Source organism: Pseudomonas sp. HMSC076A11 (assembly GCF_001810205.1).
GTDB lineage: Bacteria > Pseudomonadota > Gammaproteobacteria > Pseudomonadales > Pseudomonadaceae > Pseudomonas > Pseudomonas aeruginosa.
Genome location: NZ_KV800282.1, coordinates 103761 through 157977 on the forward strand (window position 1 = coordinate 103761; position 54217 = coordinate 157977).

At 68.3% G+C, this 54217-nt stretch carries 54 protein-coding genes, 1 tRNA gene and 3 pseudogenes (2 of these 58 only partly in view); 25 read left to right on the forward strand and 33 right to left on the reverse strand.

Translation table 11 applies throughout. The annotated features are described in order from the left end of the window. A protein-coding gene (locus HMPREF2716_RS06765; protein ID WP_003102247.1) for an acetyl-CoA C-acetyltransferase crosses the window boundary here: on the reverse strand, positions 1–357 show its 5' end (the start). Its footprint begins 921 nt before the window's first position; the window shows 357 of its 1278 coding nt (coding positions 1–357); the start codon lies at positions 355–357; its stop codon lies beyond the left edge, outside the window. A 254-nt stretch (positions 358–611) separates the two neighbouring features. Between HMPREF2716_RS06765 and HMPREF2716_RS06770 the strand changes: the two are divergent. Continuing rightward, a pseudogene (locus HMPREF2716_RS06770) lies at positions 612–1968 on the forward strand (3-oxoacyl-ACP reductase). A 74-nt stretch (positions 1969–2042) separates the two neighbouring features. On the opposite strand, the gene HMPREF2716_RS06775 reads toward HMPREF2716_RS06770, so the two are convergent. Further along, positions 2043–3044: an AraC family transcriptional regulator gene (locus tag HMPREF2716_RS06775; RefSeq protein WP_003095270.1), complete on the reverse strand. Its 1002-nt coding sequence runs from the start codon at positions 3042–3044 to the stop codon at positions 2043–2045. A gap of 260 nt (positions 3045–3304) precedes the next feature. On the opposite strand from HMPREF2716_RS06775, the gene HMPREF2716_RS06780 reads away from it, so the two are divergent. The 4 genes from HMPREF2716_RS06780 (at position 3305) to HMPREF2716_RS06795 (ending at position 5981) form a co-directional block, all read left to right on the forward strand. Further along, positions 3305–4162, forward strand: a complete 858-nt coding sequence (locus HMPREF2716_RS06780; protein ID WP_023098142.1) for a MaoC family dehydratase — start codon at positions 3305–3307, stop codon at positions 4160–4162. Positions 4163–4243: 81 nt separating this feature from the next. Further along, on the forward strand, positions 4244–4549 hold the full coding sequence (locus tag HMPREF2716_RS06785) for a nucleotide pyrophosphohydrolase (protein WP_023116780.1): 306 nt from the start codon (positions 4244–4246) through the stop codon (positions 4547–4549). Beyond that, entirely contained in the window at positions 4546–5295 is a 750-nt protein-coding gene (locus tag HMPREF2716_RS06790; protein ID WP_003111303.1) for a methyltransferase, read from the forward strand. The genes HMPREF2716_RS06785 and HMPREF2716_RS06790 overlap by 4 nt, the downstream gene beginning before the upstream one ends. A gap of 65 nt (positions 5296–5360) precedes the next feature. After that, positions 5361–5981 (forward strand): DUF4136 domain-containing protein, encoded by a 621-nt coding sequence (locus tag HMPREF2716_RS06795; RefSeq protein WP_003102259.1) that lies wholly within the window; start codon positions 5361–5363, stop codon positions 5979–5981. On the opposite strand, the gene HMPREF2716_RS06800 is transcribed toward HMPREF2716_RS06795, so the two are convergent. Beyond that, positions 5966–6901: a glycerophosphodiester phosphodiesterase family protein gene (locus HMPREF2716_RS06800; RefSeq protein ID WP_003102260.1), complete on the reverse strand. Its 936-nt coding sequence runs from the start codon at positions 6899–6901 to the stop codon at positions 5966–5968. The genes HMPREF2716_RS06795 and HMPREF2716_RS06800 overlap by 16 nt on opposite strands. A gap of 131 nt (positions 6902–7032) precedes the next feature. On the opposite strand from HMPREF2716_RS06800, the gene HMPREF2716_RS06805 reads away from it, so the two are divergent. The 7 genes from HMPREF2716_RS06805 (at position 7033) to HMPREF2716_RS06835 (ending at position 10356) form a co-directional block, all read left to right on the forward strand. Further along, on the forward strand, positions 7033–7596 hold the full coding sequence (locus HMPREF2716_RS06805) for a DUF4136 domain-containing protein (protein ID WP_003095282.1): 564 nt from the start codon (positions 7033–7035) through the stop codon (positions 7594–7596). A 1-nt stretch (position 7597) separates the two neighbouring features. After that, complete coding sequence (locus tag HMPREF2716_RS06810; protein ID WP_003135262.1) at positions 7598–8080, forward strand: GNAT family N-acetyltransferase; 483 nt, start codon at positions 7598–7600, stop codon at positions 8078–8080. Then, a complete protein-coding gene (locus HMPREF2716_RS06815; RefSeq protein WP_003095286.1) occupies positions 8070–8447 on the forward strand; it encodes a DsrE family protein in 378 nt (125 codons plus the stop codon). Before HMPREF2716_RS06810 ends, HMPREF2716_RS06815 begins: the two co-directional genes overlap by 11 nt. Further along, positions 8444–8911, forward strand: coding sequence for a glycine cleavage system protein H (locus HMPREF2716_RS06820; RefSeq protein WP_023518124.1), 468 nt, complete (start codon positions 8444–8446; stop codon positions 8909–8911). Before HMPREF2716_RS06815 ends, HMPREF2716_RS06820 begins: the two co-directional genes overlap by 4 nt. Before the next feature lie 116 nt (positions 8912–9027). Continuing rightward, positions 9028–9654: a GrpB family protein gene (locus tag HMPREF2716_RS06825; protein WP_023518125.1), complete on the forward strand. Its 627-nt coding sequence runs from the start codon at positions 9028–9030 to the stop codon at positions 9652–9654. A 148-nt stretch (positions 9655–9802) separates the two neighbouring features. Continuing rightward, on the forward strand, positions 9803–10081 hold the full coding sequence (locus tag HMPREF2716_RS06830) for a hypothetical protein (protein WP_023126661.1): 279 nt from the start codon (positions 9803–9805) through the stop codon (positions 10079–10081). Continuing rightward, positions 10078–10356 carry a type II toxin-antitoxin system RelE/ParE family toxin gene (locus HMPREF2716_RS06835; protein ID WP_033863020.1) on the forward strand — a complete coding sequence of 93 codons (279 nt, stop codon included), beginning with the start codon at positions 10078–10080 and terminating at the stop codon, positions 10354–10356. Before HMPREF2716_RS06830 ends, HMPREF2716_RS06835 begins: the two co-directional genes overlap by 4 nt. Positions 10357–10394: 38 nt before the next feature. Here HMPREF2716_RS06835 and HMPREF2716_RS06840 read toward each other — a convergent pair whose 3' ends face one another. The 3 genes from HMPREF2716_RS06840 to HMPREF2716_RS06850 form a co-directional block, all read right to left on the reverse strand. Beyond that, positions 10395–10964, reverse strand: a complete 570-nt coding sequence (locus HMPREF2716_RS06840; RefSeq protein WP_031639500.1) for a P-loop NTPase family protein — start codon at positions 10962–10964, stop codon at positions 10395–10397. Continuing rightward, a complete protein-coding gene (locus tag HMPREF2716_RS06845; RefSeq protein ID WP_023518127.1) occupies positions 10961–11761 on the reverse strand; it encodes a class I SAM-dependent methyltransferase in 801 nt (266 codons plus the stop codon). The genes HMPREF2716_RS06840 and HMPREF2716_RS06845 overlap by 4 nt, the downstream gene beginning before the upstream one ends. 295 nt (positions 11762–12056) lie before the next feature. Then, the gene (locus HMPREF2716_RS06850; protein WP_073650766.1) at positions 12057–12425 is read right to left on the reverse strand and encodes a hypothetical protein; all 369 of its coding nucleotides are present in this window, start codon (positions 12423–12425) and stop codon (positions 12057–12059) included. Positions 12426–12591: 166 nt separating this feature from the next. Between HMPREF2716_RS06850 and HMPREF2716_RS06855 the strand changes: the two are divergent. The 3 genes and pseudogenes from HMPREF2716_RS06855 to HMPREF2716_RS06865 form a co-directional block, all read left to right on the forward strand. Further along, positions 12592–13026, forward strand: a pseudogene (locus HMPREF2716_RS06855) (tyrosine-type recombinase/integrase); the annotation flags it as partial. A 41-nt stretch (positions 13027–13067) separates the two neighbouring features. Continuing rightward, positions 13068–13304: a type II toxin-antitoxin system ParD family antitoxin gene (locus tag HMPREF2716_RS06860; protein WP_033863021.1), complete on the forward strand. Its 237-nt coding sequence runs from the start codon at positions 13068–13070 to the stop codon at positions 13302–13304. Further along, on the forward strand, positions 13301–13636 hold the full coding sequence (locus tag HMPREF2716_RS06865; protein WP_023518131.1) for a type II toxin-antitoxin system RelE/ParE family toxin: 336 nt from the start codon (positions 13301–13303) through the stop codon (positions 13634–13636). The genes HMPREF2716_RS06860 and HMPREF2716_RS06865 overlap by 4 nt, the downstream gene beginning before the upstream one ends. Positions 13637–13728: 92 nt before the next feature. Here HMPREF2716_RS06865 and HMPREF2716_RS06870 read toward each other — a convergent pair. From HMPREF2716_RS06870 to HMPREF2716_RS06885, 4 genes are all read right to left on the reverse strand, one after another. After that, a tRNA-Sec gene (locus HMPREF2716_RS06870) sits at positions 13729–13824 on the reverse strand. 131 nt (positions 13825–13955) lie between these two features. Next, on the reverse strand, positions 13956–14573 hold the full coding sequence (locus HMPREF2716_RS06875) for a class I SAM-dependent methyltransferase (protein WP_023518132.1): 618 nt from the start codon (positions 14571–14573) through the stop codon (positions 13956–13958). Positions 14574–14667: 94 nt separating this feature from the next. Continuing rightward, complete coding sequence (locus HMPREF2716_RS06880) at positions 14668–16065, reverse strand: APC family permease (protein ID WP_023518133.1); 1398 nt, start codon at positions 16063–16065, stop codon at positions 14668–14670. Positions 16066–16113: 48 nt separating this feature from the next. Next, complete coding sequence (locus HMPREF2716_RS06885; protein WP_023518134.1) at positions 16114–17520, reverse strand: aminotransferase; 1407 nt, start codon at positions 17518–17520, stop codon at positions 16114–16116. Positions 17521–17801: 281 nt separating this feature from the next. On the opposite strand from HMPREF2716_RS06885, the gene HMPREF2716_RS06890 reads away from it, so the two are divergent. Next, positions 17802–18485: a helix-turn-helix transcriptional regulator gene (locus HMPREF2716_RS06890; protein ID WP_083318188.1), complete on the forward strand. Its 684-nt coding sequence runs from the start codon at positions 17802–17804 to the stop codon at positions 18483–18485. Positions 18486–18488: 3 nt separating this feature from the next. Here HMPREF2716_RS06890 and selB read toward each other — a convergent pair whose 3' ends face one another. From selB to lipC, 7 genes are all read right to left on the reverse strand, one after another. Next, entirely contained in the window at positions 18489–20414 is a 1926-nt protein-coding gene (gene selB / locus HMPREF2716_RS06895; RefSeq protein ID WP_003102294.1) for a selenocysteine-specific translation elongation factor, read from the reverse strand. Continuing rightward, entirely contained in the window at positions 20411–21817 is a 1407-nt protein-coding gene (gene selA / locus HMPREF2716_RS06900) for an L-seryl-tRNA(Sec) selenium transferase (protein WP_003123517.1), read from the reverse strand. The genes selB and selA overlap by 4 nt, the downstream gene beginning before the upstream one ends. 78 nt (positions 21818–21895) lie before the next feature. Continuing rightward, entirely contained in the window at positions 21896–22825 is a 930-nt protein-coding gene (gene fdhE, locus HMPREF2716_RS06905; RefSeq protein ID WP_003116089.1) for a formate dehydrogenase accessory protein FdhE, read from the reverse strand. A gap of 132 nt (positions 22826–22957) precedes the next feature. Next, on the reverse strand, positions 22958–23584 hold the full coding sequence (locus tag HMPREF2716_RS06910; RefSeq protein ID WP_070621844.1) for a formate dehydrogenase subunit gamma: 627 nt from the start codon (positions 23582–23584) through the stop codon (positions 22958–22960). Positions 23585–23655: 71 nt separating this feature from the next. Next, positions 23656–24585, reverse strand: a complete 930-nt coding sequence (fdxH, locus tag HMPREF2716_RS06915) for a formate dehydrogenase subunit beta (RefSeq protein ID WP_004365410.1) — start codon at positions 24583–24585, stop codon at positions 23656–23658. 8 nt (positions 24586–24593) lie between these two features. Further along, the gene (gene fdnG, locus HMPREF2716_RS06920; RefSeq protein ID WP_079280284.1) at positions 24594–27674 is read right to left on the reverse strand and encodes a formate dehydrogenase-N subunit alpha; all 3081 of its coding nucleotides are present in this window, start codon (positions 27672–27674) and stop codon (positions 24594–24596) included. A 307-nt stretch (positions 27675–27981) separates the two neighbouring features. After that, entirely contained in the window at positions 27982–28911 is a 930-nt protein-coding gene (gene lipC, locus HMPREF2716_RS06930) for a lipase LipC (protein ID WP_003095318.1), read from the reverse strand. Between the two features lie 359 nt (positions 28912–29270). Between lipC and HMPREF2716_RS06935 the strand changes: the two genes are divergently transcribed. From HMPREF2716_RS06935 to HMPREF2716_RS06950, 4 genes are all read left to right on the forward strand, one after another. Then, positions 29271–31316 (forward strand): NADPH-dependent 2,4-dienoyl-CoA reductase, encoded by a 2046-nt coding sequence (locus tag HMPREF2716_RS06935; protein WP_003146202.1) that lies wholly within the window; start codon positions 29271–29273, stop codon positions 31314–31316. 208 nt (positions 31317–31524) lie between these two features. Further along, entirely contained in the window at positions 31525–31974 is a 450-nt protein-coding gene (locus HMPREF2716_RS06940; RefSeq protein ID WP_003095321.1) for a DMT family transporter, read from the forward strand. 156 nt (positions 31975–32130) lie between these two features. Next, positions 32131–33366, forward strand: coding sequence for a DUF1835 domain-containing protein (locus HMPREF2716_RS06945; RefSeq protein WP_014603526.1), 1236 nt, complete (start codon positions 32131–32133; stop codon positions 33364–33366). After that, positions 33342–33836 carry a YkgJ family cysteine cluster protein gene (locus HMPREF2716_RS06950; protein WP_016264129.1) on the forward strand — a complete coding sequence of 165 codons (495 nt, stop codon included), beginning with the start codon at positions 33342–33344 and terminating at the stop codon, positions 33834–33836. Before HMPREF2716_RS06945 ends, HMPREF2716_RS06950 begins: the two co-directional genes overlap by 25 nt. 2 nt (positions 33837–33838) lie before the next feature. Here the strand turns inward: HMPREF2716_RS06950 and HMPREF2716_RS06955 are convergent, their stop codons facing one another. From HMPREF2716_RS06955 to HMPREF2716_RS06965, 3 genes are read right to left on the reverse strand one after another with little or no spacing between them, the layout of a single operon-like run. Beyond that, on the reverse strand, positions 33839–35275 hold the full coding sequence (locus HMPREF2716_RS06955; RefSeq protein WP_003095324.1) for an ArnT family glycosyltransferase: 1437 nt from the start codon (positions 35273–35275) through the stop codon (positions 33839–33841). Then, positions 35272–36246 (reverse strand): glycosyltransferase family 2 protein, encoded by a 975-nt coding sequence (locus tag HMPREF2716_RS06960; protein WP_003107470.1) that lies wholly within the window; start codon positions 36244–36246, stop codon positions 35272–35274. The genes HMPREF2716_RS06955 and HMPREF2716_RS06960 overlap by 4 nt, the downstream gene beginning before the upstream one ends. Next, a complete protein-coding gene (locus tag HMPREF2716_RS06965; protein WP_016264128.1) occupies positions 36243–36605 on the reverse strand; it encodes a GtrA family protein in 363 nt (120 codons plus the stop codon). Before HMPREF2716_RS06965 ends, HMPREF2716_RS06960 begins: the two co-directional genes overlap by 4 nt. Positions 36606–36841: 236 nt before the next feature. Here HMPREF2716_RS06965 and HMPREF2716_RS06970 point away from each other — a divergent pair. Then, positions 36842–38203: pseudogene (locus HMPREF2716_RS06970) on the forward strand (MATE family efflux transporter). On the opposite strand, the gene HMPREF2716_RS06975 reads toward HMPREF2716_RS06970, so the two are convergent. The 7 genes from HMPREF2716_RS06975 to HMPREF2716_RS07005 form a co-directional block, all read right to left on the reverse strand. Further along, entirely contained in the window at positions 38179–38547 is a 369-nt protein-coding gene (locus HMPREF2716_RS06975) for an SLOG family protein (RefSeq protein WP_003095328.1), read from the reverse strand. The pseudogene HMPREF2716_RS06970 and the gene HMPREF2716_RS06975 overlap by 25 nt on opposite strands. Beyond that, positions 38535–40202: a Na/Pi cotransporter family protein gene (locus tag HMPREF2716_RS06980; protein WP_070621845.1), complete on the reverse strand. Its 1668-nt coding sequence runs from the start codon at positions 40200–40202 to the stop codon at positions 38535–38537. Before HMPREF2716_RS06980 ends, HMPREF2716_RS06975 begins: the two co-directional genes overlap by 13 nt. Before the next feature lie 42 nt (positions 40203–40244). Further along, positions 40245–40454, reverse strand: a complete 210-nt coding sequence (locus HMPREF2716_RS06985) for a hypothetical protein (protein WP_003104324.1) — start codon at positions 40452–40454, stop codon at positions 40245–40247. Positions 40455–40504: 50 nt separating this feature from the next. After that, on the reverse strand, positions 40505–41281 hold the full coding sequence (locus HMPREF2716_RS06990) for a hypothetical protein (protein WP_003112339.1): 777 nt from the start codon (positions 41279–41281) through the stop codon (positions 40505–40507). Between the two features lie 97 nt (positions 41282–41378). Then, positions 41379–44090, reverse strand: a complete 2712-nt coding sequence (gene mgtA / locus HMPREF2716_RS06995) for a magnesium-translocating P-type ATPase (protein ID WP_003095335.1) — start codon at positions 44088–44090, stop codon at positions 41379–41381. Positions 44091–44316: 226 nt separating this feature from the next. After that, positions 44317–44535, reverse strand: a complete 219-nt coding sequence (locus tag HMPREF2716_RS07000) for a hypothetical protein (protein WP_003095337.1) — start codon at positions 44533–44535, stop codon at positions 44317–44319. Between the two features lie 329 nt (positions 44536–44864). After that, the gene (locus HMPREF2716_RS07005) at positions 44865–45704 is read right to left on the reverse strand and encodes an arylamine N-acetyltransferase family protein (protein WP_003095340.1); all 840 of its coding nucleotides are present in this window, start codon (positions 45702–45704) and stop codon (positions 44865–44867) included. A gap of 124 nt (positions 45705–45828) precedes the next feature. On the opposite strand from HMPREF2716_RS07005, the gene HMPREF2716_RS07010 reads away from it, so the two are divergent. Then, entirely contained in the window at positions 45829–46284 is a 456-nt protein-coding gene (locus HMPREF2716_RS07010) for a DUF2214 family protein (protein WP_014603340.1), read from the forward strand. Positions 46285–46288: 4 nt separating this feature from the next. Here HMPREF2716_RS07010 and lpdA read toward each other — a convergent pair whose 3' ends face one another. Beyond that, on the reverse strand, positions 46289–47692 hold the full coding sequence (gene lpdA, locus HMPREF2716_RS07015) for a dihydrolipoyl dehydrogenase (protein WP_003095344.1): 1404 nt from the start codon (positions 47690–47692) through the stop codon (positions 46289–46291). A gap of 172 nt (positions 47693–47864) precedes the next feature. Here lpdA and HMPREF2716_RS07020 point away from each other — a divergent pair, with 172 nt between their 5' ends. Further along, positions 47865–48404 (forward strand): PaaI family thioesterase, encoded by a 540-nt coding sequence (locus tag HMPREF2716_RS07020; protein ID WP_003095346.1) that lies wholly within the window; start codon positions 47865–47867, stop codon positions 48402–48404. Positions 48405–48471: 67 nt separating this feature from the next. Beyond that, positions 48472–49032 carry a TetR/AcrR family transcriptional regulator gene (locus HMPREF2716_RS07025; RefSeq protein ID WP_003112334.1) on the forward strand — a complete coding sequence of 187 codons (561 nt, stop codon included), beginning with the start codon at positions 48472–48474 and terminating at the stop codon, positions 49030–49032. A 4-nt stretch (positions 49033–49036) separates the two neighbouring features. Here the strand turns inward: HMPREF2716_RS07025 and HMPREF2716_RS07030 are convergent, their stop codons facing one another. Continuing rightward, positions 49037–49834 (reverse strand): SDR family NAD(P)-dependent oxidoreductase, encoded by a 798-nt coding sequence (locus HMPREF2716_RS07030; RefSeq protein WP_003104334.1) that lies wholly within the window; start codon positions 49832–49834, stop codon positions 49037–49039. A 230-nt stretch (positions 49835–50064) separates the two neighbouring features. Between HMPREF2716_RS07030 and HMPREF2716_RS07035 the strand changes: the two genes are divergently transcribed. Further along, entirely contained in the window at positions 50065–50682 is a 618-nt protein-coding gene (locus tag HMPREF2716_RS07035) for a PAQR family membrane homeostasis protein TrhA (protein ID WP_003095352.1), read from the forward strand. A gap of 44 nt (positions 50683–50726) precedes the next feature. Here HMPREF2716_RS07035 and cntI read toward each other — a convergent pair whose 3' ends face one another. The 4 genes in view from cntI to cntO are tightly spaced (at most 29 nt apart) and all read right to left on the reverse strand, a layout consistent with a single transcriptional unit that may run on beyond the window. Further along, on the reverse strand, positions 50727–51581 hold the full coding sequence (gene cntI / locus HMPREF2716_RS07040) for a pseudopaline transport inner membrane protein CntI (protein WP_003104336.1): 855 nt from the start codon (positions 51579–51581) through the stop codon (positions 50727–50729). Next, on the reverse strand, positions 51563–52864 hold the full coding sequence (cntM, locus tag HMPREF2716_RS07045) for a pseudopaline biosynthesis dehydrogenase CntM (protein WP_003095356.1): 1302 nt from the start codon (positions 52862–52864) through the stop codon (positions 51563–51565). The genes cntI and cntM overlap by 19 nt, the downstream gene beginning before the upstream one ends. Further along, a complete protein-coding gene (gene cntL, locus HMPREF2716_RS07050) occupies positions 52861–53652 on the reverse strand; it encodes a pseudopaline biosynthesis protein CntL (protein ID WP_003104339.1) in 792 nt (263 codons plus the stop codon). Before cntL ends, cntM begins: the two co-directional genes overlap by 4 nt. 29 nt (positions 53653–53681) lie before the next feature. Continuing rightward, positions 53682–54217, reverse strand: the 3' end of a protein-coding gene (cntO, locus tag HMPREF2716_RS07055; protein WP_012614593.1) for a pseudopaline transport outer membrane protein CntO. It continues 1591 nt past the right edge of the window; 536 of the gene's 2127 nt are visible here — the last part of the coding sequence; the start codon falls outside the window, past its right edge — the gene reads right to left on this strand; it ends in the stop codon at positions 53682–53684.

Sequence of the window (54217 nt, forward strand, 5' to 3'; positions counted from 1 at the left end):
ATCGACGCCGCCGGCGATGCCGCTGTCGATCTGCCCGAGGGCGATCTTGTTGGCCACCAGGATCGCCGCCTCCAGGCCGGTACCGCAGGCCTGCTGGATATCGTAGGCCGGGGTTTCCGGGGCCAGGCGCGAACCGAGCACGCATTCGCGGGTCAGGTTGAAGTCGCGCGAATGCTTCAGCACGGCGCCGGCCACCACCTCGCCAAGGCGCTCTCCGTGCAGGTTGTAGCGCTCCACCAGGCCTTCCAGGGCGGAAGTGAGCATCTCCTGGTTGCTCGCCGTGGCGTACACGGTGTTCGAGCGGGCGAAGGGAATACGGTTGCCGCCGACAATGGCGACCCGGCGCAGCTGGGTCATGGAAGAACTCCTTGCTGGAATCGTTTACGCCGAGCCGAGGCTCGACCCGTTAACTGAGCGGTCAGTGGCGCACAGGCTAACCTTAGCCGGTCGCGTCGCATTGGCCGCCCTGCCGTTATCCCGGTCAGCGCGGTCAATTGCGGCGAACAGGTGGCTGCGTAGAGTTGTCCACACTGTTACCCGCGTTCCCTCGGCATCGTTGGCCGGCGGAATCCACCTTCAGCCTTGGAGCCTTTCCACCGGGAGCCCGTTCCATGACCGATCGTTACATCGCCTTCGCCAACTCCCCCGTCGGCCGCCGCCTGGTTGGCGCCGTCGGCCTTCCCTCCCCGCTGCGCCTGGAGCGCTGGCAGGCCGGCCGGGTACGGCCGGTGGACGGCCCGCTGGTGATCGGCGGGAGCGGCGCGCTGGCCGAGGCCGTGCTGCCCTTCGCCGGCAAGCTGACCGACGCGGTGTTCGCCGCCGTCGAGGGACAGTTCGAGCTGCCGCGCTGGACCGCCGAGCACAGCCCGCGGGCCAAGGCGGTGCTGTTCGACGCCAGCGGCCTGACCCGCTTCGAGCAGTTGGTGGCGCTGCGCGACTTCTTCCAGCCGGTGCTCAAGGGCCTCGACAAGTGCCCGAAGGTGGTGGTCCTCGGACGCCCCCCCCGAGTCTCTCAAGGACCCGGTCGCCGCCAGCGTGCAACGCAGCCTGGAAGGTTTCACCCGCTCCCTGGGCAAGGAAATCCGTCGCGGCGGCAACGTGCAGTTGCTGTACGTCGGCAAGGGCGCCGAGGACCAACTGGAAGGCGCACTGCGCTTCTTCCTCTCGCCGAAGAGCGCCTACGTCTCCGGCCAGGTGATCCGTCTTGCCGCCAACAGCGCCCAGGTCCACGACTGGAGCAAGCCGCTGGCCGGCCAGCGCGCACTGGTCACCGGCGCCGCCCGCGGCATTGGCGCGGCCATCGCGGAAACCCTGGCGCGCGACGGCGCGGAAGTGGTGCTGCTCGACGTGCCGCCGGCCAGGGAGGCCCTCGAAGGCCTCGCCGCGCGCCTCGGCGGCCGTGCCGTGGCCCTCGACATCTGCGCCGCGGACGCCGGGCAGCAACTGGTGGACGTGCTGCCTGAGGGCGTCGATATCGTCGTGCACAACGCCGGGATCACCCGCGACAAGACCCTGGCGAAGATGAGCAGCGACTTCTGGAACTCGGTGATCAACGTCAACCTCAATGCCCCGCAGGTGCTGACCCAGGCCCTGCTCGACGGCGGCAAGCTGCATGACAACGGCCGGGTGGTGTTGCTGGCGTCGATCAGCGGCATCGCCGGCAACCTCGGGCAGAGCAACTACGCGGTGAGCAAGGCCGGCCTGATCGGCCTGGCCCAGGCCTGGGCGCCGGCGCTGGGCAAGCGCGGCATCACCATCAACGCGGTGGCGCCGGGCTTCATCGAGACGCAGATGACCGCCGCCATTCCGCTGACCATCCGCGAGGCCGGCCGGCGGATGAACTCCATGAGCCAGGGCGGCCTGCCGCAGGACGTCGCCGAAACGGTGGCCTGGTTCGCCCAGCCGTCGTCCGGCGCGGTCAGCGGCCAGGTGCTGAGGGTGTGCGGGCAGAGCCTGCTGGGGGCCTGAGGCGGCCCCTAACTCCCCGGCGACGGGCAGGCGCCCTGCACCAGGAAAACACCGGTAGCCCCTTCGGACAGGCCCTACCCGCGCCCCTGCTGCCCGCGCCGGCGGAACTCCACCGGCGTCTCGCCGACCCAGCGCTTGAACGCGCGATAGAAGGTGCTCGGCTCGGAAAACCCGGTGCGTTCGACGATCACTTCGATGCGCTCGTCGGTCTTCAGCAGCAGTTCCTTGGCCAGTCGGCAGCGGTAGTCGGTGACCAGGTCGTTGAAGCGCACCCCGGCCATCGCCAGGCGTTCGCGCAGACGTCGGGCCGGCATGCCGAGGCGCGCGGCGACCTGCTCCAGGGTGGCGCCTCCGTCCACCAGCAACTCGCCGATCAGTTCGCGGACCTGGCGCACCAGGTCCAGGCGCTCCACTTCGGCCAGTTGCCGGCGCGCCAGCGACTCGTGCATGCGCAGCAGTTCCGGGGCGGCGTGGCGCGAGGGTTTGTCCAGCACCGCGGCATCGAATACCAGCGCGTAGCGCGGCATGCCGAGGATCGTCGGGCAGCCGTAGACCGCACGGTAGCGCTCCATCGGCGCGCCGGTTTCGTTCATCAGTTGCACTTCCAGCGGCTTGAACTCGCCCTCGGTGAGCGCGCCGAACAGGCGGATCACCGCGCCGGCGAGCATTTCCGGGAAGTGACGGTTGATCGCCGGCGATTCGCCCAGCGACAGCACCGCGCGCTCGCCCTCCACCTCCAGTTGCGCCTGCAGGGTGTCGGACAGCAGGCGTACGTAGCGCAGGGAATGGCGCAGGCCGGCGCCGAAGGTATCGCTGGAGAGGAACAGGTATTCCAGGAGCAGGCCGTGGAACGCCGGCAGGTGCTCGGCCAGGTGCAGGCCGACATGCTCTTCGCCGCACTCGTCGGCGGCGGCCTTCCAGAACAGGTTCTGTGCGGAATGGGGGAAACGGCCGGCCGGCAGGCCACCCGGCGGCAGCCCGACACGGACCAGGACCCGGTCCGGATCGCAGCCGCTGGCGCGCAGGGCGTCGATCACCGGGCGCATCAGCGCTACATCGTCGGTCAGATCACGCATGGTGTTTTTTCTAGTTATCCATGGGGCGGGCCCATCTTAGGCAGCTTTGCCATCCCCTCTCAAGGAGAGGCCATAGAAATAACCCATCCCGCATGACGGAAAAACCCTCAGATCGACTAGCCGCCGGCGTGGTCGAAAATCTCGATGCAGACGCATTCCGGAGCCAATTGACCGCCCTGCCAGCGGCGTCGGCCAGGCGGCCAATGCCTGCTGCGGGTGCTCGACTAAGCTGACAGCCACCTATTTCGAGGAGATGTCCAATGCCCACCGCCTGGCTCGACCTGCCCGCCCCACCCGCCCTGCCCGGCCTGTTCCTGCGCGCCGCACTGCGCCGCGGCATCCGCGGCAAGGCCCTGCCCGAGCGCGGCCTGCGCAGCCAGGTCACGGTGGACCCGAAGCACCTCGAGCGCTACCGCCAGGTCTGCGGCTTCCGCGACGACGGCCTGCTGCCGCCGACCTACCCGCACATCCTCGCCTTCCCGCTGCAGATGGCGCTGCTCACCGACAAGCGCTTCCCCTTCCCGCTGCTCGGTCTGGTCCACCTGGAGAACCGCATCGACGTGCTGCGCGCGCTCGGCGGCCTCGGCCCGTTCACCGTGAGCGTCGCGGTGGAAAACCTGCAACCGCACGACAAGGGCGCCACCTTCAGCATCGTCACCCGCCTGGAAGACCAGCTTGGCCTGCTCTGGGTCGGCGACAGCAAGGTGCTCTGCCGCGGCGTCAAGGTGCCCGGCGAAATTCCGCCGAAAGCCGAGCAGGAGCCGCTGCCGCTGGAGCCGATCGACAACTGGAAGGCGCCCGCCGACATCGGCCGGCGCTATGCCCGTGCCGCCGGCGACTACAACCCGATCCACCTGTCGGCGCCCAGCGCCAAGCTGTTCGGCTTTCCCCGCGCCATCGCCCACGGCCTGTGGAACAAGGCTCGCAGCCTGGCCGCCCTCGGCGAGCGGCTGCCGGCCTCGGGCTATCGGGTCGAGGTGCGCTTCCAGAAGCCGGTGCTGCTGCCGGCCAGCCTCACCCTGCTGGCCAGCGCGGCGGCGGCGGACGGCCAGTTCAGCCTGCGCGGCAAGGACGACCTGCCGCACATGGCCGGGCATTGGAGCCGGCTACAGGGCTGACGCCGGTCCGCCATACCTTGAAGCTTCGGGCGCAAAGCCCGAAGCTATGCGGCTGCTTACCGCCACCGCGAAGAATCCCCCATGGACCTGCACGAACTCACCGCGCGCCTGCACGCCATCCGCGACCGCAACGACTGGCGCCAATTCCACAGCCCGAAGAACCTGGCCATGGCCGCCAGCGTCGAGATGGCCGAACTGGTGGAGATCTTCCAGTGGCTGACGGAAGACCAGTCGCGCACGCTGTCGGCCGAGCAGCTCGAACACGCTGGCCAGGAAGTTGGCGACATCGTCCTTTATCTGCTGCTGTTCTGCGGGGAAACCGGCCTCGACCTGGAACAGGTGGTGCTCGCCAAGCTGGCCGACTGCGAACGGCGCTTCCTGCCATGAGCGACCGCCATTTCGACGAACTGGCGACGCGCTTCGCCGAAAAGATCTATGGCGGCGCCAAGGGTGCGATCCGCCTCGCGGTACTCCAGGCCGACCTCGCCGAGGCCCTCCCGGAGCGACCTCTGCGGGTCCTCGACATCGGCGCCGGGCTCGGCCACATGTCGCTCTGGCTGGCCGCTCGCGGCCACCGCGTAACCCTCGCCGAGCCAGCGCAACCCATGCTCGACGGCGCCCGCCAGCGCTTCGCCGAAGCCGGGCAGGCCGCCGAATTCATCCAGGCGCCCTGGCAGGAACTGCTCGGCCAGCTCACCGAGCCCTACGACCTGGTGCTCTGCCACGCCGTGCTCGAGTGGCTGGCCGAACCCCATGCGATCCTGCCGGTGCTGCACCAACTCTGCGCACCCGGCGGCTGGCTGTCGCTGGCCTTCTACAACCGCGACGCGCTGATCTACCGCAACCTGCTCAAGGGCCACTTCCGCAAGCTGCGCAAGGAACGCTTCGCTGGCGAGGGGCAGAGCCTGACCCCGCAGCGCCCGCTCGACCCGCGCGAGCTGGAACAGGCGCTGGCAGCGCGTTGGCGCATCGAGGCGCGCAGCGGCGTGCGGGTGTTCCACGACTACATGCCGAGCGAGTTCCAGGCCAAGGCCGAACGGCTCGACCTGGTGGAAATGGAACTGGCCTACCGCCGCCACCCGGCCTTTGCCGGGCTTGGCCGCTACCTGCACTGGCTGTGCCGCCCGCAATGAAAGGCGCAGAATGCAGTCTGAGCCTGCAAGGGCCGCCGACGTAGCGCGGCCACGGAGCGTCGAGCATGCAATCGCGACTGTTGATCCTGCCGTTACTCGCCAGCCTGGCCGCCCTCGGTGCCTGCCAGGGCGACAATCCCTACCGCGCCAGCTCTCTGCCCTACCCGCCGCAGCCGGCCACCGCGGCCAATCCCGGCCTCGATCCCGGCGCCTATCCGGCGGCGCCGCGCGACTACGCCCGCTACCGTAGCTGGAGCTGGGCCGCCGCCGGGGTCAGCGGCTTTCCCCAGGGCCTGGACGACAACCAGTTGCGCGACGCCGTCAGCCAGCAGCTCGACCAGCGCGGCCTGCGCCCGGCGCGGCCGGGCAGCGCGGCCGACCTGCAGGTCAGCGCGTTCCTGCGCAACGAACTGCGCACCCGCCAGGTCACCGACTACTACGGCGGCTACTACGGCAACTACGGCGGCTGGCGCGATCCCTGGTACGGCTATGGCGCCAGCTACCCGGTGACCCGCAGCTACACCGTGCAGGTCACCGTGGTCCGCGTCGAGCTGAACGACGCCCGCAGCGGCCAGCCGGTGTGGGGCAACAGCGCCGAGTTCGACTCCGGCGACTCCGCCAGCGAACAGGCCAAGGCCCTGCGCGAAGCGGTGAAACGGGCGCTGTCGAGCTACCCGCCGGGCTGATCGGCGAGCACCCGGCGGCGGATCGCCTCCATCTTCCTGGGCGAGTTGCTCATCACCGCATCGGCGCCCAGGGCGCGCGCGGTGCGGTAGTCCTCGGCGGTCTCGATGCCGAACATCACCACCTTCACCGGCTCGCGGCGCACGCAGTCCATCGCTTTGCGCGTCCACAACTGCGCCGCCGGCACCTTGTAGGAAGACTCGCCAAGGGTGAAGCGCTCGGTCACCGTCAGTTCGCGGCGCAGCTCGATGCCCATCCAGGTGCCGCCGGCCGGCGGTGCCTCGCAGCGCTCGCCGAAGGCCAGGCCGACCAGGCGGTTGCGCGTCGCATCGCGGCTTTCGAACTGTCGCGCGCGGTCCGCGTAGCGCTGCGTCAGGTAGTCGTTGGCGGCCTTCTCGGTGGAATAGAAACGCACCCGCGACCAGGCCTTCTGCCGTTCCAGCTCGCCGGCCACGGCATCGACCAGCGGCTCCACCGGCAGCGACTTCATGTCGAGGAACACCGGCACCTGCGGCGGGATCGCCCGTAGCGCCTGGCGCAACGTAGGAATCCGCAGCGGCTTCTGGCGGTAGGGATAGCTGCCGTCCTCGGCCTTGAACATATAGCCGGCGTTCAAGCGCGCCAGCTCGGCCAGGCTCGACTGGCCGACCGCGCCGGCGCCCTGGGTCAGGACCGCCAGGTCAGCGGGGCGATAGAGCACCGGATGGCCATCGGCGCTCAACTGCACCGACAGCCATAGCGCGTCGGCGCCGTTGTCCAGCGCCTTGCGGATCGCCAGCAGGGTATTCTCCGGGTAGTCCGCGGTGCCGGCGCGATGGGCCACCAGCAGCGGGCCCGGGCCATCCGCCGGTACCACCGAGCGTGCCTCGACGCAGCCGGTCAGCGACAGGCCCAGCAGCAGGATCGCAATACTTCGATTCATTTCATTCTCCCGTCGCGCCCTATAGGGCGGGTGCTCGCCAACGTTACTTGTGGAGACGCTTCAAACCCGCGTTTCCTCTTGCCTTTCATCCGGCACTGAGCTTGGATGTCAACTCTGACTGGAGAAAAACCATGATCCGCCGAATCCTGCTGCTCGGCCTGCTCCTCAGCCTCGCAGCCTGCGAAACCACCCAGCTCGACCGCGACTTCGACAGCTCCCGCGACTTCGCCGCCTACCGTAGCTGGAGCTGGTCGCAACCCGCCTTCGAATACCGCCCCGACGACCCACGCATCAAGAGCGACCTCACCGAGCAACGCATCCGCGAAGCCGTCGCCCAGCAGCTCGACCAGCGCGGCCTGCGTCCGGCCCAGGGCAACGCCAGGGGCGACGTCACAGTGCGCGCCTACCTGATCGTCGACGATCGCCAGGACCAGATCACCACCAACTACGGCGGCGGTTACTGGGGCGGCTACTGGGGAGGATACTGGGGCGGCCCGGCGATGGCCGAGACGCGCACCGTGAATTACAAGGTTGCCACCCTCCAGGTCGACCTGTTCGACGGCAAGGACGGCAAGCTGGTCTGGCGCGGCAGCGGCGAGCAGATCATGCGCACCAGCCCGCCGAGCCCGGCCGAGCGCGAGCAGGCGATCCGCGAGACGGTGCAGAAAGTCATGTCGCAATACCCGCCGCGCTGACATGCAGCTCAGCCACCGCCCGGCGGAGACCGGCGACCTGGAGACAGTCGCCGGCTTCCCCCAGGACCGCGACGAACTCTTCTATTGCTACCCCAAGGCGATCTGGCCGTTCAGCGTCGCCCAACTGGCCGCCGCCATCGCCGAACGTCGCGGCAGCACCGTGGCCGTGCACGACGGACAGGTGGTCGGCTTCGCCAACTTCTACCAGTGGCAGCACGGCGACTTCTGCGCCCTCGGCAACATGATGGTGGCGCCCGCCGCGCGCGGCCTGGGCGTGGCCCGCTACCTGATCGGGGTCATGGAAAACCTCGCCCGCGAACAGTACAAAGCGCGCCTGATGAAGATTTCCTGCTTCAACGCCAACGCCGCCGGGCTGCTGCTCTATACCCAGCTCGGCTACCAGCCGCGCGCCATCGCCGAACGCCACGATCCGGACGGCCGGCGCGTGGCGCTGATCCAGATGGACAAGCCCCTTGAACCCTGACACCCACGCCCAGCGCGTCCTTATCATCGTCTCCAGCGGCCCGAGCACCCCGGCCCGCTGCGCCGCGCCCTTCCACACCGCGACCCTGCTGGCCTGCATGGACGCCGAGGTGACCCTGTTCCTCAGCGGCGAAGGCGTGCAGTTGGCGCGCCGCGCCGTTGCCGACCAGTTGCGCGCGCTGGACGGCGGCGAGCCGCTGCGCCACTTCATCCGCCAGGCCCGCGAGGCCGGCGCGCGCCTGCTGATGTGCCGCCAACCCGGGGTGAACATCGACGAAAGCGAACTGATCGAGGAACTCGACGAAATCTCCAGCGGCGGCGAACTGGCACGGCTGATCCTCGAATCCGAGCGGGTGCTGACCCTATGAGCGCGAACCTGCACGGCCTGGAGTTCCCCGACGGGCTGTTCTACGCCCCGGACTACAACCTGTGGCTGCGCGAGGAAGTCGGAGGCAGCCTGACCCTGGGCCTGAGCGCCTACGGCTGCGCGCTGTATGGCGAAATCTTCGCCTTCACCCCCAAGCGCGACGGCTGGCACATCGAACGCGACCGCAGCTTCGGCGTGGTCGAGTTCGCCAAGGCCGCCTCCTCGGCCCGCAGCCCGTTGGCCGGGACCCTGCTGGCGAGCAACGCGGCGGTGGTCAAGCGCCCGGCGCTGATCAACCGGGATTGCTACGGCGAGGGCTGGATGGTGCGGCTGCAACCGGACGACTGGGCCTCGGCGCGGAGCGCGTTTCTCCAGGGAGACGCGGCGCGGGAGGCATTCGCCGAGCGCATGCGCCTGGATGGGTTCGATCCGCAGCATCCGGGGGTGCAGGCGCTGGACTTCTGAGACTCCCGGGTTTTACCCGCACCCCGCTCGCGGAAGGCGGATAACGCCGCTGGCGTTATTCGCCCTACCCCAGCTCCCCATCGCCGCCAATCTCCCGAATATCCCCGGAGCCCGCCATGCCCCCACCCCAACCGCCCCGCTTCGACGGCCAACGCTGGAGCAACGCCGACGACGACCGCATCGAGGTGCTGCCCGCCGCCCCCGCCTGGCCACAACGCTTCGCCGCCGAAGCCGAGGCCATCCGCACGGCGCTGGCGCTGCCCGGCCTGGGCATCGAGCATGTCGGCAGCACCGCGGTGCCCGGGCTCGACGCCAAGCCGATCATCGACATCCTCCTGCTGCCGCCGCCCGGCCACGATCCGCAGCGGCTGGTAGCCCCGCTGGAGGGCCTCGGCTACCAGTTCTGGCGCGAGAACCCGAACACCCAGCGGATGTTCTTCGTCAAAGGCATGCCGCCCTTCGGCCATGGCCGCACCCACCATGTCCATGTCATGCCCCTGGCCCAGGCCGACCGCTACCTGCTGTTCCGCGACTGGCTGCGCAACCACCCCGACGACGCCCGCCTCTACGCCGAAACCAAGCACGCCCTGGCCCGCCGCTACCCCACCGACCGCGAGGCCTATACCCGTGGCAAGGACGAGGTCGTCGCAAGGATTCTCGGCCGGGCGCTGAATGTGGCGGCAGACGACACCGTCACTCACGACAGTCGCGAAGGAGGCACGGTTCAAGGTGCAAAGGACTGATCTCTCCTTCATGAATCTTTCCGACAACACACCCGTCAATTTCCCCGCAACTCTCGCCTAGGGAAAACTTCCCTCGGTACGATCCATGACCTACAGTCATGGATACATAGAAGGTATATACCTCTTCATTACCGAGAGAACTCACGCCATGACTAAAGAAGCGGTATTCACCATGAAACTCGAGCCCGAGCTTCATGCCGAATTCATGGCTGCCGCCCAGGCTGCTCAGCGTCCCGCCTCGCAAGTGGTACGTGAACTGATGAGACAGTTCATCCGCCAACAACGCCAGGCCCAGGACTACGACGACTACCTCCAGCGCAAGGTCGAAGCTGCCAGGGTTTCCATGACACGGAGAGAAGGACGCTCAAATGACGACGTCGAAGCCACCTTCGCCGCCCGTCGTACCCAGCTACCTGACAACGAATGAAAGTCTACTGGACGTCGGAGGCCGAACAGGACCGCAGTGATATCTGGGAATTCATAGCCGCCGACGATCTCGCTGCCGCTGTACGTCTGGATGAGCGTTTTAGCGCCACCACACACCAATTGGCGAACTTCCCTGAATTAGGAAAGCCAGGAAACGTATCCGGCACACGTGAGTTCATTCCCCATGGCAGCTACCGACTGGTCTATCAGATTGACGAGGACGCAATCTGGATCCTCGCCCTGGTGCATACGTCCATGATGTGCCCACCGTTATAAGCACGAAAGGCAGCAACGAAGAACATCCCTACTTTGCTCTACCGCCCCTCTGTCTCTGCAAACACCTCGATCACCTCCCCCACGCTCCCCGGCTCGCCAACCTCCACCCAGCGCAAATGCGCGAACCGCGGATCCTCGCGCAGGCCGGTGTATTTACGGCGGTTGCCTGCGAAGGTGGTCCATGACCAGAGCAGGATCGAATCCCTGGAGCAGAACGCCATCCGCAGCGATTCACGATTGCCGTGGGACAGGCGGGTGCGCAGCAGGCCCCGGGCCAGGGTGCGGCGAAGGACCCGGGAGAACACCGTCCAGCGCCCGAAATTCAGCCATACCACATGGGTGGCGCGGCCCCAGAGCAACTCGCGGACGGCGCTGTAGTTGCCGTCGGCGACCCAGCGCGGCCCCGTCGTCGCCCGCTCCACGGCGTGCTCGAAGCGTTCGTGGGGCACGGCTTGCCAGCCGGGGCCCCAGTAGAGTCGGTCGAGTTCGACATGCGTACAACCCAGCCTGGCGGCCAGCGCGGCGGAGAAGGTCGACTTCCCGGCCCCGCTGGTGCCGACCACCACCACACGCAGCGGCGCGCCTCGCCCGGCCTCGACGCGAGTCATGCCTTGACCGCGACCAGCGTGTAGCACATCGGGATCGCCAACGGTCCGTCCTCGTAGAGGTCGTAGAGTTCCTCGCGGTTCGAGTGCGGGTACTCCTTGAAGTGACTCAGGCGCAGGCCGGCGCCGAGCAGCCCGCCGAGGATGTCGCCGAGCGGGTGGACGTACCAGTAGCTGGCGATGCCGGTATCGCTGCCGCTGCCTTCGTAGACGATGGCCTCCCGGGATACGTGGGGCGTGTCGGTGAAGTAGTCGTTGCGCAGTTCGAACGGTCGCTCCGACTCGGGTTCGAGCATCTCCAGGAACGGGTGGGTCTCATAGATCGCCAATTGCCCGCCCGGCTTCAGCAGGCCGCTCACCGAGGCGAAGAAGCGCGCGATGTCGGGCATCCAGTTGAGCACACCGATGGTGATCAGCAGCAGGTCGAACTGACCGTTCAGCTCGGCCGGCAGCTCGTAGGCATTGGCTTCGACGAAACGCGGCTGGTGCGGCGAGCGCTCGGCCAGGTGTCGCGCCTGGGCGAGGAAGGCGGCGGACTGGTCGATCCCCACCGCCCGCGCAACGCCGAAGGCGTACAGCGAAAGCACTTCCCGGCCGTTGTTGCAGCCGACCTGGATCGCCGCCTTGCCGGCCAGGTCCAGATTGCTCAGCACGCCAGCCAGGGTCTCGTCCAAGCAACTAAAGCCGGTTTCCTGTACCGCCAGCGACAATTCCTGCCAGCCGCTGCCACGCAGGTGACTGTCGGCGGACGCGTCCCAGGCGCGTCGGTTGCTTTCCACCGCGTGTTCAAGATCCGTCATGCGAAAACCTCAGAAGTGTTCCCAGGAAGGCCAGCCGAGTCGCGAACCCGCAGCCCACTCAATCACGGAATTGCAGCCCGATATGGGCTCGGCAGTCGCGTCGTTCCAGGCTGCCTTCCTGGAAAACGCCACAGGCGCGGTCCTTCAGAGGCAGCGTCTGTGCCACCACGGTCACCCGCACCTCGTTCGCCGGTTGGCACTGCTCGGCGGGTCGCGGCGCCTGACACCGGCCGTTCAGGTTGTCGGCCCCGCCTGGCGGGATGCGCCGGCGCGTCGCGGCGATCCGCCTGCATGCTCAATAGAGACCGGTGGCGCTGCCCCGCTCGAACAGCGGCACCTGGTTGGCCAGGATCATGTTGTAGCTGAGCATGAACGGCACCCCGCCGTCGCTTTCGGCGATCTGGCTTACCCAGCCGATGGGGTTGTTGAACAGCGATTCGTCGGGGCTGAGCACGCCGACGGCGCCGCTGTCCGGGTCGCCGTCCCAGGTCACGTCGCCCCAGTGCCAGCCGAGGCCACGCACGTACTGCGCCCCGATCAGAGCGCCGAGGGCGAAGACCGCCTCGTCGTCGAGGCTGCGCCCCTGCTCCCTCGCATCGCGCACGTAGTCGGTGACGGCGGCGACGATCTGCGCCGGTGTCTCGTCCGCGGCGACGCCAAGCAAGGCGAGCCCCTGTGCCTGCAAGTCCGCCAGTTGCTGTTGCAGGTCCGTTGAAAGCGGATTGATCTCGGCCATCCCTGTTCTCCCGAGGCAAGGGTGCGCACCCGTTCGTCGGGCGCGCCATGAAGCGCGTTATCTTACGGCTTCGCGGCGATGAAAGCGCCCCCCAGCCAAACGTAGCGAGGCCCAAGGGCTGACCCTGGATCGGGTCCGGGATGGTGCAGTGCAATTCGTCAACACGAAGTCAAAGCGTCGTCGCTCGGTCCCGATATCTCCAGAACTGGAACAACGCCTGCACTCGCACCTGCGCCGCTACGGCAAGTTCTCCAACTGCCGCGACAGCTTCGACTTCGCCGTGAAAATGTCCGATGTCACCCTCCCTCGTGGGCAGAAATCGCATGTGCTCCGCCACACGTTCGCCTCGCACTTCATGATGAACGGCGGCAACATCCTGACCCGGCAAAAGATTCTCGGGCACTCGTCGCTGACCTTGACCATGCGGTATGCGCACCTCGCCCCGGACTTCCTGCAAGAGGTGATCAGACTCGGCCCGCTGAAAGACTTTCGTCACCTGCTCGATACCGGGGAGGATCACGAGTGCTAGTATGCTTTGGCAAATTTTGCCATTCCAGAGAGACTGGTCCCATGAGCACGATGAACATTTCCCTGCCGGATACGCTCAAGAACTTCGTCGATGAGCAGGTCAGCCAGCGTGGTTACGGCACCAGCAGCGAGTACGTGCGCGAGCTGATTCGCAAGGATCAGGACCGTCAGCGTCTGCGGGGCATGCTGATCGCCGGCGCGGAGTCGGTGCCTGCGGGACCTGCCGACGGTGACTACTTCGAATCGCTTCGCACACGGGTCCGTAAGACTCGGGGATGAAGGCGAAGCCCGTCATACCACGCGTACTCGCCAATCAGGACATTGAAGCGGCTGTCGATTACTACCTCAGCGAAGATGCCGAACAGGCTGCTCTGGGGTTCATCGATGCCCTGGAAAAGGCATACGCCCATATTGCCCGTCACCCTGCCAGCGGCTCATCCCGCTACGCCCATGAACTGGATTTGCCGGGGCTGCATTGCTGGCCACTCAAGCGCTATCCCTACCTGGTTTTCTACGTCGAGCGCGACGACCACATCGATGTGTGGCGCGTACTCCACGGCATGAACGATATCCCGTCCTGGATGCAGGCTGGCGAGAGCACACCGCACTGAAAGTCCTTCGACACTTTTTCGACACTGAGTGTTTTGAGAGACTGGGGGATTTTCTGGAAGCCTAGAGCCGCAAGGGCTACAGGCTGGAGAATTGGCGGAAGGCAGTGGGAGTCGAACCCACCCAGGAACGGCTGCCGTCCCCCACCGGATTTGAAGTCCGGCCACGCCACCGGGCGTGATTGCCTTCCTCTTTGATTTGCAAGAGGTTTTCCTCGAGACGGGAGCTTATCAGGCCGGGGTCCGAAGAAGAAATGCCGGATGTCATGGAAAGTCGTTCGCATGGCCGGGCGAGCAGAGCGTAGCCCAGCCTCGGAGCACTTCACAGGCGTTTCAGGCAATGGCAGTAGACGAAGTGCTGGACCCGGCCGGCGGGAGTGACGTGGTGTTCGTCGCGGTGCTCGGTGAGCTGGAAGGCGGAGCCGAACTCGGCGTGCAGTTCGTCGGCGTCGTAGCGCATGACTGGCAGGCCGCTGCATTCGGTCGGGCCGTCGGCGGCGAAGGTGGCGACGATCACGTGGCCGCCGTGGCGGACCGCCTTCATCACCTGGCGCACGTAGGCGCGGCGGGCTTCGGCAGTGGTAAGGAAGTGGAACACGGCGCGGTCGTGCCAGACATCGTAGGTGGCTTCCGGCAGGTCGACGCCGGTGATGTCGCCGGCGATCCAGCGCACCTCTTCGCCGCGCGCGCCGAGGCGGTTGCGGGCGACGCGCAGGGCGGCGTCGGAAAGGTCGAGCACCGTCAGGTCGCCGAAGCCTTCGGCGAGCAGGCCGTCGACCAGGGTCGAGGCGCCGCCGCCGACATCGATGATCGCCGCCTTGCGGGGCGCGCCGATGCGTCGGATCAGGTCGAGGGACAGCGTGGCCTCGGCCTGGAACCAGCTCACCGCGTCGGACGGTTTGCTCTCGTATACCCGTTGCCAGTGCTCTCGTTCGGACATGACGACCTTCTCCGTGTTGCGCTGCGACCCATTACCCACCAAGGGCGTTAACGGCACATTAACGCCATAGGCGGTGTTGCGACAGGGCCGCTCCTCAACCGTAGGCACCGCGCAGTGACATCACGCCGCGCCTTCGCGCCGCCTGGCGGATCAGCAGTTCGCCCACGGCCAGGGCCAGCGCCACGCCGCCGACGATCTTGCCGGCGTAGGCCCAGTCCATCGGCGCGCCGGGGGTGACGACGAACAGGCAGATGCCGGCCAGCACATGCAGCGCGACGAACAGCGCCCAGAGACTGGCCAGGCGGTCGCCCAGCGGCATCCGGTAGGGCCGTGGACGCGGGTCGGCGCGGCGCAGGCGGACGAAGGCCAGGCACATCAGCACATAGGGCATCATGAAAACCATGGCGAAGATCGACAGCAGGGTCCAGAACAGTTCCTCGGCAGTGTGCGCCACCAGGCCGTAGAGCAGCAGCAGGACGATGCTCACCGCCGAGGCCAGCACCGCCGAGCCGATCGGCGTGCCGTGGCGCGAATGGACCACGCCGAACAGCGCCGGCAGCTCGCCGGCCTTGGCCGCTTCCACCGCGGCACGGTTGGTGCCCATGCTCCAGGTGACCATGTTGGTGAAGAGGGTGAACAGGACGAAGGCGCCGACCAGGTCGGCGAGCATCCCGCCGGCGCCGTCGTGGCCGTAGATGTTGTAGAGGGTGTGGGCGAAGATCCGGGTGACGTCGGTATCCTCGGCCGGTACCGCGGCCAGCACGCCGAGGGTGCCGAAGATGTTGAAGGCGCCGACGATCAGCCCGGAGATCAGCACCGCGCGCGGGATATCGCGGCGCGCGTTGCGCATCTCCGCGGCGCTGCAACAAGCCAGCTCGGTTCCCATGATGCCGTAGACCATCACTCCCAGCGCGGCCATCTGGCCCGGCGAGGACGGGACGATGGAGTCCAGGCTGAAGTCGTTGGCGAAGCCATGGTTCCAGCCGTGGTGCAGGCCGCCGACGCCCAGGGCGAGCACCGCGAGCAGCTTGAGCAGCGCGCCGAGGTTCGGCAGCCACTTGCCCAGGCGCAGCGCGACCACGTTGAACGCCGCGGTGAGCAGCGCCAGGGCGATGCCGATGGCGATCTTGCCCCAGAGGCTCAGCTCGGGGAAATAGAAGGCGCCGAGCATGCTGCCGAACAAGGTGTAGACCGAAGGCATCCACAGTGCGTTGTTGACCCAGTACATCCATGACACCCGGGCCCCCCAGCGGAAGCCGAAGGCGCTGCGCACCCAGTGGTAGACGCCGCCGTTGGCGGGGAAGGCGGTGCCCAGCTCGGAGGTCATCATGGCCATCGGCAGGAACAGCAGGACCAGCACGTAGAGCCACCAGAACAGGCTCGACGGACCGAGGGAGGAAGCCAGGGCGATCTGGTCCATGAAGAGCATCGCCGAGACCGTGTAGAGCACCACATCGCGCAACCGCAGGACCTTGTTCTTGTTGTCGTCCATTGGGGTTCTCCTGAATGTTCGGGTGGGGCGCCGGCGGCGCCCCGGCGCTTACCGGTGACCGGCGCGGACAAGGTCCTCCACGGTTTCCTCGATGCTCTCGCGCAGCACCCGGACCACGGTATCGACCTGTTCGCGGGTGAGGATCAGCGGCGGCGACATCACGTTCAGGTGGACGATCGGACGAACCAGCAGGCCGCGCTTCTGCGCCCGCAGGTGGACCCACTCGCCGATGTTCAGGCTTTCCGGGAACAGCGCCTTGCTCGCCTTGTCGGCGACGAACTCGACACAGGCCATGAAGCGCATCCCGCGCACGTCGCCGACGATGGGCAGGTCGCGGAGGCTTTGCAGGCGCTCCTCGAAGTAGCGGCCGACCTCGTCGGCGTGGGCGAGCAGGCCCTCGCGCTCGATGATCTCGATGTTCTTCAGCGCCGCCGCGCAGGCCACCGGGTGGCCGGAGTAGGTGAAACCATGGCTGAAGCAGCGGCCCTTGTCCGGCTCGGCGATCACCTCCCAGATGCGCCGGGAGAAGATGCACGCGCCCAGCGGCTGGTAGCCGGAGGTGAGGCCCTTGGCGGTGAGGATGATGTCCGGCTGTACGCCGAACACCGCCTGGCTGGCGAAGAAGTGGCCGAGGCGGCCGAAGGAGGTCACCACTTCGTCGGAGATGTACAGCACGTCGTAGCGCTGGCACAGCTCCCACATCCGCCGGTGGTAGCCCGCGGGCGGGACGATCACGCCGCCGGAGCCGAACACCGGCTCGGAGATGAACGCCCCCACCCGGTCGGCACCGAGTTCGAGGATCTTGCGTTCGAACTCCTCCACCAGGCCATCGAGGAACTCGGCCTCGCCCACTCCTTCCGGAGCGCGGTAGTAGTAGGGACAGGCAAGGTGGTGGATGCGCTCGTCGAGGAAGTCGAACTCGGCCGGCCGGTCGGCGCTCTTGCCACCCAGCGACATGCCGAGCAAGGTCGAGCCGTGGTAGGCGTTGATCCGCGTGATGACGTGCTTCTTGGCGCGCTTGCCGCGGCAGTTCTGGTAGTAGTGCATGAGGCGGATCGCGGTGTCCACGGCGGTGGAACCGCCGGTGGTGAGGAACACGTGGTCGAGGTCGCCGGGGGCCAGCTCGGCGAGCTTGCGGCAGAGTTCGATGGCGCGCGGGTTGGCCATGTCGCAGAAGGGATTGGAATAGGCCAGCAGGCGGGTCTGCTCGGCCACGGTGCGAGCCATTTCCTCGCGCCCCAGGCCGATGTTGGTGCACCACATGCCGCCCACCGCGTCGAGGTAGCGGTTGCCGGCGGTGTCGTAGATATAGGCGCCGTCGCCGGCGGCGATGTTCAGCGAGCCGTTGACGCGGTGGTCGTCGAACACGTGGTAGCCGTGCATGTAGTGGGCCTGGTCGGCACGGACCAGGTCGGCGTCGCCGAGGGGGGACGTGGCGTGCAGTCTTGCGTTCATCGGGCTGTCGCTCTTCTCGGATGGATGCTCCGAGGGTGCAAGAGCACCGCGCGGCGGGCCATACCCCATTTTGGGGTAAGCGCTGGGTGCGGCCGACGCGGCTTGCTATCCTGCGGCGACAACGACAAGAACGAGCCGTACCGTCCATGCAGGCCATCGCCCCGAACGCGCTCGACCGCTGGCACGAACACCTGGCGCTGGCGATCCGGCGCCTGCGCCAACCCGACTTCCTCGCCGCGCTGGTCGACGCCATCCACCAACTGGTGCCGATCGAGTCGAGCATGATCAGCCTGGAACGCAAGAGCCACGCGCCCACCCTGCTCTACGAGCGCGGCATCGCCGAGCGCTTCCGCGAGGCGATCATCCGCCGCTACTTCTCCCGCGGCTACCTGCTCGACCCTTTCTGCCTGGCGGTGGAGGAAGGCCTTCCGGAAGGCTTCTACACCCTCGGCGAGATCGCCCCCGACGACTTCTTCCAGAGCGCCTACTACCAGACCTACTACCTCGGCGCCGGAGCGGTGGAGGACGTCTACTACATCCTCGACCTCGGCCCCACCGAGAAGCTCTCGATCTGTCTCTACAACGGCCTTTCGGCGAGCCGCTACAGCGACGCCCAGGTCGCCGCCCTCGCCGGCCTGGCGCCGCCGGTGCTGGAGCTGGCCCGGCAGTTCTGCGCCGGGCGCGCCAACCTCTCGCCGAACCCGCAGGCCGACCTCGCCCCGCGCCTTCAGGAAGTGCTGCGCGGCTTCGGTCGCGGCGTGCTCACCGACCGCGAACGCGAAGCCTGCCACCTGCTGCTCAGCGGCCACTCGGCGAAATCCAGCGCGCGGCTGATGGACATCTCCCCGGAGACCGTGCGCATGCACCGGAAGAATCTCTACACCAAGCTGGAAGTCGGCTCGCAGTCGGAACTGTTCGCGCTGTTCATCGAGTGCCTGAGCCAGGGGCAGCGCGTCGGCCCCTGAGACTCAGGGCGAGACGCCGCCGAGCAACTGTTCGGCCAGCGCCGAGCCCTCGCGCAGGCGACGGTCGTTGCCGATGCGGCGGGTCAGGCCGATGCGGTCGAAGTGCTCGAGGATCTGGATGCTGCGCTTGCGGCCGATGCCCAGGCGGTCGCGGAATTCCGCCGGGCGGATCAGCCCGGCGGGGTCGCGCACCTGCACGGCGATCTCGGCCAATTGACGCAGGGTGGCTTCCGGGTAGAACAGGTCGCGCACCACCTGCTGCAACTGGCCCAGGCGTGCCAGCTTGCGCAGCAGGTTGCGCATGACGGCTTCATCCTGGCGCAGCTCGCGGGCCAGGTCGCGGACCCAGGGCGGGTCGTAGCGGCCGGCTTCGAGCAGCGGCCAGAGGCGCGCGCGCAGTTGCTCCTCGCTATCGCTCAGGCGCACTTCGTGGCCGGGCAGGTGCAGCCAGGGCCCGCTGCTGTGCACATCGCCGCCGGCCAGGGCGGCGTCGAGCAGGGCGATGAACACCGGCCGCTCCAGCTGCGGCAGGGCGTAGCGACGCAGGCGGTCGCGGTCGGGACCGAGTTCGTCCGGTAGCTCTTCGTGGAAGCGCCGCAGGCCGGCGAGCAGTTGCTCGACCAGGGCGAACCAGCGCTCCCCGGCGAACAACCGGGGGCCGAGGCGGGTCTGCACCTCGACCACCTCTTCCGGCAGCCGCCAGTGCTCGCGCGGGCGGTTGAAGGATTGCACCAGGCGTTGCGGGTCGAGGCCGTTCTCGGCCGCGCCGAGCAAGGTCGGCAGCGCCTCCTCCAGGCTTTCCTGGCGCAGCGCCTGAAGCTGTGCCAGACGTGCCGGCGTTCGTCGGTTGCGCGCCGGCGCGGCGCCGTCGAGCACCCGCCCGCCGCCAAGGGTGCGCTGCGCCGACTGGTCGCGCAGCACCAGGCGGTCGCCATGCAGGGCCTGGATCGGCGCGTTCAGCACCAGTTGGGCGAAGGCGCGGTGGCCAGGCTCCAGTTGTTCGCCTTCGAGCAGGGCCAGGCGCCCGGTGACGTCCTGGGTGCCCAGGTGCAGGTGCACCGGGGTCCAGTGGGTGAAGTCGCGGAGTTCGTCGGGCAACAGGCGGAAGTCGATGTCGACCCGCGTGGTCGGCGCGTGCAGCGCGGCCTGCAGCAGCCAGTCGCCGCGCTGGATCTGTTCCAGCGCGAGGCGCTCGCCGGCGATGTTCAGGGCCACGCGCTGGCCGGCCCAGGCCTGTTGCGCGGGCCGGTTCTGCGCGTGCAGGCCGCGCACCCGCACCGGCCGTCCGGCGTTGCCGAGGAGCAGTTCGTCGCCCACCGCGACCTGTCCGGAGAAGGCCGTGCCGGTGACCACGATGCCGCTGCCGGCGACGCTGAAGGCCCGGTCCACCGCCAGGCGGAAGTATCCCTCGCGGCTACGCTCGCGGACTTCGCCGGCGAGCCCGCCGAGTGCTTCGCGCAACGCCTCGACGCCCTCCCCGGTGCTGCTGGAGAGCGGGAAGATCGGCGAGCGCGCCAGCGGGCCGGAGGCCAGCAGGTGTTCGACCTGGGTCCGCACCTGCTGCACCCGCTGCGGCTCGACCCGGTCGATCTTGGTCAGCGCCACCAGCGCCCGGCGGATACCGAGCAGTTCGACGATCGCCAGGTGCTCGCGGGTCTGCGGCATCAAGCCGTCGTCGGCGGCCACCACCAGCAGCACGCAATCGATGCCGCTGGCGCCGGCCAGCATGTTGTGGACGAAGCGCTCGTGGCCGGGCACGTCGATGAAGCCGGTGGGGCTGCCGTCGCCAAGGTCGGCGTAGAGATAGCCCAGGTCGATGGTAATCCCGCGTTGACGCTCGGCCGGGCGGCGGTCGCCCTCGATGCCGGTGAGGGCGCGCAGCAGCGAGGTCTTGCCGTGGTCGATGTGCCCGGCGGTGCCGACGATCACGACAGCTCGCTCCGCAGTCGCGGCAACTGGGCGAGGAACGCCGGCTCGTCGTCGAGCTGGCGCAGATCGAGCCAGAGGGCGTCGTCGTCGAGCCGACCGATCACCGGCAGCGGCAGCCCGCGCAGGGCTTCCTCGAGGTTGCGCAGGGCGCGTCCGCGCAGGCGCCTGGGCTGCCGCGGACGCAGGCACAGCGCGGCGCTGGCCAGCCGCGCCACCGGCTGCGCGCCGCTGCCGATCATGCCCAGGGCGTCGACCACAGCGACCTCCCAGCCCTCGCCGAGCGCCTCGCCCAGCGCCGGCGCCAGACGCTCGGCCTGGGCGCGGATCTCCGCCGCCGGGCGGCTGAGCAGGCGCAGGGTGGTCAGGCGTTCGGCGAGGCGGTCCGGATCGCGGTACAGGCCGAGCACCGCCTCGAGGGCGGCGAGGGTCAGCTTGTCGACGCGCAGGGCGCGCTTGAGCGGGTTCTTCTTGATCCGCCCGATCAGTTCTCGATTGCCGAGGATCAGCCCGGCCTGGGGCCCGCCGAGCAATTTGTCGCCGCTGAAGGTAACGATGTCGGCGCCGTCGGCCAGGGCTTCCTGCACCGTCGGTTCCTTGGGCAAGCCCCAGCGGGTCAGGTCCACCAGGGTGCCGCTGCCGAGGTCTTCCAGCAGCGGCAGGCCGTGGCCATGGGCGATGGCCGCCAGTTGCGCGGTGGGCACGCTGGCGGTGAAGCCCTGGACGCTGTAGTTGCTGGTATGCACGCGCATCAGCAGGCCGCTGCGCGGGCCGATGGCGGCTTCGTAGTCCCTGGCGTGGGTGCGGTTGGTGGTGCCCACCTCGTGCAAGCGCACGCCGGCGCGGGCCATGATGTCGGGAATGCGGAAGGCACCGCCGATCTCGATCAGCTCGCCGCGCGAGATGATCCCTTCCTTGCGCGCCCCCAGGCTGTTCAGCGCCAGCAGCACCGCCGCCGCGTTGTTGTTGACCACGGTGACTGCCTCGGCGCCGGTGAGTTCGCGGATCAGCCCGGCGATCAGGTCGTCGCGGTCGCCGCGCTTGCCGCTGGCCAGGTCGAACTCCAGGTTCAGCGGGTAGCGCGCGGCCAGGGTGATCGCCTCGATGGCCTCGTCCGGCAGCAGGGCGCGGCCGAGGTTGGTATGCAACACCGTGCCGGTCAGGTTGAACACCCGCCGCACGCGGCTGGCATGCTGCGCGGCGAGGCGTTCGCCGGCGCGCCCGGCGAGCACCGCCTCGCTCAGTTCGATCTCGGCGAGGGCACCGCGTCGGGCCGGCTCGCGCAGTTCGTCGAGCAGGTCGCGGAGGGTCGCCAGCAACGCCTCGCGGCCGTAGCGCTGGTGCAGGGGAGCGGCCGCCGCGCTGCGCAGCAGGCGGTCGACCGAAGGCAAGCGAACGGAACTCATGGAGAAACCTTATCCACAGGGTAGGGTCACCGACACGCCCATCATAGACGCGTCGGCGCATGCCCGCAGCGTCTTCGGCTATTCGCCGCCGGGGGCCAGCAACAGGTTCGGCGAACGCCGCAGGTAGCCGTCCTCGGCCAGGCGCATGTCCAGCGCCAGGCTGGCCAGGTCGTCGGCAAGGGCATCGGCGTGGCGGTCGAACTCCAGGTAGAACTGCTTCAGGTAGCCCTGGCAACTGGGGCAGGTCTCGGCGCGCAGCACGGCTTTTTCCGCCGGCTGCCCGTCATGCTCCAGGGACAGGTAGGCCAGGTGCTTGCTTTCCTCGCAGTGGCTGCACTTGATCCGCACGTAGTGCCATTCGCAGGCGCACAGCGAGCAGCTCAGGTAGCGCAGACCGGTTTCCTTGCCGCCCTGGCGGATCATCCCGGCCATCGGCGGCGAGCCGCAGGCGGGGCACAGGGTCCGGCTCTCGGTCTCGACCACCGCGCCCTCCTCCAGTCCCAGCAGCCAATGGCTCCAGGCTACCTGCAGGGCGGCGCCGAGGAACGGCACCAGGGCCGCCGGCAGGAGGTCGAACTGACCGCTGAGCAAGGCGATGGCCCAGGCCTTGCGCTGGCCTTCATCGGCTTCGCGCAATTGTTCGAGTGCCGCGCCGACGGCGGCGTTGGCCGGTGCCGGGTAGCCCGCGAGCAGGGCATCCAGCCAGGGCAGCCAGGCGCCTTCGCGCACCAGCAGGTCGTAGGCCAGCGGCGGCATGCCGTGCTCGCGACTCTTGCGCAGGCGCTCGGGGTCGAGCGGGGCCAGGGCCGGCGGGTTGTCCAGCAGCGCCTGCTGGAGCCGGCAGAGACCGGCGACCAGCCGCAGGTAGTCGCCCATCGGGTGCCCCTCGGCCAGTTGCAGCAGACGCTCGCCGCGGCGGGCGAACAGGTCGCGCGACGGCTGGTGCAGGTGCGGGGGAATGTTGGCGGCGGCTTCGATCTGCCCCGGCTGAAGAATGGTGCGTGACACGGGAACTCCTCGGGTCTGCGCCGGCGGGCCGGTGGGCCGCGCCGCAACGATCGGGCGCCCGGTGGGGCGCGGAATGAATGCAAAGGCCCCATCGCTGGGGCCTCCGGTCGGGCGATGGCGACACTATACGCGTCAGTGCTCCTCGCCCTTGCCGACTTCCTTCAGCCAGCCGTTATGGTGCTTGCGCGCCCAGGCGCGGCTGACCTTGCCGTAGAGCATCGCGCCCATCGAGCCCTTGACCCAGATGCCGGCGTAGATATGCACGATGATGCTGGCGATCAGGACGAAGGCGGCGAAGGCGTGCAGGAGCGCCGACAGGCGGATCGCCTCGATGCCGAACCAGGCGCTGAAGTACTGGCGCCAGATCACGATGCCGGTGACCAGCAGGGTCAGCATGCTCAGCAGCAGCACCCAGAACAACAGCTTCTGCCCGGCGTTGTAGCGGCCGACTTCCGGGAGGTTCTCCTCGCGGTTGCTGACCACGTCGCGCCACTGCTTGAGCCACTGGATATCGCTCTTCTGCACCCGGTTGTGGTGGGCGAAGCGCACCACCAGGCCGAGGAAGAAGACGAACATCGCCAGCCCCAGGAAGGGGTGCAGGATACGCGTCCAGGGACCGCCGCCGAACAGGTTGGTCAGCCAGAACAGCGCCGGGGGGAACAGCGCCAGCCCGGACAACCCGGCCATGAAGAACAGGATCGCCACGGCCCAGTGGTTGCTGCGCTCGTTGGCGTTGTAGCGCTGGATTTCATTTTTCATTTCCGACTCCTCGAGAGCGCCGCCGCTGCCGCCGGGTCGCGGAGGACCGGCGGCAACGCCCGCGCGCAGGCTCAACGACGCTCGTGCGGGTCAAAGGTGTGTACCGACGGATCGACCTGGTGCACCGGTGCCTCGGCTTGCCCGTGGTCTTCCTCGTCGTCCGCGCGGTTGGGACCGACGCGCACATAGTGGAAGAACCCGGCGAGCACCGTGGCGCCCATGGCCAGCAGCGCCAGCGGCTTGGTCACGCCCTTCCACAGGCTGACCAGCGGGCTGACGCTCGGCTGGTCGGCCAGGCCGGCATAGAGCGACGGCTTGTCGGCGTGGTGCAGCACGTACATCACGTGGGTGCCGCCCACCCCTTCGGGGTCGTACAGGCCGGCGTTCTCGTAACCGCGGCTCTTCAGGTCGACGATGCGTTCGGCGGCGTGTTCCTTCATGTCCTCCTTGCTGCCGAAGACGATGGCGCCGGTCGGGCAGGTCTTCACGCAGGCCGGCTCCATGCCCACCGAGACGCGGTCGGAACACAGGCTGCACTTGTAGGCCTTGTGGTCCTTCTGCGAGATCCGTGGGATGTCGAACGGGCAACCGGTGATGCAGTAGCCGCAACCGATGCACTTGTCCTGGTTGAAGTCGACGATGCCGTTGGCGTACTTCACGATCGCCCCCGGGCTCGGGCAGGCCTTCAGGCAGCCCGGCTCGGCGCAGTGCATGCAGCCGTCCTTGCGGATCAGCCACTCGAGGTTGCCGGCCTCGTTCTCGTACTCGGTGAAACGCATCACCGTCCACGAGTCGGCCGTCAGGTCCATGGGGTTGTCGTAGGTGCCGTGGTTGTGGCCGACCTCGTCGCGCAGCTCGTTCCATTCCGAGCAGGCGACCTGGCAGGCCTTGCAACCGATGCACTTGGACACGTCGATCAGTTTCGCCACTTCCTCCTGGTTCCGCACCGAGGGCATCGGCGTGGTGGTCGCGGAGCGGGCGTGGATGTCCTGACTACTCATGTTTCACCTCACGCCTTTTCCACGTTGACCAGGAACGACTTGAACTCCGGCGTCTGGGTATTCCCGTCGCCCACGAAGGGGGTCAGGGTGTTGGCCAGGAAGCCGTTGCGCGCCATGCCGGCGAAGCCCCAGTGGATCGGGATGCCGACGTGGTGCACGGTCTTGCCGTCCACCTGCAGCGGGCGGATGCGCTTGGTCACCACCGCCACCGCCTTGATGTAGCCGCGGTTGGAGGAGACCCTGACCTTGTCGCCGGCATTGATGCCCAGCTCCTTGGCCAGCGCCTCGCCGATCTCGACGAACTGCTCGGGCTGGGTGATCGCATTCAGCCGGCAGTGCTTGGTCCAGTAGTGGAAGTGCTCGGTGAGCCGGTAGGTGGTCGCCGCGTAGGGGAACTCGTCGGCCGTGCCGAACAGTTCCATGTCGTTCTTGAACACCCGTGCCGCCGGGTTGCTGATCGCCTTGCGGTTGTCGCGGTGCAAGGGGTTCACCCCGATCGGCGTCTCGAACGGCTCGTAGTGCTCGGGGAACGGGCCTTCGGCCATCTTGTCGACGGCGAACAGGCGGGCCACCCCTTCGGGGTTCATGATGAACGGGTTCATCCCGGCTTCCGGCGGTACGTCGGCCTTGTAGTCGGGCACGTCGGTGCCGCCCCAGGACTTGCCGTTCCACCACACCAGGCGCTTCTTCTCCGGGTCCCACGGCTTGCCGCTGACGTCGGCCGAGGCGCGGTTGTAGAGAATCCGCCGGTTCGCCGGCCAGGCCCAGGCCCAGCCGAGGGTCTGGCCCATGCCGTAGGGGTCGCTGTTGTCGCGGCGGCCCATCTGGTTGCCCTGCTGGGTCCAGGAGCCGGCGAAGATCCAGCAGCCGCTCGCCGTGCTGCCGTCGTCGCGCAGCAGGGCGAAGCCCGGCAACTGCTCGCCGGCCTTGGCCAGGATCATGCCGTTGGCCGGGTCGACCAGGTCGCTCAGGGCCTTGCCGTTGAACTCCCGGGCCAGTTCGTCCGGGCCCGGTTCGTCGGGCTTGAGGTAGGACCAGTCGAGGCCGAGGATCGGGTCGGGGAAGGCCCCGCCGTCCTTGCGGTACATCTCGCGCAGGCGGTGGAACAGCCCGGCCATGATGGCGATGTCCGGACGCGCCTGGCCCGGCGGCTCGGCGCCCTTCCAGTGCCACTGCAACCAGCGGCCGCTGTTGACGATCGAGCCGTCTTCCTCGGCGAAGCAGGAGGTGGGCAGGCGGAACACCGTGGTCTTGATGCTGGCGGTGTCGACGTCGTTGTACTCGCCGACGTTGCGCCAGAACTCCGAGGTCTCGGTCACCAGCGGGTCCATCACCACCATCCACTTCAGGCGCGCCAGCGCGGCGCCGACCTTGGCCTTGTTGGGGAACGAGGCGATGGGGTTGAAGCCCTGGCAGAAGTAACCGTTGACCTTGCCCTGGTACATCATGTCGAAGTAGCGCAGCACGTCGTAGCCGGCGCCCGGCATGTCGAGCTTGGGCAGCCAGTCGTAGCACCAGTTGTTTTCCTTGGTCGCCGACTTGCCGAACCAGGCCTTCATCAGGCTGACGTGGAACTTGCCGTAGTTCTGCCAGTAGGACAGCTGTCCCGGGCGCAGCGGCTTGGCCGTGCGCTTGGCGATGTAGGCGTCGTAGTCCTGCTCGGCGTCCATCGCCAGGGTCAGGTAGCCCGGCAGCGAGTTGGACAGCAGGCCGAGGTCGGTCAGGCCCTGGATGTTGGAGTGGCCGCGCAGGGCGTTCATGCCGCCGCCGGGCATGCCGATGTTGCCCAGCAGCAGCTGGACCATCGCGCCGGTGCGGATCATCTGCGCGCCTACCGAGTGCTGGGTCCAGCCCAGGGCGTACATGATGGTCATGACCTTGCCCGGCTTGGAGGTCTCGGCGATTTCCGCCCAGACCTTGAGCATCATGTCCTTCGGCGTGCCGCAGATGTTGCTCACCACGTCCGGGGTGTAGCGGCTGTAGTGCTGCTTGAGCAGGTTGAACACGCAGCGCGGGTGGGTCAGGGTCGGGTCGACCTTGGCATAGCCGTCCTCACCGATCTCGTAGCCCCAGGAGGACTTGTCCGGGTAGGTCCGCTTCTCGGCGTCGTAGCCGTTGAACAGGCCGTCCTCGAAGCTGAAGCCTTCCTTCACGATGAACGAGACATCGGTGTAGTTGCGCACGTATTCGTGCTGGATCTTGTCGTTTTCCAGCAGATAGTTGATCAGGCCGCCGAGGAAGGCGATGTCGGTGCCGGTCCGGATCGGCGCGTAGTAGTCGGCGACCGAGGCGGAACGGGTGAAACGCGGATCGACCACCAGCAGCCGCGCCTTGTTGTGCGCCTTGGCTTCGGTGACCCATTTGAATCCGCATGGGTGGGCTTCGGCGGCGTTGCCGCCCATGATCAGCACCAGATCGGCATTCTTGATGTCGGTCCAGTGGTTGGTCATGGCTCCACGGCCAAACGTCGGGGCAAGACTTGCCACCGTCGGGCCGTGTCAGACACGCGCTTGGTTGTCGAATCCCAGAATGCCGAGGGAACGCACCACCTTGTGGGTGATGTAGCCGGCTTCGTTGGACGAGGCGGACGCGGCGAGGAAGCCGGTGGTCAACCAGCGGTTGACGGTCTGGCCCTGCTCGTTCTTCTCGACGAAGTTGGCGTCGCGGTCTTCCTTCATCAGCTTGGCGATGCGCTCGAGGGCTTCGTCCCACTCGATGCGCTTCCACTCGCTGGAGCCGGCCTCGCGCACTTCCGGATACTTCAGGCGGTTCGGGCTGTGGATGTAGTCCAGCAGGCCGGCACCTTTCGGGCAGAGGGTGCCGCGGTTGACCGGATGGTCGGCGTCGCCCTCGATGTGGATGATGTTCTGCGCGACGTTCTTGGCGCCGTCGCCCTGGCTGTACATGATCAGGCCGCAACCGACCGAACAGTAGGTACAGGTGTTGCGGGTCTCGACCGTGTGCGCCAGCTTGAAGTGGCGGACCTGGTCGGCGAAGGCCTCCGTGGGGGCCATCCCGAGCGCCGCAAGGCTCGATCCTCCAAGGCCTATACCGCAGACCTTGAAGAATTGCCGACGGTTCATATCCATCGTGCATCTCCTGCATCAGGCAAAGGACACCCGGGACATGGCCGGATGTCTCTGGTTAAAAGATAGCCAGCCTGGCGAGGTACGCCAGCCGGGCATGGCTACGGGGCAGCGAACCCTACACGAACGCTGGGTTTTTCTGCCTTGACCGGAGTCATTACACGGCGGCGCAAACCTTGTCCAGCAAGGTGCGCGGAATCGGGACAGGTCCGAACGCCGCGAGGCGCGCGAACAGGAGGTGATATCCAGGTGCCATTAGACCAAAGACTAATGCCGGATCGCCTAGGGCTGCGGCGACCCGGCGAGCGGATCAGAGTCCGACATTCCTGAGGCGATTGGCATGCTGCCGATAGACCTGGGTCGGGTCGCTCTCGAACAGGCTGACCAGGCCGAGCAACTGGTTGACTTCGTCCAGATGGTCCATCCGGTAGTTGTCCTTCACCACGCTGCCCAGGTGGCTGGAGCATTGGCCGACCAGACCGTCGTTGGCCTCGCCGAACAGCAGCCCGGTCACCGCCAGGCCGGCGGAGCTCGGGTCGAGCGCATTGGTCAGGGAGCCGGTGCCGCTCATCGAGTAGTAGCGCACCCCGGCTACCGTCTCCGCGCCCTGGCCACAGGCGCTGGCCGGGATCGCCTGCGGGAAGCGCTGGTTGAACCGCGCGGTGCCGGGAGTGTTGAGACTGTTCAGGGCAGCCAGCGCGTCGCCCTTGACCCACTCGCCGCCGTCGACGATGTCGACCACCGAGAACAGCGCCTCCACCGCCGAGGCGATCACCTCGGTGCCGATCGGCCCGAGGAACTCGCTGAAGCCGGTCACCGCGTCGGCTACCGGCGTGCCCTTGTGCGGCGTGCCCATGGTGGTGACCGAGGCCACCAGTTGCGGCGCCACCCCGGCGACGTAGCGCACGGTCATGCCGCCCTGACTGTGGCCGATCAGGTTGACTTTCTCCGCGCCGGTCAGGGCCAGGACTTCCTCCACCTGCGCCAGTAGCTGTTCGCCGCGCACCTCGTTGCTGTTCACCGGCGACTGCGAGGTGGCGAAGACCTTCGCGCCGTCCTTCTCCAGGGCCGGCACGATAGCGTGCCAGTAGTCCACCGGGCCGACGCTCTTGAAGCCGAACAGACCGTGGGACAGCACGATGGGATAGCGCGTGCGGGTGTAGTCGGTCGCAGCGTGCACGGGAAGGCTGGCGGCCAGCGCTACCAGCGCCGCCGCGAGGAACGTCTTGTTCTTGTTCATCGTCGAGACTCCGTTCGGATTGGACAGGCAGTTGGCAAGGCACGTGCTGAGCGGGCCGGAACCCCAGCCTGACAGCGCCGCCAAAGGCGTCGAGCCGTGCTTAAGTTGGGCTTCCGGCGCACGCCATTACCCCGGGTAACAGCGCCGCCGTTCCCATTCCGCCCGCCGCGCCGCAAGTGCTGTCGGAGAGCTTTCGATGCCTGTCACCCGGGGCCACAGCGGTGCAGCGCAGCGAGCACCTATCCGATCAGCCAGTCCGCCGGCTTGACCGAAATGCCTGGCGGTTCCGGCAAGCGGGCCGCATTCGGCGGCGGCGCAACTTCCTATGGTGAAGCGTCCCTGGCTACCGGAACCGCGCCATGCGCAACCCCTACCCGCCGCTCGCCGCCGCTCCCTATCCGTACCTGCTGGCCCCGCTGGACCTGGGCTTCACCCGTCTGCGCAACCGCGTGGTGATGGGTTCGATGCACACCGGGCTGGAGGATCGTCTGTGGGACTTCGGCAAGCTCGCTGCCTACTACCGCGAGCGTGCCCGGGGCGGCGTCGGGCTGATCGTCACCGGCGGTTTCGCGCCCTGCCGCGAAGGTTGGCTGCTGCCCTTCGGCAGCAGCCTCACCAGCGCCCTGGAGGTGCCCGCCCATCGTCGCCTGACCCAGGCGGTGCATGCCGAGGGCGGCAAGATCCTGCTGCAGATCCTCCACGCCGGGCGCTATGGCTACCACCCGATGGCGGTGTCCGCCTCGCCGTTGAAGTCGCCGATCAGTTGGTTCACCCCGCGCGAGCTCTCCGAGCGCGGCATCCGCAAGACCATCCGCGCCTTCGTCCGTTGCGCGCGGCTGGCCAAGGCCGCCGCCTACGACGGCGTGGAGGTGATGGGCAGCGAAGGCTACCTGCTCAACCAGTTCCTCTGCCCGCGCACCAATCGCCGCGACGACCAGTGGGGCGGCCCGCTGGAAAACCGCATGCGCCTGGCGCTGGAGATCGTCCGCGGCATCCGGCGGATCGTCGGCCAACGCTTCATCCTCTGCTATCGCCTGTCGCTGCTCGACCTGGTCGAGGGCGGCAATACCTGGGACGAGGTGCGGCGCATCGCCCTGGCCCTGGAGGAAGCCGGAATCACCCTGCTCAACACCGGCATCGGCTGGCACGAGTCGCGCGTGCCGACCATCGTCACCTCGGTGCCGCGCGCGGCCTTCGCCGAGGTCAGCGCACGGCTGCGCCACGAGCTGAAGGTGCCGGTGATCGCCAGTAACCGGATCAACACCCCCGAGGTCGCCGAATCCCTGCTCGCCACCGACAAGGCCGACCTGGTGTCGATGGCCCGGCCGCTGCTGGCCGACCCGCAGTTCGTGGCCAAGGCCGGCGCCGGCCGGGCCGAGGAGATCAACACCTGCATCGCCTGCAACCAGGCCTGCCTCGATCATGCCTTCGCCAACCGCCGCGCCACCTGCCTGGTCAACCCGCGGGCGGCCTTCGAGACCGAATTGCGCTACCGCAAGGCGCGCACGCAGAAGCGCATCGCGGTGATCGGCGCCGGCCCCGCCGGGCTCTCCGCCGCCTGCGTGGCCGCCGAGCGCGGGCATCGGGTCAGCCTGTTCGAGGCGAGCGGGGAAATCGGCGGGCAGTTCAACCTGGCCAAGCGGATTCCCGGCAAGGAGGAGTTCCGCGAAACCCTGCGCTACTTCCGCGTGCGTCTGGAACGCCTCGGCGTCGACCTGCGCCTCGGCCACCGGGTGCGCCAGGGCGAGCTGGACGGTCAGTTCGACGACGTGGTGGTGGCCACCGGCATCCAGCCACGCCGGCCAAGGATCGACGGCATCGGCGGACCGACCGTACTCAGCTACGTGGACGTGCTGCGCGGCGCGCCGGTGGGCGCGCGGGTCGCCATCGTCGGCGCCGGCGGCATCGGCTTCGACGTCGCCGCCTTCCTCGTCGCCGCGCCCAGCGACGGCCAGCCGCGGGCGCTCGGCGAATGGCTCGCGGAATGGGGCGTGGACCTCGACAACAGCCAGCCCGGCGGCCTCCGCGAACCCGCTCCGACGCGGCCGGCGCGCCAGGTCTGGCTGCTCCAGCGCAAGCCCGGCGCTCCCGGCGCGCAGCTCGGCAAGACCAGCGGCTGGGTACACCGCGCACACCTCAGGCACAACGCCGTACGCATGCTCGGCGGGGTGGAGTACCTGAAGATCGACGAACGCGGCCTGTTGATCCGCGTCGACGGCGAGGAACGCTGGCTGGAGGTGGACAACGTGGTGATCTGCGCCGGCCAGGAGCCGCTGCGCGAGTTGCAGATCAGCCAGGCGGCGGAAAGCCTGCGCTTCCACCTGATCGGTGGGGCGCGGGTGGCAGGGGAACTGGATGCCAAGCGGGCGATTCGCGAGGGGGCCATGCTGGCGGCGCGCTTGTAGGGGGATAACGCCGCTGGCGGTATGGCTGCCGTAGGGCGAACAACCGCTCGCGGTTACCCGCCGGGCGGAATCCGAGGGCGTGCGATGGGGTCTCGCGTTTTCCTCCTCCGCCCCCGCCTGGTGCATACTGTGCGACTCCCCGTACCACTCCGGCCCGTCCCTCGCCATGCGCGGGGCGCGCTCGCCGTCATCGTTCCAGGAGTCTTGCATGCCCACTCCACCCTGGTGGCTGTTCGTCCTGCCCCTGCTCGCCGGCGCCTGCCTGCCGCTGCAGGCGGGGATCAACGGCCAGTTGGCCAAGCAGGTGTCCAGCGTCCTCGCCGCGGCACTGATCTCGTTCTTCGTCGGCACCCTCGGGTTGCTCGCCCTGACTCTCTCGCAGCGCGAGTTTCCCGGCCTGGCGGCATTGCGCGGGCTGAGCTGGTGGCACTGGTGCGGCGGTTTCCTCGGCATGTTCTTCATCTTCATCGCCGCCTTCGCCGCACCGCGCATCGGCGCGCTGATGTTCATGGTGCTGGTGCTTGCCGGCCAGCTGGGCATGGCCATGAGCCTCGACCACTTCGGTTGGGCCGGCTTCCGCGAGGCACCGATCAGCGCGCTGAAGCTGGGCGGGTTGGCACTGATCGGCGCCGGCATCTGGATGATCCGCAAGGGCTGAGTGCGTCTTGCCGCGGACGCGTCGGCCGGCCTATAGTCGGCCTCGGCGTTCTCCACGCCTCCCGTCCGCGGAAAGGGCAGCGCCCAGGCGATCCACCCCACGCATCGCGCATGCGACTCCAGGCCTGATGGCGGACAAGGCTGCAGAGGAGATCGTATGTCCTTTTCCCGCATTCTCGGCGACGGCCGGATCAATCTCGAACAGCAACGCAAGCGCGCCAAGGAGCTGTTGCGCCAGTGGCGCCGCGACCCGGCCAGCCGTACAGGGCTTCCGGGGCAGGCACCGCGCCTGGCCGACGCCCAGTGGCAGGTGGCGCGCGAACTGGGCTTCGCCAGTTGGCCGCGACTCAAGGCGCATGTCGACGCCATCGCCTTCGCCAGCCGCCACCCCGATCTGGTCGGCGGCGATGAGGCCGCGACCCTGCACCTGCGCTGCGGCAACGACATCGCCCACGGCCTGAAGCTCGCCGGCTTTCGCGGCGGCTTCCGGATGTTCGCCGACCCGCTGACCATGGGACCGGTGCCGAACCTGCCGTTGCCCGAGTTCCTCGCCCTGCGCAGCGACTACCTGAGCCGCGCCTTCGACCTCGACCCGGCCGACGCCCAGGCCCGCCAGCGCCAGGAATACGCCGGGCTCGAGCGGCTCGGCGAATACTCGCGGGTGGCGCTCTGGTGCGAGGCGGATGCCTACGACCAGTTGTTCCTGGTCCGGGTGCTGGCAGGAATGCAGACGCCGCCGGAGCACCTGGAACTGATCGAGATCGACCGCGTGCCAGGCGTCGAGCGCTTCGTCGGCATCGGCCAACTGGCGCCTGAGCTGCTCGCCTGGCTATGGACCCGGCGTCGCCCGCTGGACGCCGAAGCCCTGGCGCTGGCCCGCGCGGCCTGGGACGCCTACCGCGATCCGGCGCCACTGCGCTGGGCGCAACTGGCCGCCGCGCCGACCCCGGCGCTACCGTTGCTGGGGCCGGCGCTGCGTCGGCAACTGCATGAACTGCCGGCCCTGCGCGACGGCCTGTCGCTGAGCGAACGGCTGACCCTGGAGATCGTCCGCGACGGCGAGCGGCCGAGCGCCGGCCAGGTCTTCGCCGAGCTGACCGCACGGCGCGAGCCGCTGCCCTATCTCGGCGACCTGATGTTCCGCGTCCTGCTCCGCGCGCTGCTGGAAGAGCCCGGCGCGCTGCTGCGCACGCCGGCACCGGAACTGCCCTGGGAACGCCAGCCGCTGGCCCTGACCGCTGCGGGCCGCGAGGTCCTGGCCGGGCGGCGCTACCGCCTCGACCTCGGCGCCCCCGAACGCTGGGTCGGCGGCGTATGCCTGCGCGCCGGCACCGCGCACTGGGCGCTGGACGAGCAGGACCGGCCGGTATGGCGGGAGGACCCACGGCACTGACGCTCATCGCCCGGACGAGCGCAACGGGCGCGCAGCCACTATCATTGCGCGCCCGTTTTCCCCGCACCCGCCCGCCGATGAAGAAAATCCCGCTCGCCGCCGCCGACCCCGACCGCCTGGATACCTGGGTGAAATACCGCGAAGGCCTGTGCGGCGAGTGCAACGCGACCTGCTGCACGCTGCCGGTGGAAGTGCGCATCGACGACCTGATCCGCATGCGACTGGTCGACGAGTTCGAGCGCGAGGAGCCGGCCAAGCGAATCGCCAAGCGACTGGAAAAGGATGGCGTGATCGAGCACTTCAACCACAAGCGCGAGATATTCACCCTCACCCGCATGGCCAACGGCGACTGCCTGTACCTCGACCGCAAGACCCGCCTGTGCAGCATCTATGCCCGCCGCCCGGACACCTGCCGCAACCACCCGCGCATCGGCCCGCGTCCCGGCTACTGCGCCTACCGGCCGAGGTAGTCTCAGCCAGGCGGCGCCACGCCCTGGCATAGCTGGTACTGTCCCACCGGCGGCCGGCAGCGCAAGCGCTGGCGCACCTCGTCGGGCAAGGCGCCGAACGAACGCGAGCGGATCGCCAGCAGGGCGTCGCGACGCAACCAGCCGGCCAGCTCGCTGTCCTCCGCCCGTTGCGCCCGCCCGCCGCTGTAGAACACTGCCGAGTACGGCCGCTTCGGCCAGAACACCAGCGGCCGCTCGCGCCAGCCGGCGTCGCTGGCCAGCAGCGCGGCGGTGGACTTCTGCTCGGCGCGCGAGCCCAGCAGCAGGGAGCCGAGGAACAGCGCGAACAGCAATGGGGTCAGTGCCAGGCAAGCCAACCCACCACGCCGCAGCCAGGCGCTGCGCGCCAGCGGCGCGCGCAGCAGGTCGGCGGCGAGCAACGCCAGGGCCGGCAGGCCGGGCAGCACGTAGGTCCAGAGGACGTTGCCGGCGAAGGTGAAGAACAGGCACGGCGCCAGTCCCCAGAACAGCCAGTAGCGCCTGCGCGAGGCGACGCCATCGACCACCTCCCCGCGCTGGCGCCAGCCCAGCCAGAGCAGCAGCGGCAGCCAGAGGCTCCAGGGAAACGCGGCGGCCAGCAGGAACAGCCAGACGCTGCCGTAGGGATAGGCGTGGGCATTGCCGTAGCGGTCGCCGTCCCAGCCGGCGGTGACGAAGCGCTGCCAATGCTCGCCGAGCAGGAAGTACTCGAGGAAGCCCGGCGTCTTCAACTCCGCCAGCAGGTACCAGGGCGCGGCCACCAGGAGCATCAGCAGGCTTCCGCGGATCCATGGCAGGCCCCGCCAGAGCGCGCGCCAGCGCCACTCCAGCAAGGCCCACAGGCCGATCGGCAGTCCGGCGAGGATCAGCGTCAGCGGCCCCTTCGCCAGTAGCCCGAGGCCGAGGCCGAGGAACATCAGCCAGCCCTCGCGGCGCCGGATTCCCTCCGCGCCATGCAGGCCCAGCCAGAAGCCGCGCATGGCCAGGACCAGCGCCAGGGCCAGGGCCATGTCGGTCATTACCGCCCCGGAGGCGACGAAGAACAGCGCCGAACTGCCCAGCAGGACGCAGGCGATCCGCGCCTGCCGACGATCTTCGCGAGCCTGCCAGTCCCATACCAGCCACAGCACCAGCACGCCCAGCAACCAGTGCGGCAGGCGGCTGGCGAACTCGTTGGCGCCGAGCAGAAGCTGGCCGCCGGCGCTGAGCCAGAAGGCCAGCGGCGGCTTGCCCCAGAACGGCACGCCGACGTCGTACCAGGGCGTGATCCAGTCGCCCAGTTCGGCCATCTTCCGCGCCACCTCGCCATAGCGGGCCTCGGTGGTGTCCATCAGCGGATAGCTGCCCAGGCTCAGCAGGCGGATGGCGAAGGCCAGGGCGAGCAGGAACCAGGCCAGCGGCCAGCCGCGCAGCGCCCTCACGGATTGGCCCCGCCGACCTGCGCCGGCAGGTAGCGGTCGATCAGGTAGAGCGGGCGGCGCCGCGCTTCCATGGTCATCCGCCCGAGGTATTCGCTGCACACGCCGATGGCCAGCAGTTGCAGGCCGCCGATCAGGAACAGCGCGGCGATCACCGGCCAGTGTTCGTGGATCTCCTGCTGGCCGAAGATCCCGGCGAGCAGGGTCGCCAGGGCCGCCAACAGGCTGAGCAGGCCGAGGTAGCCGGCGACCTTCAGCGGCGCGGTGGAAAACCCGGTGATGCCTTCCAGGGCGAAGTTCCACAGCCGCCAGTAGCGCCACTTGCTGTGGCCGGCGACGCGGGCGGCGCGGCTATAGGCGATATCGACCTGGCGGAAACCGACCCAGGCGAAAAGCCCCTTCATGAAGCGATTGCCTTCCGGCAGCTCGCAAAGGGCATCGACCACCCGCCGGTCGAGCAGGCGGAAGTCGCCGACGTCGCGCGGGATCGGCACCTCGCTGAGGCGGTTGATCAGCCGGTAGAAGGCGCTCGCCGAGGCGCGCTTCAGCCAGCTTTCGCCGGCCCGGCTGCGGCGGCGCATGTTGACCATTTCGGCGCCGCCGATCCAGGCGTCGAGCATCTGCGGGATCAGTTCCGGGGGATCCTGCAGGTCGGCATCGATGACGATCACCGCGGCGCCGCGCGACAGCTTGAGCCCGGCGCTCATCGCCTGTTCCTTGCCGAAGTTGCGGGTGAAGCGGGCCACGCCCACCCGGCGGTCGGCGGCCTGTAGCTGGGCGAGGATCGTCGCGCTGCGGTCGGTGCTGCCGTCGTCGACATAGAGCACCTCGCAATCGTCGCCAAGGTCGCCGAGCACGGCGCCCAGGCGCTGGTGGAAGGCCGGCAGCACCGCCTCCTCGTTGAACACCGGCACTACCACGCTGAGCAGGCAGGGGGCCTCGAGCTTCGACGCCAGGGAAGGTTCGATCATCATGAGAAGGTCCAGAGTCGATGAAGGTGATAGGTCGCCAACAGCAGTGCGCCGGTCGCGGCGAGCTGGGCCAGGCGGTAGTCGAGTCCGGCGAGGTCGCCGAGCAGCAACACCAGGACGGCGTTGCCGAGTACGCAAAGCAGGCTGACGGCGAAGAAGCGCGGCAGCGAACGGAACACCGGCCCACGGTGGCGGAAAGTCCTCCGGCGATGCCCCAGGTAGGCAGCCAGAGCCCCGCAGCCTGCTCCCGTCGCGGCGGCCACGGCGGCGCCGACGGCGAAGCCCTCGACCAGGAGGGTAAGCACCAGGTAATGAACGGCGGTGGCACCGGCGCCGACCGAGACGAAACGCCCCAGGAGCATGCATAGCTTCCTCTGGAAACAACCGACGCCGGCATTCTAGGAAGGTGCGCAAAGCCCCGCGGTTAGCGCTGCGCAAGCTTCCTGACAGGTTTTCGCAGGGTTCCCCGCGGCAGGCCTGGAAGCCGCGTCGGACAAGGAATACACGGCAGGCAGAGGTCTGTTACCGGATATGAAAAACGGGTTTTCCGCAGGCCTCGCCGCCGTCGCTATACTGCCCGGCCGATCCGGAGGACCCCATGAGCCTGTTGCGCGATGCCTGGCGCCACGCCCCGACCCACCACAGGGTCTGGGCGCTGGCCGGGCCGATGATTCTGTCGAACGTTTCCGTTCCCCTGGTGCACCTGGTGGACAGCACGGTGGTCGGCCACCTGCCGCACGCCTACCAGCTCGGCGCGGTAGCCGTGGGCGGCAGCCTGTACACCCTGATGGTCGGCGTGCTCGGCTTCCTGCGCATGGGCACCACCGGCTTCGCCGCCCAGGCCGCCGGCCGCGACGATGGCGGCGCGCTGCGCCTGATCCTCGCCCAGGGCCTGGGCATGGCGCTGCTCCTGGCCCTGCTGCTCGGCGCGCTGGCCCTGCCCCTGAGCGGCTGGGCCCTGCAACTGATGCAACCGTCGGCGGAACTGACCGGCGAGGCCCGCGCCTTCTTCCATACCCGCCTGCTCGGCCTGCCGGCGGCCCTGGCCAGCTACGCACTGGTCGGCTGGTTCCTCGGCACGCAGAACGCACGGGCGCCATTGGCGATCCTGTTGACCACCAACCTGAGCAACATCGCCCTGGTGCTCTGGTTCGTCCACGGCCTCGACTGAGGCGTGCAAGGCGCGGCCCGCGCCTCGGTGCTGGCGGAATGGAGCGGCGCCCTGCTCGGCCTGGCCCTGACCCGCCGCGACCTGGCCCGGCGCCCCGGGCGGGCGCAGTGGCAACGCCTGCGCCACTGGCTGTCCTGGCTGCCGCTGCTGATGGTCAACCGGGACATCTTCATCCGCAGCCTGGCCCTGCAACTGGTGTTTTTCCTGCTCACCGTACAGGGCACCCGCCTCGGCGACGCCACGGTAGCCGCCAACGCCCTGCTGCTCAACGGCCTGCTCCTGACGTCCTACGCCCTCGACGGTCTCGCCCACGCGGTGGAGGCGCTCTGCGGCCACGCCATCGGCGCCCGCGACCGAGCCGCCCTGCGCCGCGCGCTGGTGGTAGCCGGTGGTTGGTCGCTGCTGGCAAGCCTGGCGTTCGCCGCGCTGTTCGCCTTGTTCGGCCACCTGTTCATCGACCTGCAGAGCGACATCGCCGGCGTCCGCGAAGTCGCCTACGCCTATCTGCCGTACCTGGCCTGCCTGCCGCTGCTGGGGATGTGGAGCTATCTGCTCGACGGCCTGTTCATCGGCGCCACCCGCGCCCGCGAGATGCGTAACGCGATGCTCGTCGCGGTGGCCGCCAGCCTGCCCCTCGGCTGGCTGTTGCAGGGGCTGGGCAACCACGGGCTATGGCTGGCGTTTCTCGCCTTCATGCTGCTGCGCGGGCTGGTCCTGGCCGCCTACGGCTGGCGCCTGACCCGCCGCGATGGCTGGTTCGCCGCTCAGGGCGCCGACAGCGGACGATAGGCGAGCATCAGCGGGACGTCGGCAGCGTGCGCGACCTGTACCAGTTCGCTGGCCAGGCGCCCACCGGGAAACACCAGCACCAGGTCCGGCGCGGCCTCGCCGAGGACGGCCTCGCCATACTCGCGCAGGGCGTTGTCGCTGCCACTGCGCTCCGGATAATCGTAGGCGCGCGAATCCGCGCCACGCTCGCGGCACCAGCGCTCGGCCTCGTCCGGCAGGCCGCTGCCGGCATGCAGCAGGTGGCCGAGCAGCGCCACCGGTTGCAGGCCGTGGCACTGGTCGAGCGCCAGGCGCAGGCGTTCGGCGTCCTTGAAATGGCGTCCGGCGCAGATCAGGAGGCGCATGCCGATCCCTCCCCTTGCCCTGGCTCGCCCGGCCGCTTCGCCATCGGATCGATGCCGCTGCGTTCGAGCAGCGGATAGGCCAGGGCGGTGACATGATGGTGGATGCGTCGGTAGTCGCGGAGAATGCGCTGGAACACGTCACCGGACTCCACCCAGGCACCACGATCGTCGCGCAGGCGACGGAAGCGCTCGCGACTGGCATCGGCCTCCAGTCGCTGCAGCAACTTCTTGCGCGCCACCAGGCGCAGCGCGGCGTCCAGGTCTTCGCGAAGGAACGCGCTGATCGCCAGGTGCAGGCTCTCCTCGATCGCCGCCTGCAACGGCAGCATGCGGCCCAGCTCGAACTCGCTGCCGGCGCGGCTGCGCCCGGCCCAGCGCATCGCCAGGGGCAGCAGGCTGTTGGCGACGAGATCGCCGATGTGCTCGATGTTGATGGCGAACAGGAGGATTTCCTGGGCACGATCGGCGTCGCTGTCGCCGAGGCCGTCCTGGCCGAGGTCTGCCAGGTAGGCGCGGATCGCCGCACTCAACTGGTCGAGGGCCTGGTCCTGGCGACGGATTTCCGCCGCCACCTTCGCCTCCGGTCGCTGCAACAGGCCGCTGGTGGCGCGCAGCATCAGACTGGCCATGTCGGCCAGCCGCAGGACTTCGCGAGTAGCGTTGGCCAGGCCGATGTTGGCCACCTCCAGCCCGGCTTCGTCGAGGTAGCGCGGCATGCCCGGCTCGTCGGACTGTGCCTCTTCCGGCAACAGGCGCGCGAGCAGCGCCGCAAGGGGTCCGGTGAAGCCGATCGCCAGCAGTGCCAGGGCCAGGTTGAAAGCACTGTGGAACCAGCCCGCCGCCGCACCGCCGAGTGCGTTGGCCGGTTGCGCCAGCGCCGTCAGCCAGGGCAGCACCAGCAGGCAACCGAGCAGGCGCACCAGCAGGTTGCCCAACGGCAGGCGCCGCGCCACCCGGCTACCGGCCACCCCTAGCGCCGGCAAGGCGCCGCCGAGGTTGGCACCGAGCACCAGGGCCAGGGCGATGGGCAGCGAGACCAGTCCGGCCTGGGCCAGGGACGCCACCAGCAGTACCACCGCGACACTGGAATGGCAGGCCCAGGTCAGCAGCGCGGCGAGCAGCAGGGCGATCAGCGGATCGCCTTCTAGGCCGTGGATCACCGCGACAAAGGCTGGCGAGGCCTCGATCTGCTGCAGGGAATGGCCGAGCAACGCCAGCGCCAGGAGCATCAGGCCGAGTCCGATCAGGCACTGGCCAAGGCTCTCCAGGCGTGGACCGTCGCCCAGGCGGAACAGCAGCAGGCCGGACAGCAGGGCCAGCGGCGCCAGCAACGAGGTGTCGAAGCTGAGCAGTTGCACCACCAGGGTGGTGCCGACGTTGGCGCCGAGCATCACTGCCAGCGCCGGCGCCAGGCCCAGGGTGCCACTGGCAGTGAAGGACGCTGCCATCAGGCTGGTGGCGGTGCTGCTCTGCAGCAGGCCGGTGATGCCGAGCCCGGCGAGCAGGGCCAGCCAGCGGTTGCCCAGGTGGCGGCCGAGCCAGTTGCGCAGCACAGTGCCGAAACCGCGCAGCACGCCGCTGGAGACCATGTGCGTGCCCCACAACAGGAGGGCCACGGCACCGGCCAGGTTGATCAGGAGGATGGTTCCCAGCATGGCGGAACTCCCGGTTCGGAATGGATCGTGAAGGGAACGGGCTCATTGACCCATGGCCAGCCTGAGCGATGCACGGTTGAGCGCGCTCGAGCAGTCCAGCAGGTATTTCACTTCGACCTGGCTCAGGCGGCCGCTGGCGTATGCGCGCACGCTGACCACCATCAGCAGGTGCGCGGCCTTCGCCAGCAGCCGTGCTGCCAGGCCACAGAGCGCGCGGCGAGACGCGCCCAGGCATTTGCGTACGACGTTCATGGCTGCTTCCTCGGTGGAGGAGCGCGCCGCAGCGCGGCACGCCCTTGGGCTCAGAAACGCAAGGTCGCTCCCGAGACCAGCCATCGCTCGCGCTCGCCGCGCAGGTGGCCGCCGACCAGCAGATCGAGGTCCAGCCGTTCGCCCAGGTGCAGCCGCGGTCCGGCCTGCCAGCCGCTGTCGCCGGCCGACTCGCCGAAGCGTTCGGCGATCAGGGTCAACGGCTGGCCAACGCGGTATTCCATGCCCATGCCCCAGTTCCAGCGATGCCGGCGCTCGCCCTCGGCGTAGGCATGCCCCAGGCCGACCCCGGCGTTCAGGCGCAGGGCCTCGAACGGCTGGTAGCTCAGCGGCAGGTTGAAGCCGGCGCCTTCGAAGGCGTGCCGGCGGTCCAGGTAGAGATCCGCCGAGAGCGCGAAGGCCAACGCCAGGCCGAGGTCGTCGCGGGCCAGCAGCGGTGTCTTCAGCTCGGGGCTGAGGCGGCTGTGCCGATCGCCTGCGTCGCCCTCGCGCACCAGCGCCGCGCCGAGCTGCACCGATGGTAGGGCGGAGAAGGTGCAGGCTGGCGACAGCACCGACTGGTAGCGGTTGCCGTGGTGGCGTTCGCGCTGGTGCCAGGCGTCCAGGTTGCATTCGCCGACGGGGTCGATCTCGCCGTCGTCGACCCGGTAGGCGCCGCCCGCGGCGCGAGCCTCGGACAGCAGCGCCAGCAGCAGGACGCAGGCTAGCGCGGCGGCGACGAAGCCCAGGCGCCAGGACAGGGCGCGTCGCAGCGCGGCCGGCAGCGGTTGGAAAAGGGGCGCCCGCGGGCGCCGGTCGTGCAGGGTCATGATGCGTCTCTCCATGCGTGGGTCCGGTGTGCGTTGCGCGGCGCGGCGAGGCTTGCCGACGCGCCGGGAAAGGCCGGGACGAAGCCCGGCCGATCGCTCAGAACCACTGGCCGAAGCGGCGGATGTAGAGGGTCTTCATGGTCTGCGCGGTGACGCAGTAGCAGAGCAGCGTGCCCACCAGCCAGGGGAAGTACTCCCACGGCAGCGGCTGCAGGCCGACCATCGCCCCCAGCGGCGAGAACGGCACGTAGATGCCCAGCGCCATCACCAGCCCGGTCATCAGCATCACCGGCAGCGCCGCGGTGCTCTGGATGAAGGGAATCTTCTGGGTACGCAGCATGTGCACCACCAGGGTCTGCGAGAGCAGGCCCTCGATGAACCAGCCGGACTGGAACAGCGACTGCATTTCCGGGCTGTTGGCGGCGAACACGAACCACATCAGCGCGTAGGTGGTGATGTCGAAGATCGACGAGGTCGGGCCGATCCAGACCATGAAGCGGCCGATGTTCTTCGAGTCCCACTTGCGCGGCTTGGCGAGGAACTCCTTGTCCATCTTGTCCCACGGCAGCGACAGCTGGGAGATGTCGTACATCAGGTTCTGCAGCAGCAGGTGGATCGCCAGCATCGGCAGGAAGGGGATGAAGGCGCTGGCCACCAGTACCGAGAACACGTTGCCGAAGTTGGAGCTGGCAGTCATGTTCAGGTACTTCATGATGTTGCCGAAGGTCTCGCGGCCCTTGATAACGCCCTCCTCCAGGACCATCAGGCTTTTTTCCAGGAGGATGATGTCGGCCGATTCCTTGGCGATGTCGGTGCCGCTGTCCACCGAGATGCCGACATCGGCATCTCGCAGCGCGGGGGCGTCGTTGATGCCGTCGCCGAGGAAGCCAACGGTGTGTCCGTTGCCCTGCAGGGCCTTGAGCACCCGCGACTTCTGCAGCGGCGTCAGCTTGGCGAACACCGTGCGCTCCTCGGCCAGGCGTTGCAGGGTGGCATCGTCCATCAGGTCGATGTCGCGACCGAGCAGCGGCTCGCCGACGTCCAGGCCGACCTCGCGGCAGATCTTCGCGCTGACCACCGGGTTGTCGCCGGTGAGCACCTTCACCGCCACGCCGTTCTCGCGCAACGCGGCGATGGCCGGGCCGGCGGTTTCCTTCGGTGGATCGAGGAAGGTCAGCAGGCCGGCGATCACCAGGTCGCGCTCGTCGCTGGCGCCGTACTGGGCCTGGGACTCCGTGCGCGAGAGGCTGCGGGTGCCGAGCAGGAGCACGCGGAAGCCGTCGCGGTTGTATTGCTCGGCCAGCGCCAGCAGGGCCCGGCGGCGTTCCTCGTCGAGCGGCAGGTCGACACCGTCCTGGTGCACGCGGGTGGCGATCTCGAGCATTTCCTCGACCGCGCCCTTGCACACCAGCAGGTGTTCGCCGTCCTTGCCCTCGAGGATCACCGAGAGACGCCGACGGACGAAATCGAAGGGCAGTTCGTCGACCTTGCGCCAGGCATCCGACGGCGTGATGCGCGGGTTCTGTTCGACGAAGGCGACCACCGCGCGGTCCATCAGGTTCTTCATCCCGGACTGGTGGAAGCTGTTCAGCCAGGCCATTTGCAGGACCCGGTCGCAGCGCCGGCCGGCAACGTCGACGTGATGCTCGAGGATGATCCGGTCCTGGGTCAGGGTGCCGGTCTTGTCGGTGCAGAGCACGTCCATGGCGCCGAAGTTCTGGATCGCGTTGAGGCGCTTGACCACCACCTTGCGCCGCGACATCGCCACCGCGCCCTTGGCCAGGTTGGCGCTGACGATCATCGGCAGCATTTCCGGGGTCAGGCCGACCGCCACGGCGAGAGCGAACATGAACGCCTCGGTCCAGTCGCCCTTGGTGAAACCGTTGATCAGCAGCACGATCGGCACCATCACCAGCATGAAGCGGATCAGCAGCCAACTGACGCTGTTCACCCCACGGTCGAAGGCGGTCTGCGCCCGCGAACCGACGATGGAACGGGCCAGCGAACCGAAATAGGTGCGCGCACCGGTGGCAACCACCACCGCGGTGGCCGTGCCGCTGACCACGTTGGTGCCCATGAAGCAGATGTTCGGCAGTTCGAGCAGGTCCTGCTGGTCGGCGGCGATCCGCTTGGCGGACTTCTCGCGGACCGCGCCGAGGGTGTCGTATTTCTCCACCGGCAGCGCCTCGCCGGTGAGTACGGCCTGGCTGATGAACAGGTCGCGCGATTCGATCAGGCGGATGTCGGCGGGGATCATGTCGCCGGCGGACAGGCGCACGATGTCGCCGACCACCAGTTCGCCCATGGGGATTTCCCGCAGCTCGCCGCGCATCCCGCGCTCGTCGCGGCGCAGCACGGTGGCGGTGTTCCGCACCATGGCCTTGAGCGCCTCGGCGGCCTTGCCCGAACGGTATTCCTGCCAGAAGCGCATCAGGCCGCTGACCAGGACCATGCAGAGGACGATGATGACGCCGGTGAGATCGGTTTCCTCACCGTCCTGCAGGGGCAGCCAGAAGTCGGTGAAGAAGCTGATCGCAGAGAGCGTCATCAGCACGTAGATGAAGGGGTTGTTGAACGCCTGCAGCAATTGCACCAGGACGTGTGGCGGACGGTCGTGGGCCACTTCGTTGGGGCCGTCGGCGTGCAGCCGGGCGGCGGCCTCGGCCTGGTCGAGGCCATCCTGGCGACCGCGGACGTTGGTGAGGGTGGTTTCCAGGCTGTTCTGCGCTTCGCGGGCGGCGCGCATGGACAGTCGGTCGTTGCGGCGCTCGGTATCGAGCTGGGTATTGCGTTGGGTCGCTACGCTCATGACTCGGTCTCCTGTCGCGAGCTGCGCGACGGCGACACGAGTCGGTTGCCGGTCAGGTGACAGGCAAAGGCGTGCCGGGTCGCGATGTTCGCGATCGGTGGGAAGAATGTTCGGCTTGTCCGGGTGAGGCCCACTGCGCGCGGCCGCTCAGGCGGCACGCAGCAGGCCGACTTGGTGGTTCGTCCATGGCAGGCTCCTTGTGCGAAGGGTTGGGCAGGAGAAAGCGTCAGCCGCGCATCGGGCGGCGACCGCTCTCAGGGTTCTCTTCGACCTGCGTCTCCAGGCGGCGATACTCCAGGCGACCGCCGGCCGGGTCGACACGCCAGGCGAGGCTCGCAGGATGGCCGTGGCCGGGAAGGATCGCGCCGGGGGACTGCGCGGCGCGCACGCGCATCTTCGCCACGAAGGCGGATACGCCGGGGGATACCGAATTCTCGAAGTTCATGACTCACCTGTACCCGGCGTGCCGGACACGGGTGAGAAGCAGTGGGTCAGCCCAGGATGCCGCTCAACCGACCGACCCGTTGCGGGTTCCGTCGTGCGTTGGTTTGGGTCATCGCACCAGCCGGCATCTGCTGGGCCGGGCGACGACTACTGGGAATACTGTCCATGGCTCTCTTCGTAGGGGGAAAGAAAGTGCCCGGCTCTGCGGGCGGGGGTTTTATAGACCTCTTGCCAGACGAGGTCAACCGAAAAAGCCGTTTCGTTCAGGCTTCTATGGAACATCGGAAAATTCCCGCAGGAGTCCGGCGAAAAGACACCGGCCAAAAGCGCTCAGGCGGAGATCAGTCCCGCCAGCCGTCGCGCCAGCGCCGGCACTTCGGAGGCCGGGTCGAGGCGCAGGCGAAAACGGGTCTGCAGGATGTCCAGCAGTTCCTCGACGTCGCGCAGTTGGCGCTGCAGCGTCTCGCCGTTGCCGGCGCGCTGGCCGAACAGCCCGTCGGCCAGGGTCAGGCGCAGGTCGCCCTCGGTTATGGCGGCCTTCAGGCCCTGGCGGAACACGCTGTGCGGGTGGGTCGAGGTGTACCAGTTGCGCGGGATGTAATCGATCCACAACTGCGGGCGCAGGTCGAAGCGGTACAGCGGCAGCCAGCCGCTGCGACCGCGCACGGCGCTTTCGTAGAGACCGGCGTGCGGGTCGACCAGGCGCACGCAATGCACCTGTCCGGCGTCCGCCTCGTCGCCCGGCAAAGGCAGTGCTCGCGGCGGATTGGCCGAGCCGAAGCCGACATCCACCAGGAACTCGCCCTCCGCCAGGTACAGACGCAGCATCAGATGCGATTGCTGGGTCAGCGGCGCGTCCTCCGGGAGTCCCCAGCGTACCCGTGCCACCAGCAGTTCCAGCTCGTAGCCGAGGGCCAGCAGCAGGCGGGCGAACAGCGAGTTGAGTTCGAAGCAATAACCGCCGCGGCTGCCCTCGACGACCTTGGCGAAAACCTTGTCGGCGTCGATCTCGATGGGACGGTCGAGCAGCACGTCGAGGTTCTCGAAGGCGACCCGGCGCAGATGCGCGTCGATCAGTCGGTCGAGACTCGCCAGACTCGGCGGACCGGGATCGTCGATGCCGATATGGTGCAGGTAGGCATGGGTCTGCTCGGGCGTCAGCGGGGTCATGGCGGGCTCCGGAAAATGGCCAGCTCGATTCTAGACGCATTCTCGGGGAATACCGGAAGCGCCGTCAGGCACATTGGCCCGGGGTCTGCTTGACTGTGCCCATCCCACCCCGAGGAGCGCCGCCATGGCCCAGGCAATCGTCGCCTACCTGCACTACCTGTCGATCTTCCTGCTGTTCGCCCTGCTGGTGTTGCAGCACCGCCTGCTGCGCCTGCCGCTGGACCTGGAGCGCGCCCGCAGCCTGGCGGCGATCGACCGCGGCTACGGCCTCTGCGCCCTGGCGGTACTGGCCAGCGGGCTGGCGCGGGTGCTGTGGTACGGCAAGGGCCTCGACTATTACCTGCACAATGGCCTGTTCCACGCCAAGGTCGGGCTATTCGTCCTCGCTGCCCTGGTCTCGCTGTTGCCGACCGTTACCTTCCTTGGCTGGCGCGGCGCCCTCAAGGCCGGCGAAGTGCCGGCGGTGACGCCGGCCCGGGGCCGGCGGGTGGTCATGGCGGTGCGCCTGCAACTGCTCCTGCTGCTGGTCATTCCGTTGCTGGCTACGCTGATGGCGCGCGGCTTCGGCATGCGCGGCTGAGCCCTCAGTTCTGCATGGCCCGGCCATGCACGTCCATCGCCGCCTGGCGCAGCGCCTCGGAGCGGGTCGGATGCGGATGGCAGGTCAGCGCGAGGTCCTCCGCCGAGGCGCTGAACTCCATGGCCACGCAGGCTTCGCCGATCATCTCGCTGACGCCCGGCCCGATCATGTGCACGCCGAGCACCTGGTCGCTGCGGGCATCGGAGAGGATCTTGATGAAGCCTTCGCTCTCGTGGTTGATCTTCGCCCGGCTGTTGGCGCTGAACGGGAAGCGTCCGACCTTGTACTCGCGCCTCGCCGCCTGCAGCTGCTCCTCGCCGAGGCCGACGCTGGCCACTTCCGGCTGGGTGTAGATGACCGACGGAATCACCTCGGCGTTCATCTCCGCCGCATGCCCGGCGATCCGCTCGATGCAGACGATCGCCTCTTCCTCGGCCTTGTGCGCCAGCATCGGTCCCGAGGTCACGTCGCCGATCACCCAGACGCCCGGCGCCGCGCTGCGCTGTCCCTGGTTCTCCAGCATGCCGCGACGATCGCTGGCCAGGCCGACCGTCTCCAGCCCCAGTCCTTCGGTATAGGGGCGCCGGCCGATGGCCACCAGCACGTAGTCCGCCTGCAGCGATTCCGTAGCGCCGCCGGCGGCCGGTTGCAGGTCGAGTTCGACGCCCTGCTCGCCACTGCGCGCGGCGACCACGCGGGTGCCGAGGCGAAACCGCATGCCCTGGCGGGTCAGGGCGCGCTGCAGGGTCCTTGCGGTTTCCCCATCCAGCCCCGGGCAGATCCGCTCGAGGTACTCCAGCACCGTGACCTGTGCGCCCAGCCGGCGCCAGACCGAACCAAGCTCCAGGCCGATCACGCCGGCGCCGATCACCACCAGGTGGCGAGGCACTTCGACCAACTCCAGGGCGCCGGTGGAGTCGAGGATGCGCTGGTTGTCCACAGGCACGCCGGGCAGCGGCGCCGGTTCCGAACCGGTGGCGATGACGATGTCGCGCGCCTCCAGTTGCGCGTGGCCGCCGTCGGCAAGGGCCACGCCGACCCGGCCCTCGCCTTGCAAGCGCGCCCAGCCCTTGATCCACTGCACCTTGTGCTTGCGGAAGAGGAATTCGACGCCACGGGTCAGGGCGGCGACGCTCTCGTCCTTCTGCTTCATCATCTGCGCCAGGTCCAGTTCCGGGCTGACCCGGATGCCGAGCCGGGCGAACTCGCCGCCGCTCGCCGCGGCGTATAGCTCCGAGGCGTGCAACAGGGCCTTGGACGGCATGCAGCCGACGTTCAGGCAAGTCCCGCCGAGGGTTTCGCGACCCTCCACGCAGGCCACCTTCAGGCCCAGCTGGCCGGCGCGAATGGCAGCGTTGTAGCCCCCCGGACCGGCGCCGATCACGATCACGTCATAGCTTTCCATCATCCTGCTCCTCGGTTGTCCCGCCACGGCCCCCTCAGCGTAGGCGACGCCGGCGCAAATAGAGGAAACGCCGCGTAGAGGGACCGAAAGCGATTGTATTTCGCTCGTCATGCAAAGCTTATATGATGACCGTAATTTTCCTGCAACCCTTTCCCACCACGACAGGAGCACTACCATGGAACAGCCCGGCCGCGAAGATCGCCTGAACGCCTGGATCGCCACCGAACGGGCCGCCCGCGCCCGCCTCGGCGCCAGCGGAACCCTGGAGCTGGCGCAAGTCGCCGCGCTCTCCCCGCAGGAGTTCTTCGACCGCATCGGCAGCGGCCAACTGCCCTGTCCGCCCTACGGCGAACTGGTCGACTTCGTTCCCATCGAGTGGTCCGAAGGGCGCTTCCTGTTCCAGGGCACCCCGGACCGCCGCCACTACAATCCGCTGGGTAGCGTGCACGGCGGCTACGCCGCGTCGCTGCTGGACTCCTGCATGGGCTGCGCGATCCATACCCGGCTCCAGGCCGGCCAGGGCTATACCACCACCGACCTGCGGATCAGCTACCTGCGCGCGCTGACCGACAAGGTCGGCCCGGTGCGCGCCGAAGGCCGGGTGGTGCACCTCGGCCGCTCGACGGCGGTCGCCGAGGGCCGGTTGTACGATGTCGACGACCGTCTCTACGCCGTCGGCTCGACCACCTGCCTGGTCCTGCACATGGCCGGATGAACGCGGCTTCGCCAGGGAAGGCCGCCAGGCGTTAAGATGACGACCTGCATTCCAAGGTATCGAAGCCATGCGTTATCCCGAAGACCACAAGCAGAAGACCCGCCGGCGTATCGTCGAGGAGGCTGCCCGGCTGTTCCGCCAGGACGGCGTCGGCGCCACCGGGCTGCAACCGCTGATGAAGGCCCTGGGCCTGACCCATGGCGGCTTCTACGCGCACTTCAAGTCCAAGGACGACCTGGTGGAAACCGCGTTGCGGCATGCCGCGGCGCAACTCGACGAAATCACCGCGCCCCTGGCGGAGGCGGAACGACCGCTGGCGCTGCTGATAGAGCAGTACCTGTCGCCGCGTCACCGCGATAACCCCGGCGCCGGCTGCCCGTTGCCGACCCTGTCGGCGGAACTCGGCCAGCGCGGCACGCCGAGCCCGACCACCGACAGCATCGTGCGCAAGCGCCTGGCGATGATCGAAGCGGCCCTGGAGGGCGAGGACGCAGGCGAGCGCGCCGTGCTGCTGCTCGCTTCGCTGGTCGGCGCGCTGCAACTGTCGCGCAGCGTGCAGGATGAGGCGCTGTCGCAACGGATACTGGAAGCGACGCGCAAGAAGCTGCTGGAGCAGATGGAGCGCTAGGGCCTCAGCCGAGGTAGCGCTCGGCCGGCCGCTGCCGCGACAGATTGGGCGCGAGCCTGGCCCGCGCCGTCATCAGCGCCTGCCAATCGGCCGCATCCGGCAACGACGGGATGGTCACCGCTTCACGCCGATCGAAACCGACCAGCGCTGCCTCCACCAGATCCTCGACCTCCATCACCATCTCCGCGGGAATCCCGGCGATTCCGGCGCCGCTGCGCTCCCAGATCTCGGTACGGGTGACGCCGGGCAGCACCGCCTGGACGTAAACGCCGCTGCCGGCCAGCTCGTGCTGCAGCGACTGGCTCAGGCTCAGCACGTAGGCCTTGGTCGCGCTATAGACGGCATTGAACAACTCCGGCGCCAGCGCCACCACCGAACCAAGGTTGACGATGGCGCCGCCGCCACGCCGGCGGAACCCCTCCGCCGCGCCGGCAGCCAGGCGGGTCAGGGCCACTACGTTGAGGGCGATCATCCGCTCCGCCCGGTCCATGTCGGCATCGGCCAGCGGACCGTTCATCGCCACGCCGGCGTTGTTCACCAGCAACGCGATCGAGGCGTCGTCGCGCAACCGTCGCTCGACCCGCAACCTATCGTCGCGCTCGGACAGGTCGGCGCGCAGGATCTCCACCCTGACCCCGTGGGCTTGGCGAAGTCGATCCGCCAGGGCTTCCAGGCGTTGCCGGTCGCGCGCCACCAGCAACAGGTCGTGGCCACGGCGGGCCAAGTGCTCGGCGTAGGTCGCGCCGATTCCGGAAGAGGCGCCGGTGACCAGGGCGACGCCATTGCCAATCTGTTCGTTCATGTGGGTTCTCGCTGGAAAAAAGCCTGACCGCTGACAGCGGCTGTTTATATTACACACTTAATATTATGAACATAATTAAAACCGTCAAGCCTTTATCCGTTCCAACGAGCAGGGAGGGATGAGGAAAACCTTCATGCAACCGTCACGGAAAACGCCAATAAAAGGTCAGGACCCACACCACCCCGACATGCCCTACCATGGCGTTGTACATCGCGGGAGGATCATGCGTCATGTATCACGGTGAAAGACTCAATGCCTGGACCCACCTGATCGGTGCGGTCGCCGCCTGTACCGGCGCCGTCTGGCTGACGGTCCAGGCGAGCCTCAACGGCAGTCCGTGGAAGATCGTCGGGGTCGGCGTCTACGGCGTCACCCTGACGCTGCTCTACAGCATCTCGACCGCCTACCACAGCGTGCGCGGGCGAGCGAAGGTGGTGATGCGCAAGCTCGACCACCTGTCCATCTACCTGCTGATCGCCGGCAGCTACACGCCTTTCTGCCTGGTCACGCTGCGCGGTCCCTGGGGCTGGACGCTGTTCGGCATCGTCTGGGGCCTGGCGGTACTCGGCATGCTCCAGGAGATCAAGCCACGCTCCGAGGCGCGAGTGCTGTCGGTGGTGATCTACGCGGTGATGGGCTGGATCGTGCTGATCGCGGTGAAACCGCTGCTCGCCGCCCTCGGCAGCGCCGGCTTCACCTGGCTGGCGGCCGGCGGCGTGCTCTATACCGTAGGGATCGTCTTCTATGCCTATGACCACCGCTTCCGCCACTGGCATGGCATCTGGCACCTGTTCGTGATCGCCGGCAGCCTCCTCCACTTCGTGGCGATCTGGCGCTACGTACTCTAGGCGCGGTCCGGCGCGAAGCAGCGGGAGCTGGTCGCGCCGGAGGCTCAGCCCTTCTTCGTCCGCGACAGCGCGATGCACGCCACCACGATCAGCACGCCGCCGGCGATGGTCAGCGCGTCCGGCACCTCGCTCCAGAACAGCCAGCCCCAGCCGGCGTTGAAGACGATGCCGATATAGCGGGTCACCGCAACGATGGTCGCGCTCTCGTGACTGAAGGCGCGGGTTAGGAACACCTGGCCGAGTAGCGATACCACCCCGATGGCCAGCAGCAGCCCCCACTCGCGCAGCGTCGCCGGCACCACGAAGTCGTTCCACATCAGCGGGATGGCCACCAGGGTGGCCACCGCCAGGAAGTAGAAGACGATCTCGTAGGTATGGTGCCGCGCGCTCAGTTGGCGGATCGCCACCGAGGCACCGGCGGCGAACACCGCACTGAGCAGGCCGACCACGGCGTATACCGAGTAGCTGGAATAGCTGAACGGCTTGACGATCATCAGCGCGCCGAGCACCACCACCAGCAACAGCCAATAGACCGCCCGGGGAATCCGCTCGCCGAGGAACAGCGCGGAGAAGAGGATGACGAAGAACGGCGACATGTGCGCCAGGATGCTCGCGTCCGCCAGCGGGATATGGGCGATGGCGTAGAAATAGCAGACCAGGTACAGCGCCCCCATCACCCCGCGCACCAGCAGCATCGGCACGCCCTGGCGCGACAGGGCGACACCGGCCTGGCGCATCAGCAGATAGATCAGCAGGGTACCGATGGCGCTGCGGAAGAACACGATCTCGGCAGCCGGCAGGGTGGCGCTGGCTTCCTTGACCAGGGCGTTCATCACGCTGAAGGTGAAGGACGCCAGCACCGCCAGCAGCACCCCGCTCTTCAGCAGGTCGAGCACCATTGGCGATAGATGGCGTCCGCCGCCGGACGGCTGTCGATCGGATACAGGCTTGGATGGCACTGGCTCGCTCCTTGGCAATCGATGAATCGGGACACGGCGTTCTCGTAGCTCGCCAACAGGCTGCGCGCCTGCGGCATGGCCAGGTCGAAGTGGGCGGCCAGCGCGACGATCAGCGCCAGCTTGCGATAGTCCTCCAGCGGCACCCGCGGGAGCCGCCAGAGTCCGTCTTCGTCGCGACTGACGCGGCGGAACGGCACGGCGGAAAAGTCGAAGTGGCGACCCTGCTCGTCGGCCGGAGAGAACGGATCGACCAGCAACGCCGCGTAGCGCACGAACAGCAGGTATTCCTGGCGCTCGGCGCCGGCCTCGGCGAAGCCGTCGATGGCCGCGCGCGGCAGCATCGTCTCGTGCACCGGGTAGTTGTCGTCGTTGAGGAACCGCAGCAGGTTCAACGGCTCGGCGCCCATCCGCCGCAACAGTTCGCTCAGCTCGCACCACAGCCGCCGCATGGCGCCAATGGCCCCGGGGGTGATAGGTCCCTCCGGGTAGAGCTTGTACATGAAACCGGGCGGCCCCTGCTCGGAAAGTATCCGGGCGAGGGCGAACTCGCCGAGAAAGAACGGACTGTGCACGTAGGTGGTGACGTTGCGGCCCTCCGCCGCTTCCGGCGTCGCCAGGGGTACCACCTCCACCCCGCTGCCGGCCAGGACTCGCCGCCAGGTCTCCCGCGCCGGGCAGTCCGGCCGGCTGGAACCCAGGTAGACCCTGCGCTTGACCGCCTTGGTCAGGGCCCGCAGCGGTTGTGTCTCGTCGATCACCTTGGTCGCCGCGTAGTAGCTGGACAGGCTCAGCACGGTCGCCTGGCACCCCGCCGGCAGGGCGCTGCGCACCAGCAGGTTGGCGCCGATGAAGGCGGACACCAGCAGCAGCGTGCGCACCCCGCCGAGTCGCTCCCAGGGCAACCCGCGGACCACGTCCAGGTAACTGTCGGCCGGCACGCAGAGCACCAGGGTCTGCCAATCGTCGCGAAGCTCAGCGGGGTCCTGGTGGAAGACGTCCAGCGCGGCGTTGCCGGACAGCCAGCGATGCTGCCCCTGCCCTTCCAGCTGCAGGCAGGCGCCGCGCGCCAGGGCCTCGGCGATCCGCTGGCTGCGCCGGCCGGGATGGTTCAGCGCGCCGAGGCGACCGGCACCGTGGCGGCGCAGGTCCAGCGCGACCTGGATCGCCACCGCGCCCAGACCGACCAGCAGGACGTTGCCCAGGCTCTCATCAGCGGCATTCATCGACCGGCCTTCTCCAGGATCAGGGTGTCGTATAGCGGCTGGCTGACCCGCTCCGCGCAAACCCGCCAGCCCTCCAGTTCGGCCGGTTCCACCGGGTAGTTGAACAGTCCCTTGATGCCGCTGCCGTGACGCAGCAGGACCTTGGCGTCGGCGCGCATGACCTGGCGGATCTGCGCCAGCACCGCGCTTTTCTGCTGCACCAGCGAAGCGATCAGGAAATGCGTGGCATCGCGGGAAAACGCCAGTTCCGCCGGCGGCAGCGAGGAAAACTGCATGCGCGCCTCCAGCCCCTGGCAGCGGGCGATCTCGCGGGCACAGCCCAGGGCCTCCTCGTCGATGTCCAGGCAGCACAAATGTGCGCCGACCTCCCGCGCCAGCACCAGGGCCGAGGTCGGCAGGGCACCGGAGCCGACGAACAGGACCCGTGCATCGGCATCTATCCCGGCGCTGTCGAGTTCGCCGCGGATGGATTCCAGCAGGCTACCCAGGTAGCGGCCCATCTCGCCGGGTTCATGCAGCACGCCCTGGCAAAGGTGCTTCTCCAGTTCGCAGAGGGCCTGCACCGCCGCGTCGCGCAGGCGCAGGCCGAGCGCCTGCAACGCAGGGTCGTCCGAATCGGCCTGCCACTGCGCCCGGCTGCAATCCTCCCCGATCAGTCCGCTCAGACGGTCGAGCTTGCGCCTGAGGATCTCGTAGCAGCCGCAACACTCGCGGGCATAGACGGTGAGCAGGCGAATCTCGCATTCCAGTTCGCGGAGGGTTTCCAGCAGCGGTGTGCGTCCTTGCATGGCATGGCTTCCTGGCGGCGGTAGAGGGCTCAGTAGTTCAGGGTCAGGCTCATGGTCAGGTTGCGCGGCTCGCCGGGGGCGACCCAGACGTTGTTATAGGAACGCTCGTAGTAGCGACGATCGAAGAGGTTGTTGACGTTCACCCCGAGGGTCGCATTGCTCGCCAGCGGATAGTGCGCGAGCAGGTCGACGGTGGTGTAGGCCGGCAGTTCGAAGCCGCTGTCGCTGCTGTCGCCGGCGCGCTCGCCGACATAGTTGAGCGCCGCGCCGGCGTCGGCGCCGTGCAGCCAGCCTTCGCGAAACTCGTAGACGCCCATCAGGCTGCCGCTGTGCTTCGGCACGTTGAGCAGGCGGCTGCCACGGGCGATGTTCTCGTCCTTGGTCACTTCGGCGTCGATATAGGCGTAGGCGCCGATCAGCCGCAACTGCTCGGTGAGCTGGCCGCTGAACTGCAGGTCGAAGCCCTGGCTGCGCGCCTCGCCGGCGGTCTGCTGGTAACCGGGATTGCTCGGGTCGGCGGTGAGCACGTTCTTCTTTTTCAGGTGGAACGCGGCGAGGGTCAAGC

Bases quoted from the DNA above. Each gene is read 5' to 3' on its own strand.
- HMPREF2716_RS07010 (WP_014603340.1), top strand. From the start codon at position 45,829: ATGGCCCAGGCAATCGTCGCCTACCTGCACTACCTGTCGATCTTCCTG.
- HMPREF2716_RS06890 (WP_083318188.1), top strand. From the start codon at position 17,802: ATGATCAGCCTGGAACGCAAGAGCCACGCGCCCACCCTGCTCTACGAG.
- selA (WP_003123517.1), bottom strand. From the start codon at position 21,817: ATGAGTTCCGTTCGCTTGCCTTCGGTCGACCGCCTGCTGCGCAGCGCG.
- HMPREF2716_RS06785 (WP_023116780.1), top strand. From the start codon at position 4,244: ATGGACCTGCACGAACTCACCGCGCGCCTGCACGCCATCCGCGACCGC.
- fdxH (WP_004365410.1), bottom strand. From the start codon at position 24,585: ATGAGTAGTCAGGACATCCACGCCCGCTCCGCGACCACCACGCCGATG.
- HMPREF2716_RS06810 (WP_003135262.1), top strand. From the start codon at position 7,598: ATGCAGCTCAGCCACCGCCCGGCGGAGACCGGCGACCTGGAGACAGTC.
- HMPREF2716_RS06875 (WP_023518132.1), bottom strand. From the start codon at position 14,573: ATGTCCGAACGAGAGCACTGGCAACGGGTATACGAGAGCAAACCGTCC.
- HMPREF2716_RS06830 (WP_023126661.1), top strand. From the start codon at position 9,803: ATGACTAAAGAAGCGGTATTCACCATGAAACTCGAGCCCGAGCTTCAT.
- HMPREF2716_RS06880 (WP_023518133.1), bottom strand. From the start codon at position 16,065: ATGGACGACAACAAGAACAAGGTCCTGCGGTTGCGCGATGTGGTGCTC.
- HMPREF2716_RS06945 (WP_014603526.1), top strand. From the start codon at position 32,131: ATGTCCTTTTCCCGCATTCTCGGCGACGGCCGGATCAATCTCGAACAG.
- HMPREF2716_RS06835 (WP_033863020.1), top strand. From the start codon at position 10,078: ATGAAAGTCTACTGGACGTCGGAGGCCGAACAGGACCGCAGTGATATC.
- cntL (WP_003104339.1), bottom strand. From the start codon at position 53,652: ATGCAAGGACGCACACCGCTGCTGGAAACCCTCCGCGAACTGGAATGC.
- HMPREF2716_RS06885 (WP_023518134.1), bottom strand. From the start codon at position 17,520: ATGAACGCAAGACTGCACGCCACGTCCCCCCTCGGCGACGCCGACCTG.
- HMPREF2716_RS06975 (WP_003095328.1), bottom strand. From the start codon at position 38,547: ATGCGCCTCCTGATCTGCGCCGGACGCCATTTCAAGGACGCCGAACGC.
- HMPREF2716_RS06845 (WP_023518127.1), bottom strand. From the start codon at position 11,761: ATGACGGATCTTGAACACGCGGTGGAAAGCAACCGACGCGCCTGGGAC.
- HMPREF2716_RS06950 (WP_016264129.1), top strand. From the start codon at position 33,342: ATGGCGGGAGGACCCACGGCACTGACGCTCATCGCCCGGACGAGCGCA.
- HMPREF2716_RS06790 (WP_003111303.1), top strand. From the start codon at position 4,546: ATGAGCGACCGCCATTTCGACGAACTGGCGACGCGCTTCGCCGAAAAG.
- HMPREF2716_RS06910 (WP_070621844.1), bottom strand. From the start codon at position 23,584: ATGAAAAATGAAATCCAGCGCTACAACGCCAACGAGCGCAGCAACCAC.
- HMPREF2716_RS07030 (WP_003104334.1), bottom strand. From the start codon at position 49,834: ATGAACGAACAGATTGGCAATGGCGTCGCCCTGGTCACCGGCGCCTCT.
- HMPREF2716_RS06985 (WP_003104324.1), bottom strand. From the start codon at position 40,454: ATGAACGTCGTACGCAAATGCCTGGGCGCGTCTCGCCGCGCGCTCTGT.
- cntM (WP_003095356.1), bottom strand. From the start codon at position 52,864: ATGAATGCCGCTGATGAGAGCCTGGGCAACGTCCTGCTGGTCGGTCTG.
- cntI (WP_003104336.1), bottom strand. From the start codon at position 51,581: ATGGTGCTCGACCTGCTGAAGAGCGGGGTGCTGCTGGCGGTGCTGGCG.
- HMPREF2716_RS06775 (WP_003095270.1), bottom strand. From the start codon at position 3,044: ATGCGTGATCTGACCGACGATGTAGCGCTGATGCGCCCGGTGATCGAC.
- lpdA (WP_003095344.1), bottom strand. From the start codon at position 47,692: ATGATGGAAAGCTATGACGTGATCGTGATCGGCGCCGGTCCGGGGGGC.
- HMPREF2716_RS07005 (WP_003095340.1), bottom strand. From the start codon at position 45,704: ATGACCCCGCTGACGCCCGAGCAGACCCATGCCTACCTGCACCATATC.
- HMPREF2716_RS06965 (WP_016264128.1), bottom strand. From the start codon at position 36,605: ATGCTCCTGGGGCGTTTCGTCTCGGTCGGCGCCGGTGCCACCGCCGTT.
- HMPREF2716_RS06860 (WP_033863021.1), top strand. From the start codon at position 13,068: ATGAGCACGATGAACATTTCCCTGCCGGATACGCTCAAGAACTTCGTC.
- HMPREF2716_RS06795 (WP_003102259.1), top strand. From the start codon at position 5,361: ATGCAATCGCGACTGTTGATCCTGCCGTTACTCGCCAGCCTGGCCGCC.
- HMPREF2716_RS06960 (WP_003107470.1), bottom strand. From the start codon at position 36,246: ATGATGATCGAACCTTCCCTGGCGTCGAAGCTCGAGGCCCCCTGCCTG.
- HMPREF2716_RS07035 (WP_003095352.1), top strand. From the start codon at position 50,065: ATGTATCACGGTGAAAGACTCAATGCCTGGACCCACCTGATCGGTGCG.
- mgtA (WP_003095335.1), bottom strand. From the start codon at position 44,090: ATGAGCGTAGCGACCCAACGCAATACCCAGCTCGATACCGAGCGCCGC.
- HMPREF2716_RS07025 (WP_003112334.1), top strand. From the start codon at position 48,472: ATGCGTTATCCCGAAGACCACAAGCAGAAGACCCGCCGGCGTATCGTC.
- HMPREF2716_RS06780 (WP_023098142.1), top strand. From the start codon at position 3,305: ATGCCCACCGCCTGGCTCGACCTGCCCGCCCCACCCGCCCTGCCCGGC.
- lipC (WP_003095318.1), bottom strand. From the start codon at position 28,911: ATGAACAAGAACAAGACGTTCCTCGCGGCGGCGCTGGTAGCGCTGGCC.
- HMPREF2716_RS06865 (WP_023518131.1), top strand. From the start codon at position 13,301: ATGAAGGCGAAGCCCGTCATACCACGCGTACTCGCCAATCAGGACATT.
- HMPREF2716_RS06980 (WP_070621845.1), bottom strand. From the start codon at position 40,202: ATGCTGGGAACCATCCTCCTGATCAACCTGGCCGGTGCCGTGGCCCTC.
- HMPREF2716_RS07000 (WP_003095337.1), bottom strand. From the start codon at position 44,535: ATGAACTTCGAGAATTCGGTATCCCCCGGCGTATCCGCCTTCGTGGCG.
- HMPREF2716_RS06940 (WP_003095321.1), top strand. From the start codon at position 31,525: ATGCCCACTCCACCCTGGTGGCTGTTCGTCCTGCCCCTGCTCGCCGGC.
- HMPREF2716_RS06825 (WP_023518125.1), top strand. From the start codon at position 9,028: ATGCCCCCACCCCAACCGCCCCGCTTCGACGGCCAACGCTGGAGCAAC.
- HMPREF2716_RS06805 (WP_003095282.1), top strand. From the start codon at position 7,033: ATGATCCGCCGAATCCTGCTGCTCGGCCTGCTCCTCAGCCTCGCAGCC.
- HMPREF2716_RS07020 (WP_003095346.1), top strand. From the start codon at position 47,865: ATGGAACAGCCCGGCCGCGAAGATCGCCTGAACGCCTGGATCGCCACC.
- HMPREF2716_RS06990 (WP_003112339.1), bottom strand. From the start codon at position 41,281: ATGACCCTGCACGACCGGCGCCCGCGGGCGCCCCTTTTCCAACCGCTG.
- HMPREF2716_RS06935 (WP_003146202.1), top strand. From the start codon at position 29,271: ATGCGCAACCCCTACCCGCCGCTCGCCGCCGCTCCCTATCCGTACCTG.
- HMPREF2716_RS06820 (WP_023518124.1), top strand. From the start codon at position 8,444: ATGAGCGCGAACCTGCACGGCCTGGAGTTCCCCGACGGGCTGTTCTAC.
- HMPREF2716_RS06800 (WP_003102260.1), bottom strand. From the start codon at position 6,901: ATGAATCGAAGTATTGCGATCCTGCTGCTGGGCCTGTCGCTGACCGGC.
- HMPREF2716_RS06840 (WP_031639500.1), bottom strand. From the start codon at position 10,964: ATGACTCGCGTCGAGGCCGGGCGAGGCGCGCCGCTGCGTGTGGTGGTG.